Source organism: Streptomyces sp. NPDC058289 (assembly GCF_042880975.1).
GTDB classification, from domain to species: Bacteria; Actinomycetota; Actinomycetes; order Streptomycetales; family Streptomycetaceae; genus Streptomyces; species Streptomyces stoeckheimensis.
Window position 1 is genome coordinate 1 of the sequence record NZ_JBHVYI010000066.1, and the last position, 50,938, is coordinate 50,938.

Below are 50,938 nucleotides of genomic sequence, written 5' to 3' on the forward strand. Positions count from 1 at the left end.
GCTCCCTCTCCGGGGGCTGTGTCGAATCCGCCGTGCACGAGCTGTGCCTGGAGGCGATCGCCTCCGGGCAGAGCAGCGTGCACCGCTTCGGATACAGCGACGACGACGCCTTCGCCGTGGGGCTGACCTGCGGGGGAGTCCTCGACGTCCTGATCACCCCGGTGCGCCGGCACGACCCCGTGCGGCCCGTCATCGGCGCCGTGCTCGACGCGGCCTGCCGCGGAGCCCGCTCCGCACTGGGCCGGGTGGTCCACGGCGCGCCGGAGCAGCTCGGCCGGGCCATCGCCGTGCACGCCGACGGTTCCTACGAGGGCCGCCTCGGCGGGGGCGCCGAGCTGGACCGGGCCGCCGCCGAGCGGGTCCGGGGCTGGCTCGCCGCCGGCCGCACCGGCACCGCCGAGCTCGGCACGGCGGGCGGGCTCTGCGGGCAGCCGTTGACCCTGCTGGTCGAATCGACCGCCGAGCGGCCCCGGCTGCTGGTCTACGGGGCCATCGACTTCGCCGCCGCCCTCACCCGCATCGGCGCCTTCCTGGGCTACCGGGTCACGGTGTGCGACGCCCGGCCCGTCTTCGTCACCGCCGCCCGGTTCCCCGACGCGGACGAGGTGGTCGTGGACTGGCCGCACCGGCACCTGGCCGCGGAGTGGGAAGGGGGCCGCCTGGATTCCCGTACGGCGGTGTGCGTCCTGACCCACGACGCCAAGTTCGACGTCCCGCTGCTGACGCTCGCCCTGCGGCTGCCGCTCGGGTACGTGGGAGCCATGGGCTCGCGCCGCACCCACGAGGAGCGGGCGCGGCGGCTGCGGGCGGAGGGCGTGCCGGCGGCCGCGCTGGCCCGGCTGCGCTCACCGATCGGCCTGGACCTCGGCGGGGCGACCCCCGAGGAAACCGCGCTCGCCATCGCAGCCGAGTTCACGGCCGTGCGGTACGCGGGAACGATTCTCCCGCTGGCCTGGAGCCGGGGCGCGGTCCACGGCCGGGCGGACCCGCCGGTGCCCGTCCCGAGGGCCAAGGTCCCGTAGAACGAGGGCCAAGGTCCCGTAGGAAGCGACCATCCGGCCCCAAATGTCCTGGACGATCGGCCGGGGCGGTGTGAACTCCAGGTCGTGTGAGAATGAAGTACGTGCGTTCCTCGACTGCCCTGTCGGGGTCACCTCCGAACGACTGGGATGTTCAGCACGTGCGTTTTCTCAATGACCTGAAGCCGCCGTACGACCTGACGTACGACGACGTATTCATGGTGCCGAGCCGCTCTGCGGTCGGTTCCCGCCAGGGCGTCGACCTTTCCGCGCCTGACGGCACCGGCACCACCATTCCGCTGGTCGTGGCCAACATGACCGCCATCGCCGGCCGCCGGATGGCCGAGACGGTCGCCCGCCGCGGCGGCATCGTCGTCATCCCGCAGGACATCCCGATCGACGTCGTCACCGACGTGATCTCCTGGGTGAAGACCCGCCACCTCGTGCTCGACACCCCGATCACGCTGGCCCCCACCCAGACCGTCGCAGACGCGCTGTCCCTGCTGCCCAAGCGCGCGCACGGCGCCGGCGTCGTCGTCGACGCGGACGGCCGCCCCGTGGGCGTCGTCACCGACCACGACCTGACCGGCGTGGACCGCTTCACCCAGCTCTCCGAGGTCATGTCGAAGGAGCTCCTGCTCATCGACGCCGACATCGACCCCCGCGAGGCCTTCACCAAGCTCGACGCCGGCCACCGCAAGCTGGCCCCCGCCGTCGACAAGGACGGCAAGCTCGTCGGCATCCTCACCCGCAAGGCCGCGCTGCGCGCGACCCTGTACACCCCCGCCACGGACGCCAACGGCAAGCTGCGCATCGCCGCCGCCGTCGGCATCAATGGCGACTTCGTGTCCAAGGCCAAGCAGCTGCTCGACGCGGGTGTGGACACGCTCGTCATCGACACCGCGCACGGCCACCAGGAATCGATGATCAGCGCGATCAAGGCCGTCCGCGCCCTCGACCCGCAGGTCCCGATCGTGGCCGGCAACATCGTCGCCGCCGAGGGCGTCAAGGACCTGATCGACGCCGGCGCCGACATCATCAAGGTCGGTGTGGGCCCGGGCGCCATGTGCACCACCCGCATGATGACCGGTGTGGGCCGCCCGCAGTTCTCCGCGGTGCTGGAGTGCGCGGCCGAGGCGAAGAAGCACGGCAAGCACGTCTGGGCCGACGGCGGCGTCCGTCACCCGCGCGACGTGGCGATGGCACTGGCCGCCGGTGCGTCGAACGTCATGATCGGCTCCTGGTTCGCCGGTACGTACGAGTCCCCGGGCGACCTGCAGCAGTCGGCCGACGGCCGCCTCTACAAGGAGTCCTTCGGCATGGCCTCCGCGCGCGCGGTCCAGAACCGCACGTCGGAGGAGTCCTCCTACGACCGTGCCCGCAAGGGTCTCTTCGAGGAGGGCATCTCCACCTCGCGGATGTTCCTGGACCCGGCCCGTCCGGGCGTCGAGGACCTGATCGACTCGATCATCGCGGGCGTCCGCTCCTCCTGCACCTACGCCGGTGCGGCCTCCCTCGCGGAGTTCGAGGAGAAGGCCGTCGTCGGCATCCAGTCCGCGGCGGGCTACGCCGAGGGCAAGCCGCTGCACGCCAGCTGGAGCTAGTCACTTCGTCACCACTGCGCCGGGGTCCCCTTGGGGGCCCCGGCGCAGTGCTGTCCGGACCCTGACCCGCTCACCGCCGCCGCCCGTCCGAGTGCTGCGCTAGCGCCCCGGCCCAGACTGTCGAGCGCCGACGATGCGTCGTGCTGCCCCAGGCCGTGGAAAGGTGAAGACAGGTGGACACATTCAGTCGAGACTTCGGGCGGACTTCCGTCGTTCCTCCCGGGAGGGTGGTGCGGGAGGACGAGGGCGAAACCGTGGCACGGGCGATGCGCGAGGCGGCCGCGGCGGGCCGGGACACGACCGTCCGGGGAGCCGGCCGCTCGACCAACACCCAGACGCTTTCCCCCGGGGTCGTCATCGACAATTACCGCCCCGATGCCACGCCGCGATTCGTGGGCGGCGCGGGGGGCGCCGGGGAAGAACACCTCGTGGAAGTCCCGAGCGGGATCACCTGGCTCGAACTGGAGAAATGGCTGAACCGCCACGGCCGCTCCAATCCCGTCCTCCCCAGCTACCTCGACATCACCGTGGGCGGAAACCTCTCCATCGGGGGATTCGGCCTCGCATCCTGCCGTTCCGGAATCCAGAGCGACCAGGTCCACGAGATCGAGCTCGTCGACGGAACGGGCCGCTCGCTCCGGTGCTCCGACCGGGAGAACTCCGAGCTGTTCCGCTACGCGCTGGGCGGCCTGGGTCAGGTGGGATTCATCAAGAAGGTGGTCCTGAAGACGGTTCCGTACCAGCCCGTCACCCGTGCGGCCAGGGTCGAGCACACCGGCCTCGCCGACCTCACGGAATTCATGATGCACGGCGTGCAGGAGCCGTGGGTGTCGAGCTTCTTCGGCATGTACGACAGGGCCGCCTGGTACTCGCACGTATCGCTCACCGACGACGCACCCGCGCCCGCGGACCCGGCGCAGGAGTTCCTCGTTCCGGACTACATGCTCTTCAGCCACGGAGAAACCGCGAAGCACCTCCACCACCTGCTCGAAGAGGACTCCCACGCGAACATGTGGGTGGACCACGTCTTCGACGAGGAGGGCTTCAAGCTCTTCACCAAGAAGGTGGAGGGAATGCTCGACGAGTACCCGCTCTCCGAAACCCTGGTCGCCCTGTACTTCCTGGTGATCCGCCGCCCCGAATCGGCCACGCCCTTCGTCCTCGCGCCCGTGGTGGACGCCCCGGTGCAGTACCTGATCGGCATCTTCACGGCCGCAGGGACCGATGATTCCCGCGGGATCTCCGAGACCAAGCGCGTCCTGCGGGAACTGCTGGAAGCCTGCGCGGAGGCCAAGGGCCGTCCGTACCTCTACGGCACCCACGACTTCGACACGGACCTGCTGGAGCGCATCTACGGAGCCCCGGCCCTCCAGCGCCTCCGGGAACTGCGCGAGGAGCACGCGCTGACCCACTTCGCCACCCGGGCCTTCGGGGACGTACGGCCGTAGCCCCGGCCTGCTGCTGCCTGCTGTCTGTTGCCTCCTGCCCGCCGCCGACCCCGCCCCGCCCGCCCGTGGACCGACGGGCGGGGGCAGGTGTCCGGTGCCACGCTGGTCGTACTCGATCCGCGAAAGGCAGTCGTCATGATCACCACTGACTTCGTCCCCGGCTCCCCCTGCTGGCTGGACCTCGGCGCACCCGACGTCCCCGCCGCCGTGGCCTTCTACGGGGCCGTCCTCGGGTGGGACTACGAGTCCATGGGCGAGGGGGAAGCCACCGAAGGCGGGGAAGGCGGCATGTTCCGCAAGGACGGCAAGATCGTCGCCGGGCTGGGCAAGCTCACCGAGGAGGGCGCCCGTCCGGCCTGGATGATCTACTACAGCGTCCCCGACGCCGAGGCCGCGACCCGCGCCGTCCAGGGCGCCGGCGGCACCGTCCGGGTCGAGCCGAGGAAGCTCGACGAGTGGGGCACGATGGCGCAGTACAGCGACCCGCTGGGGGGCCAGTTCGCCGTCTGGCAGCCCGAGGAGAACAAGGGCGTCGACCTCGTGGACCAGCCGGGCTCGCTGTCCTGGACCGAGCTGTACACGAGCGACGCCACGGCCGCCCGAGAGTTCTACGGGGGCGTCTTCGGCTGGCAGTTCAGCGATATGCAGATGCCGGGCGGCGAGGGCACGTACACCCTGATCACCCCTGCCGGGCAGCCCGAGGGACGCATGCAGGGCGGACTCATGGAGCTCTCCGCGGAGGACCTCGCCGTGGCGGGCGGACGGCCGTACTGGCACCCCGTCTTCCACGTCACCGACTGTGACGAGGCCGTCGCCGAGGTCACCGCGCGCGGCGGCAGCGTGCAGATGGGGCCCGCAGACGCCCAGGGCGTCGGCCGGCTGGCCGTCTGCCTCGACCCGTCGAACGCCGACTTCGTGGTGCTGACCCCGTCCCAGGACTGAGCCCTCGGCCCGGGTCCCCTTCTTGCGGCCCCGCCGCCGTCCCATCCGGACGGCGGCGGGGCCGTTCGCGTACCGCCGCGCCCGCCGCCGCACCCCGGGGACGACCGTTCACCGACGGGGGACGACCGGTGGGCGCAGGGCGCTGCGGGATACGTCAGGCGGCGGATAACTCCACGCGCGCGGTCCGGCACGCTCGGTGCACACCGAGCCGCATCCCGACCCGGAAGGGGCAGCCCATGTCGCCCATGTTCGCGACCGCCGGCACCGTCACGGTCAGCCGCCGCCGCACCGACGCGTACGCCCTCGCCCGGCTGGAGAGGGAACACGGCAAGGCGCTCCACGGATTCCTCCTCGGCCTCACCTTCGGTGACCGCCACCGGGCCGAGGACCTCGTCCAGGAGACCCTGTTCCGCGCATGGAAGCACCCCGAGGCCCTGGAGAACGGCGCCCACGCCTCCATGAGGCCCTGGCTGTACACCGTCGCCCGGCGGGTGGCCATCGACGCCCGCCGGGCCCGCCTGTCGCGCCCGGCCGAGGTCGGTCCCGACGGGCTGGAGCAGTCGCCCGCCGACGAGGACCGCACCGAGCGGTCGGTCGCCGTCCTCGACGTCCGCGAGGCCCTGCGATCACTCAGCCCCGATCACCGGGCCGTGCTCCTGCTCATCTACTTCCGCGGGGCCAGCGTCTGCGAGGCCGCCGAGGCGCTCGGGGTGCCCGCCGGCACGGTCAAATCCCGCACGTACTACGCCCTGCGGGCCCTGCGCGCCCTCCTGCCCGGCTACGATGACGGCCACCTCCGCGCGTGAGCGGACCTCCAGCTTCGCCAGGATGTGCGAGACGTGGGTCTGCACGGTCCGGCGGGACAGGAACAGCGCCGAGGCGATCTCGGGGTTCGTCCGGCCCCGCGCGACCAGCAGCGCCACCTTCAGCTCCGCCGGGGTCAGCGCCTCCCACCCCCGCGCGGGCCTGCGCCGCGCAGCCCGGCTGCCCCGCCGCACACCCAGGCTCCGCAGCCGTGCGTCGGCCCGGGCGATGTCCCACCGGGCGCCGAGGAGCTCGTACGAGGCCACCGCGCCGGTCAGCGCCGACCGCGCGCCCGGCAGGTCCCCGTGCCAGGCCCGGGCCACCGCCAGGTCCTCCAGGGTCTGGCCCGCCACCAGCCCGCCCCGCGCCAGCGCAGCGGTCTCCGCCAGCAGCTCCGGGTCCTGCGCGAACAGCCCGCGGCAGCGCAGCAGCGCCAGCGCCGGACCCGGCTGCTCCGGCAGGGCCGCCGCCGTGCGCGCGCAGGCGGCCACCGCCGACCTGGCCGCCTCGGTGTCCCGGTCCTCCAGAGCGAGCCGGACGGCCTCCGACAGCGCCCAGGGACGGTCGAAGGCCACCGCCTCCTCCACGCCGTGCTCCAGCGCGGGCAGCAACGCCTCCAGCGCCTCGCGGGGGCTCCCGTCGCGCTCCGCCAGCAGGGCGCGGGCCAGCAGGACGTTCGCGGTGTGCCGACGGGCTGCGGGCGGCTCGTACGCGTCCGGGCCGAGCGCGGCCAACTCGGCCCGGGCGGCGTCCTGTTCGCCCCGGTGGCCCAGGATCAGGGCCCGCAGCCCGCGGGTCAGCACCGGCAGCCAGCCGTCCGAGACGGGCAGGCCCTGCGCCCGGGCGAGGCCGGCCAGTGCGGCGTCCCAGTCGCCGAGCCGGTAGCGGAGATCGGCCAGCAGGGCCTCCGTGACCACGAGCCGGCCCGTCGAACCGGTCCGGGCCGCCAACTTCCGGGCCTCCCGCAGCGCCGCCGCGGCGGCGTGCGGCTCGTCGAACCGCAGATGGCCCTCGGCCTGGTTGGCGAGCAGCAGCAGCCGCATGTCGTTAGCGGCCGGGCTGCGGCGGGCGTGCGCGATCCCGGCCGCCACGTGGCGCAGCGACTCCCGGCCCCGGTTCAGGTGGAACAGCGCGAAGGACATGGCGTGTTCGGCCTCCGCGCCGCAGAGCGGATCGCCGAGCAGCCGCGCCCGCGCGACCAACGGCCCGGCCAACGCGTACGCCTCCTCCGGCCGGTGCAGATCGGCCAGCGCCAGGACCCGGCACGCCTCCAGGCGCAACCGCAGTTCCGCGAAGGGCACTTCTTCGGCCAGCGCCTCCTCGGTGACCTCCAGGGACCGGGCCATGTCCCCCTGGATCATCAGCGCCGACACCAGCTTGAAGGCGAGTGCGGCCCGCCGCCCGGAATCCTGCGCCCGCTCCCGCAGCGTGCGCAGCAGTTCCACGGACTCGGGCCGCCGCAGCATCAGCGCGGCGTCGGCGAGCCCGTCCTCCAGGGCCTCCCGGTACGGACTCCCGGTCCGGTCTGGCTGCTGGGCCGCGCGCTGTTCCACGGCGCGGCCCAGCAGCGCGGCCGCCGTTTCGGGCGCCACCGCGATCAGGGCCTGCGCCGACTCCGCCGTCCACCGCACCGCCCACGGGTCCAGCGCCCCGCCGGCCAGCAACTGCCCCGCGGTCCGGACGGGATCGAGCCCGGCCTCGGCGAAGGCCCGCGCGGCGTCCTGGTGGAGGACGCTGCGGGCGGCCCCCGGCAGCCCCGCGTACAGGGCCAGCCGCACGGCCGGCTGCCGGAACCGCAAGGCCTCACCGTCGGCCGGGTGGTGTGCGGGCGTACCGGCCGGGAGCCCCCCGGGCAGGGGGCCCGGTTCCAGTACGCCGGTCAGCAGAGGCGCCTCCAGGTCCGCGAGCAGGTCCCGCACCGGGAGCGTCCGTACGAGGGCCAGCTCGCGCGCCGTGAAGGCCGGTCCGAGCAGGGCGGCGTGCCGGAGCGTGGCCAGGGCCGCCGGGGGGAGCCGGCTCAGCTCTCGGGTCGCCGCTTCCGGGGGCGGCGGCAAGTCCCCGACGGGGAGCGTCAGTTCGGCGGAGCCCGCGCGGACTTCGATGATCCCGGACCAGTGTGCGAGCAGCTCCCGCAGCAGCCGGGGATTGCCGCCCGCGTGTCCGGCGGCCTCGCGCAGCCGGGGGCCGGGCGCTGCGCCCAGCACCTCCCGCACCAGTGCGGCCGACTCCGCTCCCGTCAGCGGCTCCAGCCGGAGCGTCCGCCCGCCCGGCCCGCCGCCCAGGGAGGCGCACAGCTCCTCCACCTCCGCCCGCAGGGGCAGCCGCCGCCGGGCCGCCAGCAACAGCAGCGGCAGCCGCTGCGCAGCGCGCGCGAGGTGGCGCCACAGCAGCAGGGAGGCCGGATCCGCCCACTGGAGGTCGTCCAGGGCCAGGAGCAGCGGCCGCCGCGCGCACCACTCCTCCACATCGGCCGCCAGCAGGTCCACGGCCGCCAGCAGCGCCCCGCCGGGTTCGGCCGACCGGGCGGCCTCCCGCAGCAGGGCCAGCGCCCGGGCCCGCCCGGGGCCGGCCGGATGCAGGCAGTCCAGCGCCGCGCGCAGCGGAAGTCCGGTGCCCAGCGCCTCGGCGGCCCCGTACCGGACCCGGCAGCCGAGCGCGGCCGCCTCGGTCAGTGCCTCGTGCAGGAAGGAGGTGCGGCCCGCGCCCGGCTCCCCCTCCACGACCAGGCAGGCTCCGCCGCCCTCCGCACCTGCCCGCACCCATGTCCGCAACGCGTCACGGCACTCGTCGCGGTGTTGTTCTCGCCCGACCCGCACGTCGGCGATCCCTCCGGTCGTTCGCGCCCCCTCCAGGATGGCAGCTCACGGTCCGGTCAGCGCCGGGGAATTCGGCCAGGTGGGGCCGAACTGTGCACCCCCGCACGGTATTTGGGAATCCGTACCGTGATCTTCATGCCCGCGCCCACACCCGTTTCGATGACGAGCCCGTGGCCGTCCCCGTAGACCTGGCGCAGCCGCTCGTCCACGTTGGGCAGCCCGATGCCCGAGGAGGATCCGGGCTGCTCCCCGGCCAGGATCCGGCGCAGCAGGGACGGATCCATCCCGACGCCGTTGTCCTCGATGGTGATCAGCGCCTCCGCGCCCGCGTCCCGGGCCGCGATGGTGATCCGGCACTCCTCGGTGGAGTCCTCCAGCCCGTGCTTGACCGCGTTCTCCACCAGCGGCTGCAGGCACAGGAAGGGCAGCGCCACCGGAAGCACCTCGGGCGCCACCTGCAAGGTCAGCTTGAGCCGCTCCCCGAACCGGGCCCCGGCCAGCGCCAGGTACTGCTCGATGGACCGCAACTCCTCGGCCAGCGTGGTGAACTCCCCGTGCCGCCGGAAGGAGTAGCGGGTGAAGTCCGCGAACTCCAGCAGCAGGTCCCGGGCCCGCTCCGGATCGGTGCGCACGAACGAGGCGATCGCCGCCAGGGAGTTGAAGATGAAGTGCGGGGAGATCTGCGCGCGCAGCGCCTTGATCTCGGCCTCCATCAGCCGGGTCCGCGAACGGTCCAGCTCGGACAGCTCCAACTGCACGGACACCCAGCGCGCGACCTCGGTGGCGGCCCGCACCAGCACCGCCGACTCCCGTGATCCGTAGGCCACCAGCGCGCCCAGCATGCCGTCCTCGCCGGTCAGCGGGGCGACCACGGCCCACTTGAGGGGGCAGTCCGGCCGCTCGCACTCGGTGCGCACGCTCTGGCTGCGCCCCGAGTCCAACATCACCGCGACCCGGGCCATCGCACGGCGCTCGTGGTGGTCGGCGCCCGGGCCGTCCCAGGCGAGGACGTGTCCGCGGTCCGTCAGGCACAGGGCCTCGGTCCCGAGGAGGGAGCGCAGGCGTCGGGCGGCCTTGCGGGCGGCATCCTCGGTGAGGCCGGCGCGCAGCGGGGGAGCGGCGAGGGAGGCGGTGTGCAGGGTGTGGAAGGTGGCCCGTTCGACGGGGGTGCCGAGGTCGAGGCCGAGGGCTCGCTCGTCCCGCCGGGCCTGCCGTCGCCCGCCGATCCAGCCGAGCCCCAGCAACAGCGTCCCGCCGGCCGCGCCGAGCATCGAGAGCAGTGCTCCGGTCATGGTGTGCGGCCCTCCTCCGAGAGCAGTGCTCCGGTCATGGCGTGCTGCTTCTGGTCGCGAGCAGTGCTCCGGTCAAGTCGGTGTGCGTCGCTCTTGGCGGAGAGCAGTGCTCCGGGACAGAGTGCCCGTCTCTCCTGTGCGCGCTGCTCCGGTCGCAGAGCGCGGCTCCGGTCACGGAGCACTGCTCTTCCCGGCAGGGGCGGCGGGGGCGGCAGGGGCGGCCCCGGCCCCGCCCGCGGAGCCGCCGCCCGCGGGAGCCGTCTCCGCCACGTCCTCCGGCAGGTGCAGCCGCGCCAGCGTCGCCGCAGTGCCCGGCGGGATCCGCCCGCGCGTACCCAGCGACACCAGCACCATCGTCAGGAAGCCGAGCGGGACCGACCACACCGCAGGCCATGCCAGCAGCGTGTTCGCCCACCCCGCCGGAGCCAGCCCGGCCCGCGTCGCCAGCACCGCGCTCAATGCCGCCCCGCCTCCCGTCACCAGCCCGGCCACCGCCCCCGGCGGCGTCAGCCCGCGCCACCAGATCCCCAGCACCAGCAGCGGGCAGAAGGACGACGCCGACACCGCGAAGGCCAGCCCCACCGCGTCCGCCACCGGCACGTCGGTCGCCGCCACGCTCCCGGCCAACGGCACCAGGATCGCCACCAGCACCGCGACCCGGAAGCTCCGCACTCCGCGCGAAGGCAGCACGTCCTGGTGCAGCACTCCCGCCACCGCCATCGTCAGCCCCGAAGCCGTGGACAGGAACGCCGCGAACGCGCCCCCCGCCAGCAGCGCCCCCAGGAGCTCCCCGGCGAGCCCGCCCACGACCCGGGCGGGCAGCACCAGGACCACCGCGTCCGCCTCCCCGGTCAGGGCCAGCTCCGGGGCGTAGATCCGGCCCAGCGCCCCGTACACCGGCGGCAGCAGGTAGAAGGCGCCGACCAGGCCGAGCACCACCAGCGTGGTGCGCCGCGCCGCCCGCCCGTTCGGGCTCGTGTAGAAGCGCACCGCCACGTGCGGCAGGCCCATGGTCCCGAGGAAGGTGGCCAGGATCAGCCCGTACGTCGCGTACAGCCGCAGCTCGGGCCGGTCCCCGGACAGCGGCTCCGACCAGCTCGACACGCCGGGTCCGGCTTCCGCCCGGCTCTGCGGGACGGCGGAGTCCGGGGCGAACTCCAGCCGCGCGTGCGCCCGTACGGAATGCTGCCCGGCGCCGAGGGTCACGGGCTGCCCCGCGTACGACCGCCCGTCCACCCGGCCGGTCACCGTCACCGTCAGCGGGTCGTCCAGGGACAGCCGTACGTCCTCGGCCAGCGTGACGGCGGTGTGCTCGCGGAACACCGCCGGGGCGTCGAAGGAGGCGCGCGGTGCGCCGTCCCCCGCCCAGGCGGCCAGCAGGAAGAACGCGGGCACCAGCAGGGCGGTGAGCTTCAGCCAGTACTGGAAGGCCTGCACGAAGGTGATGGACCGCATCCCGCCGGCCGCCACCGCCGCCGTCACCACGCAGGCGACGACCACCCCGCCCACCCAGTGCGGAGCCCCGGTCAGGATCTCCAGGGTCAGGCCCGCGCCCTGGAGCTGCGGCAGCAGGTACAGCCAGCCGACGCCGAGCACGAACAGCACCGCGATCCGGCGCACCGCCTGCGATTCGAGCCGGGCCTCGGCGAAGTCGGGCAGGGTGTACGCCCCCGAGCGGCGCAGCGGGGCCGCGACCAGCACCAGCAGCACCAGGTACCCGGCGGTGTAGCCCACCGGATACCAGAGCATCTGCGGCCCCTGGAGCAGCACCAGCCCGGCCACCCCGAGGAAGGAGGCCGCCGAGAGGTACTCCCCGCCGATGGCGGCCGCGTTGAGGCGCGGGCCGACCGTGCGCGAAGCCACGTAGAAGTCCGAGGTGGTCCGGGAGATGCGCAGGCCCAGCGCGCCGACCAGCACCGTGACCAGGACGACGACGGCGACCGCGGTCAGCGCGTACGTCTGGTTCACCGGCGGGTCCTTCGGCTGGGGCGCGGGCGCGGCCCTGCGCGGGTGTACGGGTCCCGGTCGTGCGCCGGAGCCCGGCGGGGTGCCGGGTCCGGGCCGCATGCCGGGATCACGGGAGTCTACGCACGCGCCCGGAGCGGGCAACAGGCCCTCTAGGGTCCTAGGGCCTGTCAGGTCAGGCCGGATATGGCTCAGCGGGCGGGATCGCGGTGCTCCGCGCAGTCCCGCAGTGCGATCTCCAGCTCCACGTACGATTCCTCGGCGCGCCGGAAGGCCAGCGTCAGGGCCGCCTCGCCCCGGGGCGGCAGGTGTCCGTACGCGCCCTCGTGGGCCTCGTACAGGACGTCGGCCCAGCGTGCGGCCGCGCTCCGCAGGCGGGCCAGCAGCACCTCGGCCTCGGCGGGACCGGCCGGCCGGGTGCGGGGCAGTGCGGTCAGTGCGTCGAGCAGCGCCTGGATTTCGGACATCTGCTTCCTCCCGGGGCCGAAGATCCACGATACCCGCGGGGGCCCGCCCGGACGGGTGGTCCGGCCACCGCTGCGGCCGACGGCGCGGGCGGATCGCCGTACGCATCTCCGGGCGCGACGAACGGTGCGTGGCCGCGCCGGACGGTCGGCGCGCCCCGCCGGGGCCGCTTCATCCGGCCCCCGGGCAGGCTCGGGGCTGCGCCCCGGACCCGGGTCGGTTCAGCCCATGGCCTGGCGCATCAGCAGGTCCCTCAGCTCGCGGGTGTGCCTGCGGCTCACCTGGAGTTCGGCCGCGCCGACGCGGACCGTGGTGGTGCCCGCGTCCAGGCGCAGTTCGTCGATGCGGGCCAGTGCGACCAGGTGGCGGCGGTGGATGCGGACGAATCCGCGGGCCGCCCACCGCTCTTCGAGGGTGGACAGCGGAATCCGTACCAGGTGGCTGCCCTCGTCGGTGTGCAGCCGGGCGTAGTCGCCCTGGGCCTCCACGTACGCGATGTCCGCTATCGCCACGAAGCGGGTGACGCCGCCCAGTTCGACGGCGATCTGATCGGGCGCGCGGTCCGCGCCGCGGGCGCCGGCGGACGCGGCGACCGCCGCGACGGGGGCGCCGGGAGTCTCGGGGGCGGCCGCGCGGGCCGCCGGTACGGCGGGCACGGCCTCGGGGCCGGCCGCCGGGGGCTGTTCACCGGACCGGCCGGACTGCGCGCAGGCCCGCCGCACGGCCTCGGCCAGCCGCTCCGGCCGGACGGGCTTGAGCACGTAGTCCACGGCCTTGAGGTCGAAGGCCTGTACGGCGAACCCCTCGTGCGCGGTGACGAACACGATCAGCGGCGGCCGCGCGAACCCGGTCAGCAGCCGCGCGATGTCCAGCCCGGTCAGCCCCGCCATGTGGATGTCGAGGAAGACCACGTCGATGACGTCGGCCCCGTCCGGGCCGCTCTCCAGCGCCCGGGTGATCCGGCGCAGCGCCTCGGTGGCGTCCGAGGCGCCCTCGGCGCTGAGCACCCGGGGGTCCGAGCGCAGCAAGTAGAGGAGCTCTTCGAGCAGGGGCTTCTCGTCGTCGACGGCCAGTACGCGCAGCATGATGCGGAGTCTAGGTTCCGCCCGGCCGGGGCGAAACGGTGCGCGACCCCCGCCCCGGGGGGAGGGGAGGCGGGGGCCGCGCGGTCGGTTGGTCCGGGGGACCGGTCTCGGGGAGGGCCGTCTCAGGGAGGGCCGTCCCGGGGAGGCCCGTCTCAGGGAGGGCCGTCCCGGGGAGGGCCGGTCTCACTGAGGGCCGGTCTCAGGGAGGGCCGGTCTACTGGACGGTGATGAGCTTGCCGTCGGGGGCGACCGCGTACCAGGTGCCGCCGACGCCCTGCCCGTTGATGTCGCCGGCCTTCTTGTCACCGGTGAAGGTGTAGACGGGCCAGCAGTTCACCGTCTGCTGCTTCTTGCCGTCGGGGCGGTCGAGCACCAGGTAGTTCTTCTCGATGATCCCCTTGGCGTTCGCCTGGTCCACCGGCGGCACGACCGGCCACTTGGCCACGCAGTCGCCCTCGCACTTGGAGACCATGGGCCACGCGGTGTCGGGCTTGAACCGGTAGACCGTCATCCCGTTGCCGTCGACGATGTGGTCGCCGAGCTTCGGGTCCTTGGCCACGGTCAGCGCGCCGGAGGCCTGGCCGGCGCCGCCGGGGGCGGGGGCCGCCTTCGCCGCCTTCTTGCCGTCGGGAGCCGCCGCGAACCAGGTGCCGCCGACGCCCTGCCCGTTGGTGTCGCCCGCCTTGGCGTCCTTGCTGTACCGGTACACGGGCCAGCCCGCCACCGTCAGCTGCTTGCTGCCGTCGGTACGGACCACCTCGCCCAGCAGCGCCGGGTCCATGCCCGCCGCGGCGGTGGCGTCGCCGGCCGCGACCACCGGCCAGACCTTCGCGCAGTCCCCGTCGCAGGAGGACTTCGACGGCTTCGCGGTGTCCTTGTCGAAGCGGTAGAGGGTGAAGCCCGCACTGTCGGCGAGGACGGAGCCGAGCTTCTGGTCCTGGGCGATGGCCAGTTGACCGCCGGGCTCGGCGTCACCGGCCGTATCGGCGCCGGCGCCGGCGCCCGATCCGTAGCCGTCGCCGTCGCCCGAAGAGGGGGCCTCGGAGGGAGCGGCGACCGCTCCGGCCGGCTTGGCGGTGTCGCCCGCCGAGTCGCTCCCGCCGCACGCGGTCGCGGTGAGTGCGACGACGACCGCCACGGCCGCCAGGGTGGTTCCGCGCTTGATGCCCATCTTGATCTCTCCCACTGTGTGTCCCTGCCTGCGCCGCCGCCGCGTCCGTCCGTTCGAGCGGAGTGGAGCGGCGGCAACTGTGTGCAGGACACGCCTCGTTGGAGCCGATCTGTTCAATTCCTCCGATGTGGGCTGTTTCACTCACCCCAGGTCGAACCCGGCCCGCTTCATGGCCGTGGCCACAGCGAGGCCGAGCGTGCGGTGTCCGGCGTCGTTCGGGTGCAGCCCGTCCGCCAAGTGCTCCGGGCCCAGCAGCTCCCGCCCCGGCAGCAGCACCAGCCGCTCGTCCCCGGCGGCGATCCGCTCCCGGGTGGCGCGCTCCATCGCGTCGCGCAGGGCGCCCAGGGTGGCGCCCAGCTTGTTCGGGGTGCGCTCCGCGTCCGGGCGGAGCACGGGGGAGAGGAGGAGCAGCGGTGTCCGGGGGTGGCCCTGGCGGACCAGTTCGAGGAACGCGCGGGTGGTCTCGTAGAGCAGGGGGGCCGAAAAGGGCACGCGGGACCAGCAGTTGGTGCCGAAGGCCAGGGTGAGGGCGTCGGCGGGGAGTCCGGCGATCTGCTCGGCGCAGGCCAGCTCCCCGCGCGCGGCGCCCGCGTAGCCGAGGTTGACGGTGTCCCAGCCGAGCGCCCGCCCGGCCACCGACGGCCAGCCGTGCGCGGGCCGGGTGGACCACCAGCCCTCGGTGATGGAGTCGCCGTGCACCACCCAGCGGGTGGCGGGCGGTGCGGGGGCGAGCGGGCCGCCGATCCCGCGCAGGCCGAGGATCAGCGGGGACTGGGTCTCCGGCGGGTGGATGGTGAACGGGCCGGAGCTGCCCGGCAGTTCGAGGCGTACGACGGCCTCGGCGGCCGGCTCGGTGTACAGCTCGCCGACCACCCCGTGCCGGTCCCACAGGGCGAACCCGTGCGCGAGGTCGCGCAGCGCGTCGGTGGGGCCGGGCACGGTCGCCCGGTAGTGGATCTCCACCGCCCGGGCGCCGGGCGCGGTGAACTCCAGGCGCACCCCGATGGGCAGGGTGGCCCGCTCACCGGTGTCCCAGGGCAGCCGCATGGTGTCGGCCGGGTCGGCCCGCACGGGGCGGCCCCCGTCCAGCCAGGCCACACCGCGCAGGAACGGCCCCGGGTCCAGCCACGGCCCGGGCTCCGCTCCGGTGTGCGCGGCCGTTCCCGCACCCATGCCTGCGCCTGCGCCCATGCCCGCACCGGCATCTACGCCAATGCCTACGCCTACACCTACACCTACACCTACGTCCGAGCCCGCGTCCGGCCCGGCTTCCCGTGTGCTCATCGTGCGCCTCCGACCGTCGGGTACGGGAACTTCACGCCGACGCCGCCGTCCACGACCAGCGTCTGCCCCGTCATGTACGAGGATTGCGGCGAAGCCAGGAAGTACAGTGCGGCCGCGATGTCCCGGGTCTCCGCGACCCGGCCCAGCGGGGCGTTCTCCGCGTTCAGCCTGCGCCCCTCGGGGCCCAGCAGTGCGGCCACCCGCGGGGTCCACACCACCCCCGGTGCCACCGCGTTGACCCGTACCCCGCGCGGGCCCAGCTCTACCGCCGCCGAGCGCACCAAGGAGATCAGGCCGGCCTTCGCGGCCCCGTACGCGGCGTGCAGCGGGGCGGCGGTGAGCCCGGAGACGGAGGCGACGAAGACCAGCGGTCCGCCGCCGGCGGCGGCGACGGCCTCGCCGCCGTACTGGACGGTCAGCCAGGCGTGCCGCAGCACCAGGTCGAAGTGCCAGTCCCAGCCCTCGTCGTCCAGCTCGGGCAGCGCGGCGTACCGGGCCATGCCGACGATGTCGACGACCCCGCCGACCGGGCGGCCCCCGAGCAGCTCCGGCGCCGCGGCGAAGAGCTCCCGTACGGCCTCGCGCCGCGTGACGTCGGCGGCGTACGGGACGCCCCCGGTCTCGGCGGCGACCGTGCGGGCCCGCTCCTCGTCCACGTCCACGCACAGCACGCGTGCGCCGCCCGCGGCCAGCGCGTGCGCGGTCTGGCGGCCGATGCCGTTGCCCGCGCCGAGCAGGACCAGGGCCCGGCCGTCGAGCCGGTGCAGGGCGGCGTAGTCGGGGACGGGTGAGGTGTCGGCGACGGAGGGGATGCCGGGAGAGCTGTCGGGGGAGCTGTCGGACGGGTTGTCGGACGGGCTGTCGCGGACCGGAGAGGTGTCGGGGCCCTCGCTCACGCGGAGGCCTTGCGGGGCGTGTACCGGGCCAGCTCCGGGATGACTTCCTTGCCCAGGATCTCCAGGGTCCGCAGGATCTCCCGGTGCTCCAGGTACCCCCACTGGACGTAGCAGATGAGCTGGTCGACGCCGAGGTCCGCGTACCGCTTCGCCTTGGCGACGATCGTCTCCGCGTCCCCGATGAGGATCATGTCCCCGTCGCTGAACTCCCGTACGGGTACGTTCCCTTCGAGGATCGGCGTGAGCAGCGGGAAGGTCCGCTCCCGCTCCTCGGGGCTCAGGTGCGGCAGCTCCCACTCCAGGGTGAACTGCGCCAGGTTGGAGTACCACCAGGCGACCGACTCCCAGACCCGGGGACCCGGGTCGGTGCGCGGCGGGGTGGCGTGGACCAGGGTGTAGGCGGCGACCCGGTCCGTGGTGACGTCGGTGAGGGGGCTCGGGGCGGCGGCCGCGGCCCGGTAGGCGGCCACCTGGGCGGCCATCGCCTCCAGGGGCTGCATGATCGAGAAGGACAGCAGCCCGAGGCCGTGCGCGCCCGCGACCTCGGCGGAGCCGGGGGAGGTGGCCGCCATCCAGGCGGGCGGGTGCGGATCCTGCACCGGCTTGGGGGTGACCATGCGGCGCGGGAAGGAGAAACGCTCCGATTCGTACGCGAAGTACTCCTCGCGCCACATTCCGGTCACGATTTCTATGGCCTCGCGCCAGTCGTCGCGGGACTTCTCCCGGTCCACCCCGAAGGCCGCCTGCTCCATGGGCGTGGAGCGGCCGGTGCCCCATTCCACCCGGCCGCCGGAGAGCACGTCGACGGTGGCGACCTTCTCCGCGATGCGCTGCGGCGGGGTGAAGGCGAAGGGGGTCAGGGTCACGCCGAAGCCCAGCCGGATCTGCTCGGTGAGCCCGGCCAGGTGCCCGAGGAGCACCTCGGGGGCCGGGCAGTGCGAGCGGCCCTCGCGGAAGTGGTGTTCGACCGCCCAGACGGTACGGAAGCCCATGCGGTCGGCGAGCCGGATCTGTTCCACCGCCTCCCGGTAAGCGCGCTGCTCAGCGGCCCGCTGGCCGTGCGGGTGGGCTCCCCGCCAGGGCCGCGGCACGTCGATCTCGTAGAGCACGTCCAGGTCCATGGCGGCACGCTGCGGCAGATCTGACGAAGTGTCAAGAATGTGGGTCGGGATCGCTCGCGCAGTGATCGATCATCCTCGCGCAACAAAGGACCATCCAGGACAGATCCGCGCAACGATCAGTCGCCAATGTGCAAGGATGGTGCATTACGGGCGGTATCACTCAGCTCGTAGGCTCACTCGCTGTACGTGGAGTGGCGTGGACCGCCTGCTCGCGGTCCCCCCATGCCCAGGCCCTCGGCCTGCTCTGCTCCGGACCGCTGCGGTCGACGCCTGAAACCCCACCCGCAGTGACAAAGGAGTCCCCTCGTGCTCGACCAAGGCCAGGCGCCCCCGCTCGCCCCAGCGGCGCCGCGCAAGCCCGCCCACCCGCTCCTGCGCCGCAAGCCGGTGGAGCAGCTGGTCGCCGAGGGCGGCCAGGGCGAAGGCGGCTCCCTGCGCCGCTCGCTCACCATGTGGCAGCTGACGATGATCAGCATCGGCGCGACGCTCGGCACCGGCATCTTCGTCGTCCTCGGCACCGCGGCCCCCAAGGCCGGCCCCGCCGTCACGATCTCCTTCATCATCGCGGGCCTGACCGCCCTGTTCTCGGCCCTCTCCTACGCGGAGCTGGCCGGATCGGTGCCGGTCTCCGGCTCCTCGTACTCGTACGCGTACGCCACCATGGGCGAGCTCGTCGCCTGGATCTGCGGCTGGTGCCTGATCCTGGAGTACGGGGTCTCCGTCGCGGCGGTCGCCGTCGGCTGGGGCGAGTACCTCAACGAACTCCTCGACGGCACCATAGGGATAACCATCCCCGAACGGTTCGCCGCACCCCTGGGCGACGGCGGCTACATCAATGTGCCGGCGCTCGTCGTCGTCCTGCTCGCCATGGTCTTCCTGATGCGCGGCGCCAAGGAGAGCGCCCGGATCAACTCGATCATGGTCGCCGTGAAGATCGTCACGCTGCTGCTCTTCATCGGCATCGGCTTCATGGGCTTCAAGTCCGGCAACTACTCGAACTTCAACCCGCTCGGCAACATGGGCGTCGTCGCCGGGGCCGCCACCCTGTTCTTCTCCTACATCGGCTTCGACGCCGCCTCCACCGCGGGTGAGGAAGCCAAGAACCCCAAGCGCGACCTGCCCCGCGCGATCATGCTCTCGCTGCTGATCGTCACCGTCCTCTACGTCCTCGTCGCCTTCGTCGCCGTCGGCGCCATGCCCTGGCAGGACTTCGAGGGCACCGAGGCCGCGCTCGCCCAGATCATGACCGACGTCACCGGCCACAGCGTCTGGGGTGTCGTCCTCGCCGCGGGCGCCGTCGTCGCCATCGCCTCGGTCGTCTTCGCCGTGCTCTACGGCCAGACCCGCATCCTCTTCGCGATGTCCCGCGACGGACTCGTGCCCAAGGTCTTCGCCAGGGTCAACCCCCGCACCGGCGCCCCCCGCGCCAACGTGGTGATCGTCTCCCTCTTCTGCGGACTCCTCGCCGCCACCGTTCCCCTCGGCAAGCTGGCCGACGCCACCAGCATCGGCACGCTCTTCGCCTTCGGCCTGGTCAACATCGCCGTCATCATCCTGCGCTTCACCCGCCCGGACATGCCGCGCACCTTCAAGGTGGCGCTGTTCCCGCTGACGCCGATCCTCGGGTTCATCGCTTGCGGCGGCATGATGACCCAGCTCGACGTCGCCACCTGGAAGGTCTTCGGTGGCTGGATGGCAGCCGGGCTCGTGATCTACTTCCTGTACGGCATCCGCCGCTCCCGTCTGGCCACAGCAGAACCGGCCGCAGCAGAGAAGTGATCTACGCGCAGTGCGACTGAACGATCTCGACGAACGCATCGTGCACGCCCTCGCCAAGGACGCCCGCCGCTCCTTCGCGGACATCGGCTCCGAGGTCGGACTCTCGGCCCCCGCCGTCAAACGGCGTGTGGACCGGCTGCGCGCCGAAGGAGCCATCACCGGCTTCACCGTCCGCGTGGACCCCGCCTCGATGGGCTGGGAGACCGAGGGCTTCATCGAGATGTACTGCCGCCACAACACCTCGCCGGACGACATCCGGCGGGGGCTGGAGCGCTACCCCGAGGTGGTGTCCGCGTCGACCGTCACCGGCGACGCGGACGCCCTCGTCCAGATCTTCGCCTCCGACATGCGGCACTTCGAGCGGGTCCTGGAGCGGATCGCGGGCGAGCCCTTCGTGGAGCGCACCAAGTCGGTCCTCGTCCTCTCCCCGCTCCTGCGCCGCTTCACCTCGGGCGCGCCGGCGTAGCACCCCTGATGCCACGCCGGTGCGCCGTACGGCCTCAGGTGTGCTGCGGGACCTCGTCCTTCATCAGGCCGCGCAGCTGCTCGCGGAACTCCGGGGTGTCCGTGTGGCTGTGCACGTCGACGGCGTGCTGCACGGAGGCCCGGAGCAGTTCCTCCTCCTCACCCGCGATGGTGAGGGTGCAGTTCATTTCGCTGGGGTACTCCCTGCAGTCCAGAACCTTGCGCATGATGTACCTCCCGGGGTGGACGGGCGCCGGCGGACCCACCTCCCACGATCCTCCCCCCGGGCCCCCGGCGAAAGCCGGGGCGTCACCCCCGCCGGGCCCACTCCCCGGCCAGCAGCCGGTACGAGCGCACGCGGTCGGCGTGCGCGTGCGTGATCGTGGTGATCAGCAGCTCGTCCGCGCCGGTCGCGTCCCGCAGCCGCTCCAGCTGGTCGGCGACGGTGGCCGGCGAACCGGCGAACTGCGTCTCCACCCGGTCCGCGACCAGCTCGTGGTCCGCCGCCGACCAGCCCCGGGTCAGCTCCCGGGCCTCCTCGGGCGAGGGGAAGGGGATCGCGCCCTCGCCGGACCGGATGCCGTGCACCCACGGCGCGTACCCGGCGGCCAGCTCCCGGGCCTCGGCGTCGTCCGGGGCCACCACGACATCGGCGGACACCGTCAGGTGTGGCCGGTCCAGCCCGCCCGACCCGGCCGAGGGCTTGAAGGCCGCCCGGTAGGCCTCGGCCGCTTCCAGCACGCTCGCCGGGCTGACGTGGTAGTTCGCCGCGAAACGGAGCCCGTTCGCACCGGCCGTCTCCGCGCTCACCCCCGCGCTGCTCCCCAGCACCCACACCTGCACCTCGGCGCCCTCCCCGGGCACGGCATGCGCTTCCACCCCGTCCGCCGAGCGGTACTCCCCGCGCAACAGGTCCAGTACGTCGTCCACTTGCTCGGAGTACTCCTGCGCCGTGGCCCCCGGCAGCTGCAGCAGCCGCTGCTGGAGCGCGATCCGCGGATGATCGCGCAGGTGGGCGAAGGAGAAGGGCTTCGGTATGCGCAGGCCGTTCGCCGTGGTGTACGCCACCGGCGGCTCGGCCCCGGCTCGGCGCGCCGGCGGGCCGCCCGCCGACCGCCCCAGCCCCAGGTCGATACGCCCCGGGTGCACCGCGTCCAGCAGGCCGAACTCCTCGACCGTCGACAAGGCCGTGCGGTGCCCGAGCTGGACCGCCCCCGAGCCGATCCGGATCGTGGAGGTGGCCGAGGCGGTCAGCGCCAGCACGACGGCCGGCGAGGTCCCCGCGACCCCCGGATTCAGGTGGTGCTCGGCGAACCAGTAGCGGGCGTAGCCGAACCGCTCGGCCTGCCGGGCCAGGTCGACGCTGCCGCGCAGGGCCTCGGCCGCCGTGGAGCCGGACGGGATCGGGACGAGGTCGAGGACCCCGAGCGGGATACCGGGCATGGTGTTCCCCCTTCTGTGGGACGGGCTTCGGACGGCTTTCGGACGGGGTCCTGCGGTGGTCGGCCGGGGTCCTGCGGCGGTCAGCCGCGCGCGGGGGCGAGCGCGCGGGGCGCGGCCAGCCCGAGGTGGTCGCGCAGCGTCGGGCCGTCGTACTCCCGGCGGAACACTCCGCGCTCCTGGAGCAGCGGGACGACGGTGTCCGCGAAGGCGTCGAGCCCGCCCGGAGTCAGGTGCGGGACCAGGATGAAGCCGTCGGCCGCGTCCGCCTGGACCAGGGCGTCGATGGCCTGGGCGACGGTGAGCGGCGAGCCCACGAAGGACTGCCGTGCGGTCGTCTCGATCACCAGTTCCCGGATCGACAGGCCCCGGGCGGCCGCCCGCTCCCGCCACTCCCGCGCGAGGGCCACCGGGTCGCCGTTCATGCGCACGCTCGCCCGTCCCAGCGCGATGGTGTTCTCCCCGGGCTCGGGGTCCACGTCCGGCAGCGGACCGTCCGGGTCGTAGCCCGACAGGTCCCGGTTCCACACGTGCTCCAGGTGCTTGATCGCGGTCGCCCCGCTCACCTGTAGGCGCCGCACCTCGTGGGCCAGCTCCCGCGCCTCGGCGTCCGTGTCGCCGAGCACGAAGGTCGCCGCCGGGAGGATCTTCAGCTCGTCGGGGGTGCGCCCGTACCGTGCCAGCCGCCCCTTGACGTCCGCGTAGAAGGCGCGGCCCTCGTCCAGCGTGCCGTACCGGCCGAAGATGGCGTCCGCGGAGGCCGCGGCGAACTCCCGCCCCTCGTCCGAATCGCCCGCCTGGAAGATCACCGGCCGGCCCTGCGGGCTGCGCGGCACGTTGAAGTGCCCGGAGATGTCGAACTGCTTCCCCCGGTGGGCGAAGGCGCCGGGCCCCGCGTCCCGCAGGAACTCCCCGGAGACCGGGTCGGCGAGGATCTCGCCGCCGTCCCACGCGTCGAAGAGCTCGTGGGCGGTGTCCAGGAACTCCCGTGCCCGCTCGTAGCGTTGCTCGCGCGGCAGGAAGCCGCCGCGCCGGAAGTTCTCCCCGGTGAAGGCGTCCCAGGAGGTGACCACGTTCCAGGCGGCGCGGCCCCCCGACAGATGGTCGAGGGAGGCGAACTGGCGGGCCACCTCGTACGGTTCGTTGAAGGTGGAGTTGATGGTGCCGGTCAGCCCGAGCTGTTCGGTGACGGCGGCGAGCGCCGCCAGCACGGTGAAGGTGTCCGGGCGGCCCACCACGTCCAGATCGTAGATCTCGCCGCCCTGTTCGCGCAGGCGCAGGCCCTCGGCGAGGAAGAGGAAATCGAACTTCGCGCGCTCGGCGGTCCGCGCGAAATGGACGAAGGAATCGAAGTCGATCTGGCTCCCGGCGGCCGGGTCGCTCCACACGGTGGTGCTGTTGACCCCGGGGAAGTGCGCCGCGAGATGGATCTGCTTGAGCGGCTTGCTCATGGTTGCCGTCGGTCCTTCCAGGGGAATCAGGCTGCGGGGGAAGCAGTGGCGGCGGGAGCCGTCGGGTCGGCGGCGTACCGGTTCGCCGGGCGCGCCAGCCCCAGCAGGCCGCGGAGCGAGGAGGCCTCGTAGGACCGCCGGAACACCCCGCGCCGCTGGAGCTCCGGGACCAGGCCGCGGGTGATCGCCGGCAGGTCGTGGGCGAGCACCCCCGGCCGCAGCCGGAAGCCGGTCAGCCCGGCCCCCTGACCCTCCAGCAGCAGGTCGGCGAGGTGCGCCGGAGTCCCCGCGAAGACGGGGGCATCACTCGTGTACGCGGCCCCGTGCGCGGCGTCCAGCCGCTGGAGCCGTCGCTCCGCCGCGGCCGGCTGCTCGTCGAGGAAGACCGTCAGCTCACCGAACAGGTGCGGGGTCCCGGGGAGCGCGGCGACGGCGGTGCGGATCTCGCCGGGATCGTGGGCGGGCACGTAGCCGATGTCGGCCGACCGGGCGAGGAAGGGGTACACGGCTGCGTCCGAGGCCAGCGCGCTGACCGGGGGCAGGCCCTGGGGCGGCCGCGGGGTGATGGAGGGACCCTTCACGCTGAAGCGGGGGCCCTCGAAGTCGATGTAGTGCAGCTTGGCCCGGTCGACGAACCGTCCGGTGGCCACGTCGCGGATCTCGGCGTCGTCCTCCCAGCTGTCCCACAGCCGCCGCACCACCTCGACGTGGTCGGCGGCCTCCCCGTACAGCTCGGCCGGGTCCAGGGGCGTCGTACGACGCCCGAAGTGGCGTACCTCGTCGGGTCGTTCGGAGATCTGGATGCGCAGCCCGGCGCGCCCGCGGCTCACGTAGTCCAAGGTGGCGAGCGCCTTGGAGACGTGGAAGGGCTCGGTGTGGGTGGCCACCACGCTCGGCACCAGCCCGATGTGCCGGCTCAGCGGCGCCACCCGGGCGGCCACCAGCACCGCGTCGAGCCGGCCCCGCACCAGATCGGTGCGGCCGTCGGGCCCGGCCGGATCGGTGGACTGCAGGCTCAGCGAGTCCTCGAAGGTGACGAAGTCCAGCAGCCCGGCCTCGGCCTCGGCGACGAGCGCGGCCCAGTAGCCGGCGGTGAACAGCCGGTCGGCGTCCGCACCCGGTTCGCGCCAGGCGGCGGGATGCCAGCCCGCACCGTCGAGGGCCACGGCGAGGTGGAGCGCGGGGGAGGGCGAAGGGGAGCGGGAAGGGTGCACGGGCATGGCGGAACTGCCTCCTGATCGGGCGGCGCGGCGAAGGACGGAGCGGATCGCGAAACGCTGATCAGGAACGACAGAGGGAGCCGGCGACGCGCAGGAGGTCGATGTGCGCGCGGGAGTGCAGACGGACGGCACGGCGCGGGGTGAGGGCGTCACCGGCGGTTCGTACGGTCATGCCGGGCCACCCCCTTCGCTCATCGGTCCCCGGTCGTGCTTCCGACGCTAGATCAGGGGGGACCGGGCCACAACGGATGGAATGTCAATCCGTGTTAATCCTTCGTGTCGGGCGTGCGAAGCCCGATGAAGACCGGCTCGCGGCGCAGGGCGAACCCCATCGAGAGGTACAGCCCCACGGCCGCGGTGTTCTCCGCCGCGGCGTGCAGGAACGCGGAGTCCCCGCGCTCCTCCACGGCGGCCACGACCGCGCGGATCAGCCGCCCGGCGAGCCCCTCGCCACGGTGACCGGGGTGCGTGCACACGGCGCTGATCTCCGACCAGCCCGGCGGCCGCATCCGCTCGCCCGCCATCGCGACGAGCCGGCCGCCGCGGCGGATCCCGAGGTACGTGCCCAGCTCGACGGTGCGCTCCCCGAACGGGCCGGGCCGGGTCAGCTCGACCAGCTCCAGCATCTCGGGAACGTCGGCCGGCCCCAGCAGGACCGCCTCCGGCTCCTCCTTGCCCCGTACCGCCCGGCCGTCCAGCTGTACGCCCGGTATCGACATCAGCGTCTCCCAGCCCGCGGGCGGGGTCGGCAGCCCGGTCACCCAGACCTCCCGACCGGGGCCGGCGAGCTCGGCCAGGTCCGCCCAGGCCCGCGGATCCTCCGGGTCGCAGAGCGCGGCGAAGGGCGACACCCCGGCCGCGTAACGGGCGGCGAGCCCGGCGGGGCCGGTCTCGGCGAAGCCCCGGTGCGGGCCGTCGAGCGCGGCCCAGACGGGATTGTCGAGGACCGCACCGGGCCGGGACTCACGGGACATTTTCGGGAGCTTCCTTCCATCGGGCGCAGGGACTCGTACGGGCACGCGTACGGGCGCTTGTACGGACTCTTGCGGGCGGTCTTGACGGCCCCTGGCGGTGCCATGAGACTGCGAACGCCAGCCTAATGGGGGTGGCGGACAGGAAGGGGGCCCGGTGGACCAGCTCACCCCACCCTCCTCCACCAGCACACCCCCCTCCACCACCCCGCTGCGCCGCTCCTGGCTCACCCGCCGGCTGCACATAGATCTCCTCCGCGTCTGCAGTGCCACGGCCCCGGCCTCCTGAGGCCCCGCCGAGCACGCGCGTACGCACACGGACCGAGGAGACGCATGTCCCAGACCCATGTCCAGACCCATGTCCAGACCCATGTCCAGGCGCCCGCCCAGAGCCATGTCCCGGCGCCCGCCCGGAGCCGCGTCCAGGCCGCCGTCCTCCGGGGCCGCATCGGCACCGGGTTCTCGCCCGAGCCGCACCGGTACCGGCTCTACGTCGCCGCAGACGACTGTCCGAGCTGCCTCGGCGTCACCGCCGCCTTCGCCGACCTCGGCCTCCGGGACACCGTGGCCCTGACCGTCCTGCGGCCCGGCTCCGACCCCGCGGGGCACGAGGCGCTCCGCCGCGCCTACGAGGCCGCCGGGCACGACCACGACGGCACGCTCACGGTCCCCGCCCTCTGCGACGGCTGGAGCGGCCGGGTGGTCTCCAACCACGCGCCCGACATCCTGGAAGACCTGCGCAGGCTGAGCGTGCACCCGGCCTTCCGCCCGGGCCCGTAGAACACCCCCGAAAAGGCCTTTCGGACCGTTCGTAGAGCCTTCGCGCAACGAATCGCCGGTTGTTCCCGTCAATGCGCAACGAATCGATGCGCGGAGCGCAACGGTCACGGCTTGTCCCGGTCGAACGCGCGAACGTACCGTCTAAGGACCCCCACCCCTCCTGCCACAGAGGTACGCCCATGCCCCCGCTGCGCACCGCCCTCCTCCAGAGTTCCGGACGGCTCGGCGACACCGCCGACAACCTGAAGGCGCTCGAAGAGGCCGCGGCACGCGCCGCACAGGCGGGGGCCGGGCTCCTCGTGACCTCGGAGATGTTCCTGACCGGCTACGCGCTGGAGCTCGAGGACATCGCCCGGCTCGCCGAACCGGCCGACGGCATGTCCGCCCGCGCCATCGGCGAGATCGCCCGCCGCCACGGGGTGGCCGTGCTCTACGGCTACCCCGAGCGGGACGGCGACGCCGTCTACAACGCGGCGCAGCTCCTCGGCCCCGACGGAGAACGGCTCGCGAACTACCGCAAGACCCACCTCTTCGGCTGCTTCGAGCAGGCGGCCTTCACCCCCGGCGACACCCCGGTGGTCCAGGCGGACCTCGGCGGCCTCCGCGTCGGCGTGATGATCTGCTACGACGTGGAGTTCCCCGAGAACGTCCGGGCGCACGCGCTCGCCGGCACCGACCTCCTCCTGGTGCCGACCGCGCAGATGCACCCGTTCCAGTTCGTCGCCGAACAGCTGGTACCCGTACGGGCCTTCGAGAACCAGATGTACATCGCGTACGTCAACCGCACCGGTCCGGAAGGCGAGTTCGAGTTCGTCGGCCTCAGCTGCCTGGCCAGCCCCGACGGGGTCACCCGGACCCGGGCCGGCCGCGGCGAGGAGCTGGTGTTCGGCGAGGCCGACCCCGAGCTGCTGCGCGTCTCGCGCGAGACCAACCCGTACCTGCGCGACCGCCGCCCCGGTCTGTACGCCTCGCTCGTCTGACCGCGGCCCCGCGCCCGCCGGCGCCCTCCCCCCCGCTTGCCCTTCCCCCCTGCCCCACCCCGCTAGGAGTCGTACCCCATGACGTCCACGGTGCCCACCACCGCCGTCCCGCACAGCGACGGCCAGATGCCGATCACGATGTTCGGACCGGACTTCCCCTACGCGTACGACGACTTCCTCGCCCACCCGGCGGGCCTCGGGCAGATACCGGCGACCGAGCACGGCACGGAGGTCGCCGTCATCGGCGGCGGGCTGTCCGGCATCATCTCCGCGTACGAGCTGATGAAGATGGGCCTCAAGCCCGTCGTCTACGAGGCCGACCAGATCGGCGGCCGGCTGCGCACCGTGGGCTTCGAGGGCGCGGGCACCGAGGAGCTGACCGCGGAGATGGGCGCCATGCGCTTCCCGCCGTCCTCCACGGCCCTCCAGCACTACATCGACCTCGTCGGCCTGGTCACCGAGCCCTTCCCGAACCCGCTCGCCGAGGCCACCCCCTCGACGGTGGTCGATCTCAAGGGCGAGACCCACTACGCCGAGACCATCGCCGACCTCCCGCAGGTCTACCGCGACGTGTCCGCCGCGTGGAACGCCTGCCTGGACGAGGGCGCCGACTTCTCCGACATGAACACCGCGATGCGCGAGCGGGACGTCCCGCGCATCCGCGAGATCTGGGCGAAGCTCGTCGAGAAGCTCGACGACGAGACCTTCTACGGGTTCCTCTGCAAGTCCGAGGCCTTCAAGTCCTTCCGCAAGCGCGAGATCTTCGGCCAGGTCGGCTTCGGCACCGGTGGCTGGGACACCGACTTCCCGAACTCGATCCTCGAGATCCTGCGCGTCGTCTACACCGAGGCCGACGACCACCACCGCGGCATCGTGGGCGGCTCGCAGCAGCTCCCGCTGCGCATGTGGGACCGCGAGCCGGAGAAGATCGTGCACTGGGCCCAGGGCACCTCCCTCTCCTCCCTGCACGGCGGCGCCCCGCGCCCGGCGGTCACCCGCCTGCACCGCACGGCGGGCAACCGCATCACGGTCACGGACGCCACCGGCGACATCCGCACCTACCGCGCCGCGATCTTCACGGCCCAGTCCTGGATGCTGCTCTCGAAGATCGCGTGCGACGACACGCTCTTCCCGATCGACCACTGGACGGCGATCGAGCGCACCCACTACATGGAGAGCTCCAAGCTCTTCATCCCGGTCGACCGTCCCTTCTGGCTCGACAAGGACGAGGAAACGGGCCGCGACGTCATGTCGATGACCCTGACCGACCGCATGACCCGCGGCACGTACCTGCTGGACAACGGCCCCGACAAGCCGGCCGTCATCTGCCTCTCCTACACCTGGTGCGACGACAGCCTCAAGTGGCTGCCGTTGTCCGCGAACGAGCGGATGGAGGTCATGCTGAAGTCCCTCGGCGAGATCTACCCGAAGGTCGACATCCGCCGCCACGTCATCGGCAACCCGGTGACCGTGTCCTGGGAGAACGAGCCCTACTTCATGGGCGCGTTCAAGGCCAACCTGCCGGGCCACTACCGCTACCAGCGCCGCCTGTTCACCCACTTCATGCAGGACCGCCTCCCCGAGGACAAGCGCGGCATCTTCCTCGCGGGCGACGACATCTCCTGGACGGCGGGCTGGGCCGAGGGCGCGGTCCAGACGGCCCTCAACGCCGTCTGGGGCGTCATGCACCACCTCGGCGGCTCCACGGACTCCACCAACCCCGGCCCGGGCGACGTCTACGACGAGATAGCCCCGGTCGAACTCCCGGAGGACTGACCCCTCCCGGCCCCTCCGGCCCCGTGACCACGGGCCGCCCCCGCGCGCGCGAGCGCGGAGGCGGCCCGTACTCATGCCCGGAGCGGCCGCTCCCACTCCGCGTCGCCCCGCCAGACGGCCCGCCAGCGCGCCTCGCACGCGAGCCGGCGGTGGACGTCGTCGACCGCCTCCGGGGTCGGTGGGAGCTGCTCCACCCCGCAGTGCGCGCACAGTACGTGCACGCGGTGGCCGTCGCTCCAGCTCAGGCGGGAGTGGTCGGCCTCGCACACCGCGCACCCCCCACCCGGGTACTCCCGCGCCCGCAGGATCCGGGGCATCACCTCGGCCAGCGGGCCCAGCGGATGGAACTCCGGGTTCGGGCACGACACCCGGGGCCGCGGTTCGGGCGGCTCCGCCAGACGCACTCCGGCCCGCTTCTGGAGCCGCCGGGCCTCCTGCCAGGCCAGGATGCCCGGTACCCACACCTCCCGGGCGGCCCGGAGCTCCTCCACCGCCCGCACCAGCGAGTCGGGGTCCCGGGCCGGGTCGCGGGGGATGCCCGCACTGCCCCGCAGGTGGTGGAAGGTCGCGCGGAGCCCGTACGGGGCGAACTGGGTCAGGCAGGTGCGCAGGGCCGACATCCGCCGGTAGGCCGGCAGCGTGGCGTCGTGCACGCGGAGCCGGTGCGTGGCGAAGCTGGTCATGGGCCGAGCCTAGGCCTGCGTGCTCAAGGCACGCACCGGGGTTTCAGCCCGTAGGCGTCAGCAGGCAGCGGCCGACCAGGCCGACGCCTGCGTCGAGGGACTCGGTGAACTCCTCCGCCAGGTCGGGGGAGCGGCGCAGCGACCAGAGCAGGCGGGCCGAGGCCCAGGCCCCAGCGCGGGCCCGGTCCAGGCTCCAGGCGCCGAGCAGATGGGTCAGCGGGTCCGCGATCTCCAGCAGGTCCGGGCCCGGCATCAGGTCCTCCCGGATGTGTTCCTCCAGGGAGACCAGGGTGTCGCCGACCCGGTCGAAGTCCGCTTCGAGCGCGGCCGGTTCGCATTCGAGCGAGCGGCAGGTGGCGACCACCGCCAGCGCCAGGTCGTGGCCGATGTGCGCATTGATCCCGGCCAGCGCGTGCTGGAGCGGCCGGATCCCGGGGTGGCGGCGGTACTGGAGCAGCGGCCGCCAGCACGCCGGGGCGCGGTCGGCCTCCACCGCCGTCAGGTAGCGCTCGGCGAAGCGGACGCTGAGCGCTTCCGCCCGGCGGGGCGAGGGGAACGCGCCGTGCGCGATCCCCTCGTGCAGGGTCTGCGTCACCGTGAGGTACACCCGGTTGAAGACGGCGACGCCGTCCCGCTCGGGGAGCCGCTCGTCGAGGGCGCGCATCCGCGCCAGCACCGCTTCCATGGGGACCATGGGACGCAGCGTCGCAGCCGCGGGCCGGGATCAGGGGAACTTGGCCGTACGCTTCGCCGGTTCGGGCGAAACTCCGTCAACCCCGCTTGTCCCCGGGCTCCCCGGCGGCCGTCTCGTCGTACGCAGAGGTACCCGAGTCCAGCAGCGGTTCCTGCTGCTTCAGGTGCGCCGGAGCGAAGTACCGCAGGGCGTGGTAGCCCGTGATCACGACGATCGTGCCGAGCGCGATCCCGCCCAGCTCGAAGCTGTCGCTGATGTTCAGCTTGACCCCGCCGACGCCGATGATGATGCCCGCCGCGGCCGGCACCAGGTTGAGCGGATTGCGCAGGTCCACCCGGCCGTTGATCCAGATCTGCGCGCCGAGCAGGCCGATCATGCCGTACAGGATCACGGTGATCCCGCCCAGCACCCCGCCGGGGATCGCGGCGACGACCGCGCCGAACTTCGGGCACAGGCCGAAGAGCAGGGCGAAGCCGGCCGCCGCCCAGTAGGCCGCCGTGGAGTAGACGCGGGTGGCGGCCATGACGCCGATGTTCTCGGAGTACGTGGTGTTCGGCGGGCCGCCCACCGCCGTGGACAGCATCGACGCGGCGCCGTCGGCCGCGATGGCCGTGCCGAGCTGGTCGTCGAGCGGGTCGCCGGTCATCTCACCGACGGCCTTGATGTGTCCGGCGTTCTCCGCGATCAGCGCGATGACCACCGGCAGCGCGATCAGGATCGCCGACCATTCGAACTGCGGCGCGTGGAAGGTCGGCAGCCCGACCCAGTCGGCCTTGGCGACCCCCGACAGGTCGAGCCGCCAGTGGTCCACGGCCTCGGGGCCGCCCACCGTCGAGTGGATCTTGCCGAAGACCAGATCGAAGACCCAGGAGATGCCGTACCCGAAGATCAGGCCGAGGAAGATCGCGATCCGCGACCAGAATCCCCGTAGGCAGACCACGGCGAGCCCGGTGAACAGCATCGTCAGCAGGGCCGTCCACTGGTCCTGCGGCCAGTACGTGGACGCCGTCACGGGCGCCAGGTTGAAGCCGATCAGCATGACGACCGCGCCCGTCACCACCGGCGGCATCGCCGCGTGGATGATCCGGGCCCCGAACCGCTGGACCGCCAGCCCCGCCAGGAACAGCGCCGCACCGACCACGAAGACCGCGCCCGTGACGACCGCGCTGTCCCCGCCGCTCGCCCGGATCGCCGCCGCGACCCCCACGAAGGAGAGCGAGCAGCCCAGGTACGAGGGGACCCGGCCGCGGGTCGCCAGAAGGAAGATGACGGTGGCGACACCCGACATCATGATGGCGAGGTTCGGGTCCAGCCCCATCAGGACCGGGGCCACGAAGCTCGCCCCGAACATCGCCACGACGTGCTGGGCACCCAGCCCGGCGGTCCGCGGCCACGACAGCCGCTCGTCCGGCCGCACCACCGCGCCGGGGGCGGGGGTCCGCCCGTCTCCGTGCAGGGTCCAGCGCACGCCGAGGCCCATGTTCCACCGCTTTTCGTTCGTTCTTCGTTCTTCGTCGTGCATCAGGAGCGTGGCCACGCTACGAGGCCGTAGGTGACCAGGCGACATATTACGGCTGGATAGGTGCAGGTTCGTCCCGGTTGACGGTCGAGGCCCCCGCCGCCACCGGCCGCTGCCGCAGTACGGTCGCCCCCACGATCAGCGCGAACGACAGCAGCGTGACCAGCCCGAACGACACCACCAGCGAGGTCGCGTCGGCCACCGCGCCGATCGCCGAGGGGGCGATCAGCCCCGAGGTGTACGTGATCGTCGCGACACCGGCGATGGCCTGCGCCGGAGCCGGCCCGCTGCGCGCCGCCGCCGCGAAGGCCAGCGGAACCACCACCGCGATGCCGAGCCCGATCAGCCCGAACCCGGCCAGGGCCGCGGCCGGATGGTGGACCGTGACCACGAGCAGCCCGCCCGCGGTGGCCAGCGCACCGCCCACGCGGACCGTGCGTACGGCCCCGAACCGGTCCACGACCTTGTCCCCGACGAGCCGGGCGAGCGCCATCGTCAGCGCGAAGGCCGTGGTCGAGGCGGCGGCGAGACCGGCGTCCGTGTGCAGCACGTCCCGCAGGTACACCGCGGACCAGTCCAGGCTCGCGCCCTCCGCGAAGACCGCGCAGAAGCCGATCGCGCCGATGAACAGCGCGGACTTCGGGGGCAGCGCGAAGTGCGGCGGAGCCTCCTCCCCGCCGGTGTCGGTCCGCAGGTCCAGGACGCCCCGTACGGCGATCAGCCCGGCCAGCGTCAGGACGAGCGCGGCGACCAGGTGGTGCAGACGGGCATCGGCGCCGGCGTGCGCGGCGACCGTACCGGCGGCCGAGCCGATCAGGGCGCCCACGCTCCACATGCCGTGCAGGGAGGACATGATCGAGCGCCCCAGCCGGTTCTCGGTCTCCACGCCCAGCGCGTTCATCGCCACGTCGGACATGCCGGCGGTGGCCCCGTAGGCGAAGAGCACGAAGCAGAGCGTCCACAGGTTCGGGGCGAGGCTCGGGAGGACGAGGGCGAGCGTCCACAGGCTCAGCAGCATCCGCAGGGCGGTTCGGGCGCCGAACCGGTGGTTGATGCGGCCGGCCAGCGGCATGGTGAGCGCCGCGCCGAGCGCGGGGAAGGCGAGGGCCAGGCCCAGGGTGCCCGCGCTGAGCTGCGCGTGGTCCTGGATCCAGGGGATGCGGGTCGCGAAGGAGCCGGTGACCGCGCCGTGTGCGCAGAAGACGCCGGCGATGGCGAAGCGGGCATGGCGCAGTCGCGCCGGGCTGAGTGCGGGTTCCCCGGTCATGGCTCGTAAACTATCAGGGACCCTGCCTGATGGTTAACCCCCGGAACTCCTAGGATGGGCGTCGTGACTCCTGCCAAGGCCCTGACCGCCACCACCCGCGCCACCACCCGCGCCGCGTCCCCCGCTCCGTCCCCCGCCTCGCCGAGCACGGCCCGGGCCATCAACGACCGGCTCGCCCTCCAACTCCTCCAGGAGGAGGGACCCCTGACGGCGCCCCAGCTCAAGGAGCTGACCGGCCTGTCCCGGCCCTCCGTCGCCGACTTGGTGGAGCGCCTCACCGGAGCCGGACTGATCGAGGTCGTCGGGGAATCCGGCGAACAGCGGCGCGGACCCAACGCCAAGCTCTACGGGATCGTCGCGCGGCGGGCGTACCTCGCCGCGCTCGACGTACGGACGGACAGCGCCACGGCGGTCGTCGCCGACCTCCTCGGCCGGCCGCTGGCCCAGGCGGCCCTGCCGGTGGACGCCGTGGAGGAAGCGGTGGACCGGTTGGAGGAGCTCGTCCGGGAAGCGGGCGCCGACCGGCTCCACACGGTGGTGATCGGCGCGCCGGGGCTGGTGGCCCCGGGCACCGGAGAGCTCCGCGACACCGCCGGCCTGCCCGCCTGGCACCGGGACCTGGTGGCGGCGGTGCAGCGGCGGCTGCCCGCGGTGGTCGTGGTGGAGAACGAGACCAACCTGGCCGCCCTGGCCGAACAGCGGGTCGGAGCGGCCCGGGACCTGGACTCCTTCGTGCTGCTCTGGCTCGGCGAAGGGGTCGGCGCCGCCGTGGTCCTGGACGGGCGGCTGCGCCGGGGCGCCTCCGGCGGAGCGGGGGAGATCGGCTTCCTGCCGGTGCCCGGGACGGGCGGCCTCCCGTCGGCCACGAACTGCGACGGCGGCTTCCATGAGCTGGCCGGGCGGTCCGGGGTGGCCGCGCTCGCCGCGGCCCACGGCTACGAGGGGCCGGTCGAGGAGGCCGTCGCGGGCGCTGCCGGACCGGATTTCCTCGACGCCCTTGCCGACCGGCTGGCCCTCGGGGCGGCGGCCGTCGCGGCGATCCTGGACCCCGGCTGCGTCGTGCTCGGCGGGGAGCTCGGCCGCGTGGGCGGACCCGACCTGGCGGCCAGGGTCGCCCGCCGCCTCACCGCCCTGAGCCCGGTCCCGACCGAGGTCCGGGCCGGCGCCCTCGGTGACACGGCGGTGCTCACGGGGGCACGGCTCGCCGCCCGCGAATCGGCACAGTCCGTCCTCTTCGCGGCCTGAGGCCGGAGCCCGCGCGGCCCGATCTGCCCGCCCCGCCCGCCCCGCCCGCCCTGACCGCCCCGCCGCGACGGCCGACTGCCCTCAGCCGGCTCTGCGGGCGGCCAGGAACTGCGCGAAGGTCTTCTTGCCCACCGCGTGCGCGGGCGCCAGGTTGCCGCCGCGGACGAACCCGGCGTACGCCTTGCCGGCCAGCGGGAGCGGCACCACGCGCCGGTGGATGCCCCGCGCGGCCAGGTACGCACGGCCGAGGTCCGTCAGCGTGTGGGTCTCGGGGCCGCCCATGTCCGGGACCCGGCCCGCCGGGTCCGGTACCGCCAGCTCCGCGAGCCGGTCCGCGACCTCCTCGGCGGCGATCGGCTGCACCCGGACCCCCTTGGGCAGCAGGACCACCGGCAGCTTCGCCGCCGTTCCGGACACCCGGGCCACCAGGTCGTGGAACTGCGTCGTCCGCAGAATCGTCACGCCGAGCCCGGAGGCCTCCAGCAGCCGTTCCACCGCCAGCTTGCTCCGGTAGTAGCCGAGGGGGACCACGTCCACCCCCACGATCGAGATGTAGACGATGTTCCGGACCGTCCCGGCCCGCCGGGCCGCCTCGATCAGGTGTCCGGCGGCCACCTCGTCACCGCCGCGCGTCGCCGTCGCGCAGTGCACGACCACCTCGGCGCCCGCCATCGCCGCGTCGAGTCCGGTGCCGTTCAGCAGGTCCACGGGATGTACGGGTGCGTGCCGGCTCAGCACGCGGACGTCGTCGTGGCCCGCCTCCCGCAGCCGGGCGACGACCCGCGCCCCCAGGTTCCCCGTGCCTCCCGTGACCAGGATGCCGCCCATGGTGTCCGCTCCCTTCTCAGGCCGGCGCGCTCCCGTGTGAGCCCGCCACCTGGGACCGTACAGCCCACGGGAGCAAGGAAGTTGGCGGGGCTCGACAAGATCGCCGGACCGTCCGGGGGAACGTGAGGACCCGGTGGCCGCCGGGCCACCGGGTCCTCACGTTCCTTCACCTACGAGGTCACCGCGCGGGGTGTCAGCAGGCGCCCTGGTCCTTCCAGACGCCCCACTCGCCCGTGGTGCCGGGCGTTTCGTTCTGCGTCCACCACTGGGCCTTCCAGTTGCGGCCCTGGTGCGAGACGACGTTTCCGCTGTTGTAGACCGTGCCCGCCACGTACGCGGGGTTGGTGCACGTGCCGCCCGGAGGGGTCGTGGGAGGCGTGGTCGGCGGCGTGGTCGGGGGAGTCGTCGGCGGGGTGGTGGGCGGCGTGGTCGGCGGGGTCGTGGGCGGCGTGGTGCTGCCCGGCTGGACCACCGTGGTGCCGCGCGCCAGGTCACCGGCGAGCGCGTACGTCGTGCCGGAGATGTTCACCGTCCAGTTGGAGGGCGTCGAGACCGGCAGGTAGTAGTTGAAGGCCAGGTCGACCGAGGCGCCGGGGGCGAGCGTCTGCCACGCCGGGAGCTTCAGCGAGACCCGGTGGAAGTCGCCCTTCAGACCGCCGACGTTGCTGCCGGTGTGGTCGCTCTTGATCACCTTGGTGCCGAAGCCCGACTGGTCGGAGGCGTTGGCCGGCGAGGAGGTCGAGTAGTCGAACTGGAACTCCGTGCCGCCCGGCAGGGTCGCCGTGGTGTTGTTGGTGATCTTGAGCTTCGGGGTGATCGGGTAGTTGGAGTCGCCGAGCTTGAACTCGTTGAACTCCGTCTTGATGTCCACGGCCTGCGTCGGCAGCGCGGTGTTGGACTTCTTGGCGCCGTACGGGGAGGCCGCCTTGAACTTGTCGTACATCACGGAGGTCAGCGTGTCGCCGATCTCGTACTGGCCCTTGGCGGCGTTCCAGCCGTAGTCGCCGGCCATCTCCCAGACCATGGTGCCGCCGATGCCGCGGTTGACCACGTAGTCGGCCTTGGCCGCCACCGACTGCTCGTCCTCCGTGGAGAGGAAGACCTTCTTCTGCGCGTTCCACAGCCACGGGGCGACCAGGTTCGCGTCGTACTTGCGGACGTAGGTGCCGGTCAGCGTGGTGTTCGCCGGGAAGCCGTACTTGGTGACGTAGTCGCCGACGATCCCCTTCTCGAGGTTCTTGGCGTGCCACATCGGGTTGGAACCGGCCGGGGACTCGACCCCGTTGGTGTCCTTGTCGTGCCACAGGTTGTCGATGCCGACCGCGCCGTCACCGCACTTGGTCAGACCCGCGCCGGCCGGGCAGGTCGTCGCCGAGGCCTTGCCCCACAGGCCGTCGGTGCCGCCCTGGACGTTCTTGAACCCGCGGGTGTAATAGGGCAGGCCGATGTTGATGCGGCCGGCCGGCATGGAGCCGCGGAAGTAGTGGTAGGCCCAGTCGGTGTTGAGGTAACCGACGTTGCCGTACTGCGAGCTGCCGTAGACGTTGGCGGCCGCCAGTTCGGCGTCCTTGCCGTCGTCGAAGAGCGAGGCGTTGGGGCCGACGTACTCGTTCCAGGCGCCGTGCAGGTCGTAGGACATGATGTTGACGTAGTCCAGATACTTCTGCATCTGGAAGGTCTCCATGCCGCGCAGCAGGTAGCCGGAGGAGGGGGCGGCGACGGTCAGCAGGTAGTGCTTGCCGTCGGCGGCGCCGGCCCGGTCGAGCTTCTCGCGCAGGGACTTCATCAGGACGTCGTAGCCCTTGACCAGCCCGGCCCGGCGGGCGTTGGACAGCTGCCAGTCCAGCGGGTTGCCCGCGTCCTTCATCGTGGTCGGGTACTCGTAGTCGATGTCGACGCCGTTGAACCCGTACTTGCGGATGAACTCGACCGAGGAGTCCGCGAAGGTGTCGATGCCGGCCTGGTTGACCGAGCCGTCGGCGTTGGTGGCCATCGAATAGAAGCCGCCCGACGCGACGCGGTTGCCGTCGTCGCCGAAGTAGCCGCCGGTCTCGGCCCAGCCGCCGACCGAGATCAGCGTCTTGACGTTCGGGTACTGCTTCTTGAATTTGTTCAGCAGATTGAAATTGCCCTTGTAAGGGAGGGCGGGGTCCATCTCGGCACCCGCGACACCCGGCCAGGTCATCCCGGTGGCGGAGTTGTTCGCATTGTCCGAGCCGACCGAGATCTTGTTGTTGCCGTCGACGTGGGCGAAGGCGTAGTTCAGGTGGGTGACCTTGGACCACGGGATGTTGTTGGGCAGGTAGGCAGGGGTGCCGTCCTTGCCCGTGCGCCAGCCCGTGAAGTAGCCGATGACGCGGCGCTGGTGGTCGGCGCCCATCTTCTCGCGGCCCTCGGTGTCGTAGACCGAGCAGTACGGGACGTCCACGCCCGCGGTCTTGTACAGACCGTCGGGGCGACAGGACTCGTTGTCGGCGGCGTGCGAGACGCCCGCCGAGAGCCCCGCGACCAGCAGCCCGGCGATTGCGGCGCCGGACGTCAGGAGCATGGCCCTCGTCTTGGTGGGGGACAGCATTGTGCCTCCTGGGGAGGGGAGGATGGCAGGACACAACAGGCTGAAACGTGGTGCGTGTTGGCCCGTGACGTGCGCACATCTGACGGGCTGTCTCCCGGGGAAGATGAAGGGAACGTTAAGAGGACTAGACCAACCCGTCAATAGGTCTGGACCAAAGTGCGCGATCCGGCAAGGCTCGGCGCGCGTTCCGTCAGGGCTTTCGGTGGGGGCTCCGATGAGAGTCCGGCTGGGCTCCGGCGCGACTCCGGCGTGACTCCGCTGGGGCTCCGGTGGGGCTCCGGTGGGGATTCGGCGGGAGGTGGTCCCGTGCGGGACCCGCCTCGGGCCCTCCGTGCGTACATAGGGGAGCGAATCGGCCGAACGGCGCAATCGGCGCGCTCGAGGACCACCCCGCGTGTGACCCAGGCCACATTGACTCACCTGTATGGCCGCCGATCACCCGTGGCACACTGGCTTCAGTACCAGTAGCAGCGCACTCCGGGGTCGGTGTAATTCCGAACCGGCGGTTATAGTCCGCGACCCGTCCGCAGCCAGCGGCCGGTTGACCAGGTGAAATTCCTGGACCGACGGTTAAAGTCCGGATGGGAGGCAGTGCGCGGCGGGCCAGTCACCGGTACGCCGCCGTCGGCGGTCCACCGGCACATCCCTCGGGACGTGCTGTCGAACGGACCGTTTTTCCGGCCTCGGCGTCCCCGCGTGTGCTACCCGCTTCATCTGTCGTATCCCGACAGGCCCCGGAGTCCGTGCCCGATGAGGCAGGAGGACCCGGTGGCGACACACGCCGCGCACGCAGCACCCGACGCGGGCACCCGCGCCATGCGCCGAGCCATCGAGCTCGCCGCGCGCGGACTCGGCTCCACCAGTCCCAACCCGGTCGTCGGCTGCGTCATCACCGACGCCTCGGGCGCCGTCGTGGGCGAAGGCTGGCACGAGCGGGCCGGCGGCCCGCACGCAGAGATCCACGCCCTGAACGCGGCAGGCGCGGCAGCCCGCGGCGGCACCGCCTACGTCACCCTCGAACCCTGCAACCACACGGGCCGTACGGGACCCTGCGCGCAGGCCCTCATCGCCGCCGGGATCACCCGCGTGGTCTACGCGGTCTCCGACCCGAACCCGCAGGCCAGCGGCGGCGGCGCCACCCTGCGCGCCGCCGGGGTCGACACCGCGGCCGGACTGCTCGCCGAGGAGGCCGAGGCTGGCAACGCCGCCTGGCTGACCTCCGTGCGCCTGGGCCGCCCGTACATCCTGTGGAAGTACGCCGCGACCCTCGACGGCCGCATCGCGGCCGCCGACGGCACCAGCCGCTGGATCAGCTCCCCCGAGTCCCGCGCCGACGTCCACCGGCTGCGCGCCGAGTCCGACGCCGTCGTCGTCGGCTCCGGCACCCTGCGCGCCGATGACCCGCACCTCGCGGTACGGGGGATCGACGGCTTCACCGCCGCCGACCAGCCCCTGCGCGTGGTCCTGGACACCCACGCCACCATCCGGCCCACCGCCCGGGTCCTGGACGAGGCCGCGCCCACCCTGATCGTTGTCGCCGAGAACCTCGAAGACACTGCCACCCGCCACCTCGCCGGAGTGGAGCTGGCCCGGCTCCCGTACGACAAGTACGGGATCTCCGTGGACGCCCTGCTGCGCGAGCTGTACGGGCGCGGCATCCGCTCCGTCCTCCTCGAAGGCGGCCCCACCCTGGCCGGCGCCTTCGTCGCCGCCGGGGCCGTCGACAAGGTCGTCGGCTACCTCGCCCCCGTCCTCCTCGGCGCGGGCCCGCTCGCCCTCGCCGACGCCGGCATCGGCACCCTCGCCGACGCGCTCCGGCTCCGGATCACCGAAACCGTCCGCATCGGCACGGACATCCGCGTCACCGCCGTCCCCGCGTCGGCCCCCACCGCCCCCACAGCCCTCAAGGAGCACTGAGTGTTCACCGGAATCGTCGAAGAACTGGGCGAGGTCGTCGCCGTCGAGGAGCTCGCCGAAGCCTCCCGCTTCCGCCTGCGCGGCCCGGTCGTCACCGACGACGCCAAGCACGGCGACTCCATCGCCGTGAACGGCGTCTGCCTGACGGTCGTGGAGACCGGTGACGGCGAGTTCACCGCCGACGTCATGCAGGAGACCCTGAACCGCTCCAGCCTCGGCGCCCTCACCCGGGGCTCCCGGGTCAACCTGGAGCGCCCGATGGCGCTCGGCGGACGGCTCGGCGGCCACCTGGTCCAGGGGCACGTGGACGGAACCGGCGAGATCCTCGACCGGACCCCCTCCGAGCACTGGGAGATCGTCAAGGTCGCCCTCCCGCAGAACCTCTCCCGCTACGTGGTCGAGAAGGGCTCCATCACGGTCGACGGAGTCAGCCTCACCGTGGTCGAGGCCGCAGCGGACTGGTTCACCATCAGCCTCATCCCCACCACCCTCGCGCTGACCACCCTGGGCATCAAGAAGGCCGGCGACCCGGTCAACCTCGAGGTCGACGTCCTGGCCAAGTACGTCGAGCGCCTGCTGGCCGCCGGTGTCGACCCGCTCCACACCACGGGGGAGTCCAAGTGAGCGCCCTGACCTGGCTCAACACCGAGGCCTTCGAGGTCTTCGACCAGAAGGTCATCTGGTCCGACATGATCGGCAACCTGATCGGCCTGGGCGCCCTCGCGCTCGGCTGGCGGCGCTCCATATGGACCTGGCCCGCCCAGCTCCTCTCCGGCCTGATCCTCGTCGGCGCCTACGCCTCCGCCCATCTCGCAGGCGGGGTCGGCAAGCAGCTCCTCGTCATCGGCGTGGCCGTGTGGGGCTGGCGCGCCTGGCAGCGCGGCAAGCAGGACGCCCAGGACGGCTCCATCGCCGTCCGCACCGCTTCCTGGAAGGAGCGCGGGCTCCTGCTGGCCGGCGCGGCCGCCGGGACCCTGGCCGTCGGCGGACTGTTCACCCTCTACCCGAGCCTGTCGTGGAGCCCGTGGGCCGACGCCTACATCTTCGTCGGCACCATCGTCGCGATGGTCGCCCAGGCCCGCGGCCTGGTCGAGTTCTGGTTCGCCTGGCTCCTCGTCGACCTGGTCGGCGTACCCCTCGCCTTCAACAGCGGACTGGCCTTCTCCGGCCTCGTCTACGTCGTGTACTTCGCCCTCGTCGTCTGGGGCGCGTACGACTGGTACCAGCGCTCGCGCACCACCACCGCCCCGGCTCTGGAAGGAGCAACGGCATGACCTCCCCGAACCCCGTCCTGAAGCCCGTGCCCGACGTCGAGCGCGAAGAGGTCTTCCGCCTCGACCCCGTCGAGCAGGCCATCCGCGACATCGCGGCCGGCCGTCCCGTGGTCGTCGTCGACGACGAGGACCGCGAGAACGAGGGCGACCTCGTCATCGCGGCCGAGAAGGCCACCCCCGAGATCATCGCGTTCATGATGAGCGAGTGCCGCGGCCTGATCTGCGCCCCGCTCGAGGGCGACGAGCTGGAGCGGCTCGAACTCCCGCAGATGGTCCAGCACAACACCGAGTCGATGCAGACCGCCTTCACCGTGTCGGTCGACGCGAGCGGCGCCCACGGCGTCACCACCGGCATCTCGGCCGCCGACCGCGCCACCACCCTGCGGCTGCTGGCCGACGGTGTCTCGGGCCCCGAAGACTTCGTCCGCCCCGGGCACGTCTTCCCGCTGCGCGCCAAGCCCGGTGGCGTCCTGGTCCGCAACGGCCACACCGAGGCCGCGGTCGACCTCGCCCGCCTCGCGGGCCTGCGTCCGGCCGGCGCCATCGTGGAGATCGCCGGCGAGGACGGGGTGATGCTGCGACTGCCCGAGCTGATCCCCTTCGCCCGCAAGCACGGCCTGACGATCATCTCCATCGAGGACCTGATCGCCTACCGCCGCTCCGCCGAGCCGACCGTGCGCCGCGAGGCCCAGGTCAGCCTGCCGACCGCCTTCGGTCACTTCACCGCGTACGGGTTCCGCTCCACCGTCGACGGGGTCGAGCACGTCGCCCTCGTCCACGGCGAGATCGGCGACGGCGAGGACGTCCTGGTCCGCATGCACTCCGAGTGCCTGACCGGGGACATCTTCCAGTCCCAGCGCTGCGACTGCGGCCCCCAGCTGCACTCCGCCATGGAGCGGGTCCAGGCGGCCGGCCGCGGTGTGATCGTCTACCTGCGCGGTCACGAGGGCCGCGGCATCGGCCTGCTGTCCAAGCTGCGCGCGTACGAGCTCCAGGAGCGCGGCCGCGACACCCTCGACGCCAACCTCGAACTGGGCCTGCCGGCCGACGCCCGCGACTACGGGGCCGGCGCCCAGATGCTCGCCGACCTCGGTGTCCACAGCGTCCGGCTGCTGACCAACAACCCCGAGAAGGCGGAAGCCCTCATCAGCCACGGCATCAAGGTTTCCGACCGGGAGCCGATGCCCATGGAGGCGGGCGAGCACAACCTGCGCTACCTGCGCACCAAGCGGGACCGGATGGGCCACGACCTGCCCTGGCTCGAAGGGGCAGTGACCACGTCCGCCTGCGGCAACCAGTAACCGGTACCACCATCCCCGAGCACCACCCCACACCATACGAATCGCAACGAGGAGCAGAGCTGTGAGCGGCAAGGGCGCACCCGAACTGAGCGTGAAGAACTGCGGAGACCTGCGCGTCGCCGTGATCGCGGCCCAGTGGCACGAGAAGGTCATGGACGGCCTGGTGGACGGCGCCCTGCGGGCCCTGCACGAGCTGGGGATCGACGAGCCCACCCTGCTGCGCGTCCCGGGCAGCTTCGAGCTCCCGGTCGTGGCGAAGGTACTGGCCGGTCGCGGTTACGATGCCATCGTCGCCCTCGGCGTGGTCATCCGCGGCGGCACCCCGCACTTCGACTACGTCTGCCAGGGCGTCACCCAGGGCCTGGTACAGGTGTCGATCGACACCGGAGTCCCCGTCGGCTTCGGCGTACTGACCTGCGACAACGACGAGCAGGCGCTGGACCGCGCCGGGCTCGAGGGGTCGAACGAGGACAAGGGGCACGAAGCGGTCACCGCCGCCGTCTCCACGGCCATGACCCTGCGGACCGTCAGCGAACCCTGGCGCCAGTAGGCAGCCGCCGACCCCGTATTCTGAGGACCATCATGGCGAACAAACCCCCCAAGAGCTTCGAAGAGCTCTTCACCGAGCTCCAGCTCAAGGCCGCCAACGGCGACCCGAGCACCTCCCGCACCGCAGAGCTGGTCGGCAAGGGTGTCCATGCCATCGGCAAGAAGGTCGTCGAGGAGGCCGCCGAGGTCTGGATGGCCGCCGAGTACGAGAGCAAGGAAGCCGCCGCCGAGGAAATCTCCCAGCTGCTCTACCACGTCCAGGTGATGATGGTGGCGCGCGGGATCTCCCTCGACGACGTCTACGCGCACCTCTAGGCCGCACCAGTTCTCAGGCCGCAGCAGTTCCGCGCGGGCCCCGGCACACACTGCCGGGGCGTCCGCGCGCCCGGTACCCGCACACCAGCACGCCCTTTCGCACCTACGCACCAAAGGAAGCCCCATGCTGCGCATCGCCGTCCCCAACAAGGGTTCACTCTCCGGACCGGCGTCGGCGATGCTCCATGAGGCCGGCTACCGGATGCGCAAGGAGTCCAAGGAGCTCGTGGTCGTCGACCCCGACAACGAGGTGGAGTTCTTCTACCTCCGCCCCAAGGACATCGCGATCTACGTGTCCTCCGGCAAGCTCGACATCGGCATCACCGGCCGCGACCTGCTGCTCGACTCCGGCGCCAGCGCCGAGGAGATCCTGCCGCTGAACTTCGGCCGCTCCACCTTCCGCTACGCCACCATCCCCGGCACCGCGAAGGGCCCCGAGGACTTCCACGGGATGACCATTGCGACCTCGTACGAGGGAATCGTCGCGAAGCACCTCGCCGACAAGGGCATCGAAGCCTCCGTCGTCCACCTCGACGGCGCGGTCGAGACCGCCATCCAGCTCGGCGTCGCCCAGATCATCGCCGACGTCGTCGAGACCGGCACCAGCCTGCGCAACGCCGGACTGGAGGTCATCGGCGAGCCGATCATGACCTCCGAGGCCGTCGTCATCCGCGGCAACGGAACCGACCCCGAGGACCCCCGGGCCCAGCAGTTCCTGCGCCGCCTCCAGGGCGTCCTGGTCGCCCGCAGCTACGTGATGATGGACTACGACTGCCGCGCCGAGCACCTGGAGCGCGCGGTCGCCCTCACCCCGGGCCTGGAGTCGCCGACCGTCTCCCCGCTGCACAACGAGGGCTGGGTCGCCGTCCGCGCCATGGTCCCCGCCAAGGAGGCCCAGCGGATCATGGACGACCTGTACGAGCTCGGCGCGCGCGCGATCCTCACCACCTCGATCCACGCCTGCCGCCTCTGACGCGTACGACGGCACCCCGCCGCGCGTACCCTCACCACCCGGCACCATCCGAAGGCACCTGACGAACATGGCCGACGCCACCGCCCAGCCCGCACCGCCCGCCCTGCCGGTCACCTTCCGGCCGACCCGCACCCGGGCCGTCCTGCTGGGCGTGGGCGCCGCCATGTTCGTCACGATCACGGCGATCGCCCTGAGCCTCGAAACCCTGCACCCCGGTGAGCGGATCGCCTTCGTCTTCACCGCGGCCCTGCTCTCCTCCGTCCTCGTCCTGCTCAGCCGCCCCAAGGTGGTGGCCGACGAGACCGGGGTCACGGTCGTCAACCTCACCACCACCCGCCGCCTGGAGTGGGCGCAGATCCTGCGCGTCAACCTCCGCCCCGGCGACGCCTGGGTGTTCCTCGACCTGAACGACGGCACCAGCCTGCCCGCCCTCGGCATCCAGCCCGGGGTCGCCAAGGCCCAGGCGATCGGCGACGCCCGCGCCCTGCGCGCCCTGGCCGAAGCCCACGGAACCGGCTCAAAGAACGACTGAGCCCGGCCGACCTCGTCGCTGCGTCCCATTGCGGCTGCGATCTCAATGACTAACCTGGTGTGGGGGCGCGACCGTGCGCCCTCCCACCGGCCCCGGGACCCCGAGGCCCGTGGGCACCTGCGACTCGAGGAGTGACTCCCTCCAGCAATGGACGGATCGTCCGGTAGTACACGCGCCGCCCTCCCCACGGAGGCGGCGGCATGACCATCCCGCTACTTCTGCTCGTGGCGGCATTCGCCCTGATCCTCGCCAACGGTTTCTTCGTGGCAGCCGAATTCGGCCTCGTCACCGTCGAGAGACCCGAGGCCGAACGCGCCGCGGCCGAGGGCGACCGCCGTGCCCGCACGGTCGTCGCAGCCCTGCGAGAGCTGTCCTTCCAGCTCTCGGGCACCCAGCTCGGCATCACCATCACCTCCCTCGTGGTCGGCATGCTCGCCGAGCCCGCCCTCGCCGCCCTGCTGGCCGGGCCGCTCGAAGCGACCGGCCTCCCCAAGGGCGCCGTACCCGGCGCGGCCGTCGTCATCGGCATGCTGCTCGCCTCCGCCGTCCAGATGGTCGTCGGCGAGCTCGTCCCGAAGAACTGGGCCGTCTCCCGGCCGCTCCAGGTGGCCCGATTCGTGGCCGGCCCGCAGCACGTCTTCTCCCGGGTCTTCCGGCCCGTCATCGCGGGCCTCAACGCCGTCGCCAACCGGCTCGTCCGGGCGCTCGGCGTGGAGCCCACCGAAGAGATGGCCTCCGCCCGCACCCCCGGCGAACTGGTCTCCCTGGTCCGCCATTCGGCCCAGGCCGGAGCCCTGGAACAGGACACCGCCGACCTCTTCGTACGGACCCTGTCGCTGGGCGAGCTCACGGCGCAGCTGGTCATGACCCCCCGGGTCAAGGTCAGCGCCCTCCAGCACACGGCCACCGCGGCCGACGTGCTCAACCTGACCCGCGCCACGGGCCTGTCCCGCTTCCCCGTCTACCGCGAGCGCATCGACGAGATCACCGGGGTCGTCCACCTCAAGGACGCCCTCGCCGTGCCCGAGTCCGAGCGCGCCCGCACCAGCGTCAGCGGGATCTGCGTGGCCCCCCTGCTGGTGCCCGGCTCCCTGCCGGTGCAGCCGCTGCTGGAACGGCTGCGCAGCGAACAGCCCATGGCCGTGGTCGTCGACGAGTACGGCGGCACCGCCGGCGTCGTCACCCTGGAGGACATCGTGGAGGAGCTCGTCGGCGAAGTCCGCGACGAGCACGACCTCGCGGAGGACGGCAGCCCCGAACTGGCCGCCGTACCCGCCGAGGACGGCCGCCCCTCCTGGGAGGCCGACGGCAGCTGCCGCGTGCAGACCCTGCGCCGCATAGGCCTGGAGGTCCCCGAAGGCCCGTACGAGACCGTCGCCGGGCTCGTCGCCGACCTGCTCGGCCGCATCCCCGCCCCCGGGGACCGCGCCGAACTCCCCGGCTGGAAGCTCTCCGTGCGCCAGGTCCGCCGCTACCGCGCCGAGCGGGTCCGCCTCGTGCGCACCGCCCCCGCGGGCCCCGACGCACCGGGCTCCGACGGGCAGGGCTTCTACGGATTCGGCCCGGGCACCGCCGCCCCCGCCGAGCTGGCACAGGTGGGTGGCCGGTGAACGCGCTCCAACTGCTGTTCGCCCTGCTCCTCGTCCTGGCCAACGGCTTCTTCGTCGGCGCCGAGTTCGCCCTCGTCTCCGTCCGGCGCAGCCAGATCGAACCCCTGGCCGCCGACTCCAAGCGGGCCCGCCAGGTGCTCCACGGCCTGGAGAACCTGCCGCGCATGATGGCCGCCGCACAGTTCGGCATCACCATGTGCTCGCTCACCCTCGGCGCCGTGGCCGAACCCACCGTGGCCCGGCTCCTGGAGCCCGTCTTCCACGCCGCCCACGTGCCCGAAGGGCTGATCCACCCGCTGGGCTACGCGGTGGCCCTCACCGTGGTGATCTTCCTCCACCTGGTCATCGGCGAGATGGTCCCCAAGAACCTCGCCATGGCCGCCCCCGAGAAGACGGCCCTGTGGTTCAGCCCCGGACTGGTCGCCTTCGCGCGGGTCTGCGGACCGGTCACCACGGCCCTCGGCGCCTGCGCCACGCTGATCCTGAGGCTCTTCAAGGTGGAGCCCAAGGACGAGGTCGAGGCCGTCTACACCTCCGCCCAGCTCGGCCGCCTGCTCAAGGACTCCCGGCAGGCCGGTCTGCTGGAGCCGGTGGAACAGGAGCGCCTGGAGGACGCGCTGGAACTGGGCAGCCGCCCGGTCACCGACGTCCTCCTCGCCCCGGACCGGCTGGTGACGGTCGGACCGTCCGTCACCCCGCGCCAGATCGAGCAGCTGACGGTCCGCACCGGGTACTCCCGGTTCCCCGTCCGCGCCGACAGCGGTGCCTTCATGGGCTACCTGCACGTGAAGGACGTCCTGGACCTGGAAGACCGGGAACGGGCCGTGCCCCAGCGGGTCTGGCGCCGGATGACCACGGTCTGCTCCACGCTCCCGCTGGACGACGCCCTGACGGTGATGCGCCGCGACGCGACGCACCTGGCGCAGGTCGCCGACCCCTCGGGCCGGGTCCTCGGCCTGGTCGCCATGGAGGACGTACTGGAAACGCTGGTGGGCGAGGTGCGCGACCCCGCGCACCGCACGGCACCGCACGCCCGCAGACCCGAACTCCGCTCGGAGGGGGCGCTCACCGGCTGACGCCTTCGCAGGACCGGCGCCGGACCCGTCGCACGACGGGTCCGGCGGCCGCGCCGGGCCGCCATACTCGCCGTACGGCGTGGGAAGGGGCGGGGCCATGCGGTCCGACGAACGGGACGAACACGGCGAGCGCGACGAGCGACGCGACGAGCACGACGGGTCCGGTGGGCCTGACGGGTCCGGCGGGCACCGGATCCCGGAGCTCCAGGATCCGGAGCTTCAGGACCCGGACCTCCGGGACACCGCCCGCAGGGTGCTGGACCTCCTGAGGGAGGACCCCGACGCACCCTCCCCGGTGGCGCGCCGACTGCGCGAGGTGCTCCTCGACGGGCTGCCGGCCGAAGGGGTGGGCGCCGTCGCCGCCTTCGAGCGCGAACCCTACGCACCGGCCGCGGCCCTGGCCCTCGAATCGGCCCTGAGGGAACGCGCGGCGGCGGAACCGGAGTTCGCGGACCGGGTCCGGGCCCTGCTGCAAGGCAGGCTCGGCGACGGCGAGGCGGACGAGCGGTGGGCCGAGCAGTACGGCGGACGGCCCCTCTCGGCGGTCTGGTTCCTGATCGCCGCGGTCGTCGCCCTCATGGCCCTCAACGCCTTCGCGGCCTGCGCCGGCCCGGTGCCGGACATGCCGTAGCGCGCACGGGGCTGCGGGATGCCGGCGCGGTACGGGCGCCGGAGGCGCTCACAGGGGCGGCGGCTCCGGCCGCTCCTGGGGGCCGCGGCCCGACAGGACCTCCCCGTACGCCTGCATCAGGTCCGCGAGCCGCAGGGTGGAGAGGTCCTCCCGGGACGGATCACCGGTGAAGCCCGACAGCCGCAGGTCCCGGTACGCGCAGCTCTTCTCGTACAGCGTGCGCAGGAACCGCCCGTTGCCCAGCTCGTCGATCCACCCCTGCTCCACCACGTGCCCGCTGATGCTGCGCAGCTCCTCCAGCGCCTCCTCGTCCCACCGGTCGCCGTTGGCGTCCGCCAGCACCCCGCCGATCGACGTGAGTTCCAGCGGCCGGTAGCTGGGGAAGTCCACCCGCGTGGTGAACCGTGAGGACAGCCCCGGATTCGTGGCGAGCAGCCGGTCCATCCCCGCCGGATAGCCCGCGAGGATCACGACCAGGTGGTCGCGGTTGTCCTCCGCCCGCTTCAGGAGCACCTGCAGGGCCTCGTCGCCGTACGCGTCGCCCTTGCTGTAGCCGGAGTTGGAGAGGCTGTACGCCTCGTCCACGAACAGCACCCCGCCGATCGCCGAGTCGATCAGCTCGTTCGCCTTCACCGCGGTCTGCCCGAGGAACTCGCCGACCAGGTCGGCGCGCCCGGCCTCCACGAGATGGTCGCCGCCGAGCAGGCCCAGCGCGTAGAAGACCCGGCCCAGGATCCGGGCCACCGTGGTCTTCCCCGTGCCCGACGGCCCGGAGAAGACGAAGTGGCGTTTCGGCGGCTGCACCGGCAGCCCCTGCCCCGTCCGCAGCCTGGCCATGTGCAGCTGCGCGGAGAGCGCCTTCACCTGCCGCTTGACCGGCTCGAGGCCCACCATCCGCTCCAGCTCGGCGAGCGCCTCGGCCAGCGCCGCCGGATCCGCCGGCCCGGTCGGCAGCTCCACCGGTCCCGGCTGCGCGGGCAGGGAGGCCTTGCGCCGTACGCCTGCCGGCAGACCCGCGCCGGGCCCCGGCGTTCCCGGGCCGTGCCGCGGTTCCGGCGGGTCGGCCGCTGCCAGCGGGTCCGCATCCGGCTGTCCGTCGGCGGCGATCCCCTGGACCGGACCGCCGCCGCCCAGTGCCACCGCCGCGAAGTCCCCGCCCGACGGGGCCGGTCCGTGCCCGCCGAAGGCCTCGTAGCCCGCGCCGCTCGCGTACCCGGCCAGGCCGTCGGCGTCCTCGCTGTCCTCGATCGCCGTCAGCCGGGCCGCCGTGTCCATGAACGCCGGGTCCACCCGGTGCACCGCCCGGTACAGGGGCAGGGCCGCCGCGCTGCGCCCGGTCCCCTCGTGCGCCCGCGCCAGCCAGTACCGCAGCTCCTTGCGCTGGGGCTGCTCGCTGCGGCAGCGCATCAGGGAGGCCGCCAGCAGCGGCTCGGCCTGCCCGTACATCTCCAGCCGGACCCGGGCCATCCCGCCGAACAGGCCCGCCTCGATGCCCAGGAGCGGATCGTCGACCAGCGATTCGGTGGAGCGCACCAACTGCTCCCAGTCCTTGACCAGGTACGCCCGGCAGGCGTGCAGGAAGCGCACCTGGGGGTCGGTGTCCACGGGCGGCAGGGCCGCCAGCGCCTGGTCCAGCTCGGGGACGTGGCGCCCGTCCAGCCAGTGCGAGGCGTGCGCCAACAGCAGGTCCCGCCTGGTCTCCAGTACCGGCTGCACCCACCAGCCCAGCCAGTACCAGGAGTTCAGCGTCCGCCGGTGGCGGGCCCGCTGCTCCCCGAAGCGGTCCCGGTGGGCGTACATGCGCAATAACGCGTTGGTGGTGTCGACGCGGAGCGCGTGCAGGCCCAGCCAGGCATCGGCCATCCCGGGATCGAGTCGTACGGCCGCCCGGAACTCCTCCTCGGCCTGCGGGTAGGCGCCCATCGTGCAGGCGTCCACTCCTCGCAGCCAGGCGAGTTCGGCCGGGGCGTGCGCGCTGTTGCCGTGCGCGGCGAAGTCCATCACATCCCCCACAAGCCTGCCCCCGTGGTGCCCAGCAACCCCCGCGATGCGTCCGCGAGTTGTTCCTGCGCCGATGAAATCAGGGGTGCATCGTACCTGCGGTTACGCACCTTACGTAGGGTGCGTCGAAGACCTGCCGGGCGCAGATCGGGACGGTCCATGGTGACGCAGGGTGAGAAAACGGCCGGGATGCGCCCCGTGCGACGCCGTGACGGAGGAGTGCCGGGCGGGGAACCGCGGGGGGCCGGGGGACAGAACGAAGCCCCCGATCACGGGGGAACAATCGGGGGCTTCGCGTCCGTGGCGGCCGGTGAGGGCCGCTTCTTCAGAACGTAAGGCCGTCCCGCCCCCGGGTCAAGCGGCCGGGAGGCACCTGCGGGGAGGGTCTTTCCGCCGTCCTTCAGGCCTGGGGGGACTCGTCACCCTCCGTCACGCAAGCGCCGGATTCCGCCGCCCCGGCCGCCCCGGAAGTCCACTCGTATCCCGTACTGCTCTGCCGCACCAGGGTGTCGGCGAAGGGGCGCGAAGGATCATCCGAGAAGTGCGCGAGCTCCGCGCGCTCCCATCCGTCCCAGAAGTCGGAAAGTTCGCGCCCGTCCCGGTTGCGCCCGCGCCCCCAGGACTTCGCACGCGGCGTCTCCATCCACAGCAGCCGCGCCAGGTACGGGCGCAGGGCGCGCCGTCCGGCACCGACCCCCTCGACGAGCAGCACCGGACCGGGCTCCAGCACCCGCTCCGGCCCGAACCGCCGCTCGACCCAGTCGTACGGGGCCCAGTGCGCGGCCCGCCCCGCGGCGAGCGGCTCCAGCACCTGCGCGCGCAGCCGCCCCACCCAGCCGAACAGCTCCTCATGGGTGGCCACATCGTCCAGCCGCAACACGGGAACCCCGCCCAGCGCCTCGGCGAGCGCCCCCGCGAAGGTGGTCTTCCCGGACCCGGCGTGCCCGTCGATCCCGACGAGGCGGACGGGTCCGAGGGAGGGCGGCAGGGCGATGATCTCGCGCGCGAGTGGCTGAAGCGACGACTGATATTCCACGCCCCCACCGTATGACCTCCGCCCCCGCGGGCCCGCCCGCCCTGCGGGGCTGGGTCCCCTACCCGCCCTTCCCCCGTTCCCCGGACTCCGCCCGGACCCCGCGCCTCAAACGCCGGCGAGGCTGGATCTACCCAGCCC

The 50,938-nt window shown here is 72.9% G+C and carries 45 protein-coding genes, 1 pseudogene and 1 riboswitch; of the genes and pseudogenes, 23 read left to right on the forward strand and 23 right to left on the reverse strand.

The annotated features are described in order from the left end of the window. From ACFVX6_RS28465 to ACFVX6_RS28485, 5 genes are all read left to right on the forward strand, one after another. The coding region (locus ACFVX6_RS28465) for an XdhC family protein (RefSeq protein ID WP_389696170.1) at positions 1–1,022 on the forward strand (1,022 nt) is incomplete at its 5' end. Positions 1,023–1,180: 158 nt separating this feature from the next. Beyond that, entirely contained in the window at positions 1,181–2,623 is a 1,443-nt protein-coding gene (locus ACFVX6_RS28470) for a GuaB1 family IMP dehydrogenase-related protein (RefSeq protein WP_389437321.1), read from the forward strand. 230 nt (positions 2,624–2,853) lie between these two features. Then, complete coding sequence (locus ACFVX6_RS28475; RefSeq protein ID WP_389696172.1) at positions 2,854–4,071, forward strand: FAD-binding protein; 1,218 nt, start codon at positions 2,854–2,856, stop codon at positions 4,069–4,071. Between the two features lie 135 nt (positions 4,072–4,206). After that, positions 4,207–5,013, forward strand: a complete 807-nt coding sequence (locus tag ACFVX6_RS28480) for a VOC family protein (RefSeq protein WP_389696174.1) — start codon at positions 4,207–4,209, stop codon at positions 5,011–5,013. A gap of 236 nt (positions 5,014–5,249) precedes the next feature. Then, positions 5,250–5,819 carry a sigma-70 family RNA polymerase sigma factor gene (locus ACFVX6_RS28485; RefSeq protein ID WP_389696176.1) on the forward strand — a complete coding sequence of 190 codons (570 nt, stop codon included), beginning with the start codon at positions 5,250–5,252 and terminating at the stop codon, positions 5,817–5,819. A 36-nt stretch (positions 5,820–5,855) separates the two neighbouring features. On the opposite strand, the pseudogene ACFVX6_RS28490 reads toward ACFVX6_RS28485, so the two are convergent. The 9 genes and pseudogenes from ACFVX6_RS28490 to ACFVX6_RS28530 form a co-directional block, all read right to left on the reverse strand. Further along, positions 5,856–8,633: pseudogene (locus tag ACFVX6_RS28490) on the reverse strand (ATP-binding protein); the annotation flags it as partial. Between the two features lie 56 nt (positions 8,634–8,689). Then, a complete protein-coding gene (locus ACFVX6_RS28495; protein WP_389696178.1) occupies positions 8,690–9,925 on the reverse strand; it encodes a histidine kinase in 1,236 nt (411 codons plus the stop codon). A 171-nt stretch (positions 9,926–10,096) separates the two neighbouring features. Further along, positions 10,097–11,893: a cation acetate symporter gene (locus ACFVX6_RS28500; protein WP_389696180.1), complete on the reverse strand. Its 1,797-nt coding sequence runs from the start codon at positions 11,891–11,893 to the stop codon at positions 10,097–10,099. Between the two features lie 188 nt (positions 11,894–12,081). Continuing rightward, positions 12,082–12,357 carry a hypothetical protein gene (locus ACFVX6_RS28505; protein ID WP_389696182.1) on the reverse strand — a complete coding sequence of 92 codons (276 nt, stop codon included), beginning with the start codon at positions 12,355–12,357 and terminating at the stop codon, positions 12,082–12,084. A 219-nt stretch (positions 12,358–12,576) separates the two neighbouring features. After that, positions 12,577–13,440 (reverse strand): LytR/AlgR family response regulator transcription factor, encoded by an 864-nt coding sequence (locus tag ACFVX6_RS28510; RefSeq protein ID WP_389696183.1) that lies wholly within the window; start codon positions 13,438–13,440, stop codon positions 12,577–12,579. Positions 13,441–13,654: 214 nt separating this feature from the next. Next, positions 13,655–14,611, reverse strand: coding sequence for an SCO0930 family lipoprotein (locus ACFVX6_RS28515; protein WP_389696240.1), 957 nt, complete (start codon positions 14,609–14,611; stop codon positions 13,655–13,657). A 141-nt stretch (positions 14,612–14,752) separates the two neighbouring features. Then, positions 14,753–15,784, reverse strand: a complete 1,032-nt coding sequence (locus ACFVX6_RS28520; RefSeq protein WP_389696242.1) for a GDSL-type esterase/lipase family protein — start codon at positions 15,782–15,784, stop codon at positions 14,753–14,755. Between the two features lie 107 nt (positions 15,785–15,891). After that, positions 15,892–16,791 (reverse strand): SDR family NAD(P)-dependent oxidoreductase, encoded by a 900-nt coding sequence (locus tag ACFVX6_RS28525; RefSeq protein WP_389696185.1) that lies wholly within the window; start codon positions 16,789–16,791, stop codon positions 15,892–15,894. After that, positions 16,788–17,912 carry an LLM class flavin-dependent oxidoreductase gene (locus ACFVX6_RS28530; RefSeq protein WP_389696187.1) on the reverse strand — a complete coding sequence of 375 codons (1,125 nt, stop codon included), beginning with the start codon at positions 17,910–17,912 and terminating at the stop codon, positions 16,788–16,790. Before ACFVX6_RS28530 ends, ACFVX6_RS28525 begins: the two co-directional genes overlap by 4 nt. A 306-nt stretch (positions 17,913–18,218) precedes the next feature. Between ACFVX6_RS28530 and ACFVX6_RS28535 the strand changes: the two genes are divergently transcribed. Together ACFVX6_RS28535 and ACFVX6_RS28540 are read left to right on the forward strand one after the other, a co-directional pair. After that, the gene (locus ACFVX6_RS28535; RefSeq protein ID WP_389696189.1) at positions 18,219–19,691 is read left to right on the forward strand and encodes an amino acid permease; all 1,473 of its coding nucleotides are present in this window, start codon (positions 18,219–18,221) and stop codon (positions 19,689–19,691) included. Between the two features lie 10 nt (positions 19,692–19,701). Then, positions 19,702–20,157, forward strand: a complete 456-nt coding sequence (locus ACFVX6_RS28540; RefSeq protein ID WP_243334460.1) for an Lrp/AsnC family transcriptional regulator — start codon at positions 19,702–19,704, stop codon at positions 20,155–20,157. Between the two features lie 34 nt (positions 20,158–20,191). On the opposite strand, the gene ACFVX6_RS28545 is transcribed toward ACFVX6_RS28540, so the two are convergent. The 6 genes from ACFVX6_RS28545 to ACFVX6_RS28570 all read right to left on the reverse strand — a co-directional run bounded on the left by ACFVX6_RS28545 (position 20,192) and on the right by ACFVX6_RS28570 (position 25,241). Continuing rightward, the gene (locus ACFVX6_RS28545; RefSeq protein WP_389696192.1) at positions 20,192–20,383 is read right to left on the reverse strand and encodes a DUF1059 domain-containing protein; all 192 of its coding nucleotides are present in this window, start codon (positions 20,381–20,383) and stop codon (positions 20,192–20,194) included. A gap of 82 nt (positions 20,384–20,465) precedes the next feature. Continuing rightward, positions 20,466–21,599 carry an LLM class flavin-dependent oxidoreductase gene (locus ACFVX6_RS28550; RefSeq protein ID WP_389696193.1) on the reverse strand — a complete coding sequence of 378 codons (1,134 nt, stop codon included), beginning with the start codon at positions 21,597–21,599 and terminating at the stop codon, positions 20,466–20,468. Between the two features lie 80 nt (positions 21,600–21,679). Then, the gene (locus ACFVX6_RS28555; RefSeq protein ID WP_389696195.1) at positions 21,680–23,047 is read right to left on the reverse strand and encodes an NtaA/DmoA family FMN-dependent monooxygenase; all 1,368 of its coding nucleotides are present in this window, start codon (positions 23,045–23,047) and stop codon (positions 21,680–21,682) included. Positions 23,048–23,073: 26 nt separating this feature from the next. Next, a complete protein-coding gene (locus tag ACFVX6_RS28560) occupies positions 23,074–24,267 on the reverse strand; it encodes an LLM class flavin-dependent oxidoreductase (RefSeq protein ID WP_389696197.1) in 1,194 nt (397 codons plus the stop codon). A 61-nt stretch (positions 24,268–24,328) separates the two neighbouring features. Next, on the reverse strand, positions 24,329–24,439 hold the full coding sequence (locus tag ACFVX6_RS28565) for a putative leader peptide (protein WP_338056813.1): 111 nt from the start codon (positions 24,437–24,439) through the stop codon (positions 24,329–24,331). A gap of 94 nt (positions 24,440–24,533) precedes the next feature. Then, entirely contained in the window at positions 24,534–25,241 is a 708-nt protein-coding gene (locus tag ACFVX6_RS28570; protein WP_389696199.1) for a GNAT family N-acetyltransferase, read from the reverse strand. A 154-nt stretch (positions 25,242–25,395) separates the two neighbouring features. On the opposite strand from ACFVX6_RS28570, the gene ACFVX6_RS28575 reads away from it, so the two are divergent. The 4 genes from ACFVX6_RS28575 (at position 25,396) to ACFVX6_RS28590 (ending at position 28,774) form a co-directional block, all read left to right on the forward strand. Then, the gene (locus ACFVX6_RS28575; RefSeq protein ID WP_389696201.1) at positions 25,396–25,527 is read left to right on the forward strand and encodes a hypothetical protein; all 132 of its coding nucleotides are present in this window, start codon (positions 25,396–25,398) and stop codon (positions 25,525–25,527) included. A 44-nt stretch (positions 25,528–25,571) separates the two neighbouring features. After that, positions 25,572–26,018 carry a hypothetical protein gene (locus ACFVX6_RS28580; RefSeq protein ID WP_389696203.1) on the forward strand — a complete coding sequence of 149 codons (447 nt, stop codon included), beginning with the start codon at positions 25,572–25,574 and terminating at the stop codon, positions 26,016–26,018. A 179-nt stretch (positions 26,019–26,197) separates the two neighbouring features. After that, the gene (locus tag ACFVX6_RS28585; RefSeq protein WP_389696205.1) at positions 26,198–26,998 is read left to right on the forward strand and encodes a carbon-nitrogen hydrolase family protein; all 801 of its coding nucleotides are present in this window, start codon (positions 26,198–26,200) and stop codon (positions 26,996–26,998) included. Positions 26,999–27,076: 78 nt separating this feature from the next. Further along, entirely contained in the window at positions 27,077–28,774 is a 1,698-nt protein-coding gene (locus ACFVX6_RS28590) for a flavin monoamine oxidase family protein (RefSeq protein ID WP_389696207.1), read from the forward strand. Between the two features lie 71 nt (positions 28,775–28,845). Here the strand turns inward: ACFVX6_RS28590 and ACFVX6_RS28595 are convergent, their stop codons facing one another. The 4 genes from ACFVX6_RS28595 to ACFVX6_RS28610 form a co-directional block, all read right to left on the reverse strand. After that, positions 28,846–29,457, reverse strand: coding sequence for a hypothetical protein (locus ACFVX6_RS28595; RefSeq protein ID WP_389696209.1), 612 nt, complete (start codon positions 29,455–29,457; stop codon positions 28,846–28,848). A gap of 43 nt (positions 29,458–29,500) precedes the next feature. Next, complete coding sequence (locus tag ACFVX6_RS28600; RefSeq protein WP_389696244.1) at positions 29,501–30,142, reverse strand: DUF5995 family protein; 642 nt, start codon at positions 30,140–30,142, stop codon at positions 29,501–29,503. A gap of 85 nt (positions 30,143–30,227) precedes the next feature. Next, positions 30,228–31,631 (reverse strand): uracil-xanthine permease family protein, encoded by a 1,404-nt coding sequence (locus ACFVX6_RS28605; protein WP_389696246.1) that lies wholly within the window; start codon positions 31,629–31,631, stop codon positions 30,228–30,230. Positions 31,632–31,719: 88 nt separating this feature from the next. Then, positions 31,720–32,937 (reverse strand): MFS transporter, encoded by a 1,218-nt coding sequence (locus ACFVX6_RS28610; protein ID WP_389696211.1) that lies wholly within the window; start codon positions 32,935–32,937, stop codon positions 31,720–31,722. A gap of 54 nt (positions 32,938–32,991) precedes the next feature. On the opposite strand from ACFVX6_RS28610, the gene ACFVX6_RS28615 reads away from it, so the two are divergent. Beyond that, the gene (locus tag ACFVX6_RS28615; protein ID WP_389696213.1) at positions 32,992–34,182 is read left to right on the forward strand and encodes an ROK family transcriptional regulator; all 1,191 of its coding nucleotides are present in this window, start codon (positions 32,992–32,994) and stop codon (positions 34,180–34,182) included. 81 nt (positions 34,183–34,263) lie between these two features. On the opposite strand, the gene ACFVX6_RS28620 is transcribed toward ACFVX6_RS28615, so the two are convergent. Together ACFVX6_RS28620 and ACFVX6_RS28625 are read right to left on the reverse strand one after the other, a co-directional pair. Continuing rightward, complete coding sequence (locus ACFVX6_RS28620) at positions 34,264–35,010, reverse strand: SDR family oxidoreductase (protein WP_389696215.1); 747 nt, start codon at positions 35,008–35,010, stop codon at positions 34,264–34,266. Between the two features lie 193 nt (positions 35,011–35,203). Further along, entirely contained in the window at positions 35,204–37,585 is a 2,382-nt protein-coding gene (locus ACFVX6_RS28625; RefSeq protein WP_389696217.1) for a chitinase C-terminal domain-containing protein, read from the reverse strand. A gap of 468 nt (positions 37,586–38,053) precedes the next feature. Continuing rightward, positions 38,054–38,184: riboswitch (FMN riboswitch) on the forward strand. Between the two features lie 151 nt (positions 38,185–38,335). Here ACFVX6_RS28625 and ribD point away from each other — a divergent pair. The 11 genes from ribD to ACFVX6_RS28680 all read left to right on the forward strand — a co-directional run bounded on the left by ribD (position 38,336) and on the right by ACFVX6_RS28680 (position 47,763). Then, positions 38,336–39,502: a bifunctional diaminohydroxyphosphoribosylaminopyrimidine deaminase/5-amino-6-(5-phosphoribosylamino)uracil reductase RibD gene (ribD, locus tag ACFVX6_RS28630; RefSeq protein WP_389696219.1), complete on the forward strand. Its 1,167-nt coding sequence runs from the start codon at positions 38,336–38,338 to the stop codon at positions 39,500–39,502. Beyond that, positions 39,503–40,126 (forward strand): riboflavin synthase, encoded by a 624-nt coding sequence (locus tag ACFVX6_RS28635; protein WP_389696221.1) that lies wholly within the window; start codon positions 39,503–39,505, stop codon positions 40,124–40,126. Beyond that, positions 40,123–40,776, forward strand: a complete 654-nt coding sequence (locus ACFVX6_RS28640; protein WP_274547857.1) for a nicotinamide mononucleotide transporter family protein — start codon at positions 40,123–40,125, stop codon at positions 40,774–40,776. The genes ACFVX6_RS28635 and ACFVX6_RS28640 overlap by 4 nt, the downstream gene beginning before the upstream one ends. Beyond that, positions 40,773–42,077 (forward strand): bifunctional 3,4-dihydroxy-2-butanone-4-phosphate synthase/GTP cyclohydrolase II, encoded by a 1,305-nt coding sequence (locus ACFVX6_RS28645; RefSeq protein WP_389696223.1) that lies wholly within the window; start codon positions 40,773–40,775, stop codon positions 42,075–42,077. The genes ACFVX6_RS28640 and ACFVX6_RS28645 overlap by 4 nt, the downstream gene beginning before the upstream one ends. Positions 42,078–42,138: 61 nt before the next feature. Continuing rightward, positions 42,139–42,627 (forward strand): 6,7-dimethyl-8-ribityllumazine synthase, encoded by a 489-nt coding sequence (ribH, locus tag ACFVX6_RS28650; protein WP_150520523.1) that lies wholly within the window; start codon positions 42,139–42,141, stop codon positions 42,625–42,627. Positions 42,628–42,659: 32 nt separating this feature from the next. After that, positions 42,660–42,941 (forward strand): phosphoribosyl-ATP diphosphatase, encoded by a 282-nt coding sequence (locus ACFVX6_RS28655; protein WP_267756948.1) that lies wholly within the window; start codon positions 42,660–42,662, stop codon positions 42,939–42,941. Between the two features lie 124 nt (positions 42,942–43,065). Beyond that, the gene (gene hisG, locus ACFVX6_RS28660) at positions 43,066–43,914 is read left to right on the forward strand and encodes an ATP phosphoribosyltransferase (RefSeq protein ID WP_389696226.1); all 849 of its coding nucleotides are present in this window, start codon (positions 43,066–43,068) and stop codon (positions 43,912–43,914) included. Between the two features lie 67 nt (positions 43,915–43,981). Next, positions 43,982–44,446, forward strand: a complete 465-nt coding sequence (locus ACFVX6_RS28665) for a PH domain-containing protein (protein WP_389696228.1) — start codon at positions 43,982–43,984, stop codon at positions 44,444–44,446. A 200-nt stretch (positions 44,447–44,646) separates the two neighbouring features. Beyond that, on the forward strand, positions 44,647–46,056 hold the full coding sequence (locus tag ACFVX6_RS28670; RefSeq protein ID WP_389696230.1) for a hemolysin family protein: 1,410 nt from the start codon (positions 44,647–44,649) through the stop codon (positions 46,054–46,056). Beyond that, positions 46,053–47,132, forward strand: a complete 1,080-nt coding sequence (locus ACFVX6_RS28675) for a hemolysin family protein (RefSeq protein WP_389696232.1) — start codon at positions 46,053–46,055, stop codon at positions 47,130–47,132. The genes ACFVX6_RS28670 and ACFVX6_RS28675 overlap by 4 nt, the downstream gene beginning before the upstream one ends. Before the next feature lie 97 nt (positions 47,133–47,229). Further along, on the forward strand, positions 47,230–47,763 hold the full coding sequence (locus tag ACFVX6_RS28680) for a hypothetical protein (RefSeq protein WP_389696234.1): 534 nt from the start codon (positions 47,230–47,232) through the stop codon (positions 47,761–47,763). 48 nt (positions 47,764–47,811) lie between these two features. Here the strand turns inward: ACFVX6_RS28680 and ACFVX6_RS28685 are convergent, their stop codons facing one another. Continuing rightward, a complete protein-coding gene (locus ACFVX6_RS28685) occupies positions 47,812–49,764 on the reverse strand; it encodes an AAA family ATPase (protein WP_389696236.1) in 1,953 nt (650 codons plus the stop codon). Between the two features lie 400 nt (positions 49,765–50,164). After that, positions 50,165–50,800, reverse strand: coding sequence for a uridine kinase (locus ACFVX6_RS28690; RefSeq protein WP_389696238.1), 636 nt, complete (start codon positions 50,798–50,800; stop codon positions 50,165–50,167). Positions 50,801–50,938 lie beyond the last annotated feature (138 nt).

Coding starts and splice junctions, on each gene's coding strand:
- ACFVX6_RS28600 (WP_389696244.1), bottom strand. CDS start 30,142: ATGGAAGCGGTGCTGGCGCGGATGCGCGCCCTCGACGAGCGGCTCCCC.
- ACFVX6_RS28685 (WP_389696236.1), bottom strand. CDS start 49,764: ATGGACTTCGCCGCGCACGGCAACAGCGCGCACGCCCCGGCCGAACTC.
- ACFVX6_RS28625 (WP_389696217.1), bottom strand. CDS start 37,585: ATGCTGTCCCCCACCAAGACGAGGGCCATGCTCCTGACGTCCGGCGCC.
- ACFVX6_RS28570 (WP_389696199.1), bottom strand. CDS start 25,241: ATGTCCCGTGAGTCCCGGCCCGGTGCGGTCCTCGACAATCCCGTCTGG.
- ACFVX6_RS28495 (WP_389696178.1), bottom strand. CDS start 9,925: ATGACCGGAGCACTGCTCTCGATGCTCGGCGCGGCCGGCGGGACGCTG.
- ribD (WP_389696219.1), top strand. CDS start 38,336: ATGAGGCAGGAGGACCCGGTGGCGACACACGCCGCGCACGCAGCACCC.
- ACFVX6_RS28530 (WP_389696187.1), bottom strand. CDS start 17,912: ATGGACCTGGACGTGCTCTACGAGATCGACGTGCCGCGGCCCTGGCGG.
- ACFVX6_RS28560 (WP_389696197.1), bottom strand. CDS start 24,267: ATGCCCGTGCACCCTTCCCGCTCCCCTTCGCCCTCCCCCGCGCTCCAC.
- hisG (WP_389696226.1), top strand. CDS start 43,066: ATGCTGCGCATCGCCGTCCCCAACAAGGGTTCACTCTCCGGACCGGCG.
- ACFVX6_RS28485 (WP_389696176.1), top strand. CDS start 5,250: ATGTCGCCCATGTTCGCGACCGCCGGCACCGTCACGGTCAGCCGCCGC.
- ACFVX6_RS28555 (WP_389696195.1), bottom strand. CDS start 23,047: ATGAGCAAGCCGCTCAAGCAGATCCATCTCGCGGCGCACTTCCCCGGG.
- ACFVX6_RS28565 (WP_338056813.1), bottom strand. CDS start 24,439: ATGACCGTACGAACCGCCGGTGACGCCCTCACCCCGCGCCGTGCCGTC.
- ACFVX6_RS28605 (WP_389696246.1), bottom strand. CDS start 31,631: ATGGGCCTCGGCGTGCGCTGGACCCTGCACGGAGACGGGCGGACCCCC.
- ACFVX6_RS28510 (WP_389696183.1), bottom strand. CDS start 13,440: ATGCTGCGCGTACTGGCCGTCGACGACGAGAAGCCCCTGCTCGAAGAG.
- ACFVX6_RS28585 (WP_389696205.1), top strand. CDS start 26,198: ATGCCCCCGCTGCGCACCGCCCTCCTCCAGAGTTCCGGACGGCTCGGC.
- ACFVX6_RS28595 (WP_389696209.1), bottom strand. CDS start 29,457: ATGACCAGCTTCGCCACGCACCGGCTCCGCGTGCACGACGCCACGCTG.
- ACFVX6_RS28550 (WP_389696193.1), bottom strand. CDS start 21,599: ATGCCCGGTATCCCGCTCGGGGTCCTCGACCTCGTCCCGATCCCGTCC.
- ACFVX6_RS28545 (WP_389696192.1), bottom strand. CDS start 20,383: ATGCGCAAGGTTCTGGACTGCAGGGAGTACCCCAGCGAAATGAACTGC.
- ACFVX6_RS28615 (WP_389696213.1), top strand. CDS start 32,992: ATGGGCGTCGTGACTCCTGCCAAGGCCCTGACCGCCACCACCCGCGCC.
- ACFVX6_RS28645 (WP_389696223.1), top strand. CDS start 40,773: ATGACCTCCCCGAACCCCGTCCTGAAGCCCGTGCCCGACGTCGAGCGC.
- ACFVX6_RS28515 (WP_389696240.1), bottom strand. CDS start 14,611: ATGGGCATCAAGCGCGGAACCACCCTGGCGGCCGTGGCGGTCGTCGTC.
- ACFVX6_RS28680 (WP_389696234.1), top strand. CDS start 47,230: ATGCGGTCCGACGAACGGGACGAACACGGCGAGCGCGACGAGCGACGC.
- ACFVX6_RS28655 (WP_267756948.1), top strand. CDS start 42,660: ATGGCGAACAAACCCCCCAAGAGCTTCGAAGAGCTCTTCACCGAGCTC.
- ACFVX6_RS28590 (WP_389696207.1), top strand. CDS start 27,077: ATGACGTCCACGGTGCCCACCACCGCCGTCCCGCACAGCGACGGCCAG.
- ACFVX6_RS28520 (WP_389696242.1), bottom strand. CDS start 15,784: ATGGGTGCGGGAACGGCCGCGCACACCGGAGCGGAGCCCGGGCCGTGG.
- ACFVX6_RS28505 (WP_389696182.1), bottom strand. CDS start 12,357: ATGTCCGAAATCCAGGCGCTGCTCGACGCACTGACCGCACTGCCCCGC.
- ACFVX6_RS28670 (WP_389696230.1), top strand. CDS start 44,647: ATGACCATCCCGCTACTTCTGCTCGTGGCGGCATTCGCCCTGATCCTC.
- ACFVX6_RS28610 (WP_389696211.1), bottom strand. CDS start 32,937: ATGACCGGGGAACCCGCACTCAGCCCGGCGCGACTGCGCCATGCCCGC.
- ACFVX6_RS28480 (WP_389696174.1), top strand. CDS start 4,207: ATGATCACCACTGACTTCGTCCCCGGCTCCCCCTGCTGGCTGGACCTC.
- ACFVX6_RS28620 (WP_389696215.1), bottom strand. CDS start 35,010: ATGGGCGGCATCCTGGTCACGGGAGGCACGGGGAACCTGGGGGCGCGG.
- ACFVX6_RS28580 (WP_389696203.1), top strand. CDS start 25,572: ATGTCCCAGACCCATGTCCAGACCCATGTCCAGACCCATGTCCAGGCG.
- ACFVX6_RS28665 (WP_389696228.1), top strand. CDS start 43,982: ATGGCCGACGCCACCGCCCAGCCCGCACCGCCCGCCCTGCCGGTCACC.